The sequence below is a fragment of the Massilia sp. CFBP 13721 genome (genome assembly GCF_014842025.1).
In the GTDB taxonomy this organism is placed as follows: Bacteria; Pseudomonadota; Gammaproteobacteria; order Burkholderiales; family Burkholderiaceae_D; genus Telluria.
Genome location: NZ_JACYUY010000001.1, coordinates 114,527 through 171,721, shown reverse-complemented (window position 1 = coordinate 171,721; position 57,195 = coordinate 114,527). Strand labels below are relative to the sequence as shown.

The following is a 57,195-nucleotide window of genomic DNA, read 5'->3' as shown; positions in this document are numbered from 1 at the left end:
GTCGACAGGCTGTCGTAGGCGAGCGCCCGGACCCTGGCGTCGCCCAGCAGCCAGCGCCCGAACGGCAGCGCCACGGCGCCGGCCGCCGGCGCCGGCACAGGCGCGCCGAGCTCGCGCAATGCCTTGGCGAACAGGCGCTGAGGCCCGTTGCCACTCTTGTGGCGCGGCGCCAGGCGCGCCGCCATGGCGACCACGGCGTCGTCCAGGTAGGGCAGCCCGGCCTGCACACCCGCGGCCGCGCAGGCGGCGGCGAACGCGGGCACGATCCGGCACGGCAGGTCGCCCTGCAGTTCAAGGTCGACCGCGCAGTTGACGGCGCTGCGTGCCTGCGTCAGCCACCAGGCCTCTTCCTGCGCGCCGGCCGGCGCATCCGGGTCGACCAGTTCCAGGAAGGCCGGCTCGAATACGTTGGCGGTGCCGTGCGAGAGCAGCGCGTTGCGCCGGCGCAGCCGCGCCAGCGGCGGCGCCATCGCCTGTTCGATGCGGGTGCGCAGCCCCTCCAGCATGGGCAGGCGGGCGCCAGGGCCGAACAGCAGCGGCTCGATCAGTAGCTGGCGCAGCGCGCCCGGCAGGCGCTCATAGCGATTCGCCTGCGCCAGCCCGGCGTAGCGCCGTCCGCGTCCGAACAACTGGGCCGCGCCAAACGCGCCATGGAGGCGCTCCAGGCCATCCGCGCGCGCCATGCGGCCGGCAAACAGCATGGCGACGGCGGCTGGGTCGCCGCACGGCGCATCCGTAGCCTGCGCCAGTGCGGCGATGGCGTCGGCAACGTCGGCGCCGTCGATGATCTGCTCGCGGTGACGGCTGCCGATGCGGCGCGCCGCCGCGCGCGCGGCGCCCAGGATGCCGCCATCGCCGACGCCAAAGCCGATCGCGTAGGTGTGCACCGCCCCGCCGCCGCGCTGCAGCAGCGTGGCCGCCAGCGTGGCGCCGGCGCCGCCCGCCAGCATGAACCCGGCCGGCTGCGCCATGCCGGATCCGTGCGGCGTGCAGTCGAGCGCCAGCGACAGCGCGTCGAGCAGCGCCGTGTGCGGGACCGGGTCGACCGCGTGCTCGGTGTAGCGCATGCGCCAGTAGCGGATGCGCTCGACGCGGCCGCCGTGCAGGTGCAGGCATTCGCCCGGGGCCAGCCGGCGCTGTCCGGCGAACATGGTGCGCGGGCCGTGCACCGCATGCAGGTACAGGTAATCGAACAGCGCCTGCGGATCGAGCTCGCGCCCGGCGCCTGGATGGCGCGCCAATGCTTCCATGCTGCTGGCGAACAGCAAACTGCGGCCGGCCATCCGATAGAACAGGGGCCGGGTGGCGCAGCGGTCGACCGCCAGCAGCGCTTCGGCGCAGCGTTCGTCGAGCAAGGCAAAGGCGAAATGGCCGGACAGCGCCGCGCAGGCACGAGCGCCGTGGGCACGCCACAAACGCGCCAGCGCCTCGGCCGGGACGCCGAAGCTGGCGATCAATAGGCCATCCTGGTGGTACAGGCTGGCCTCGGCCGGAGCGGCGGCGAGCGCCATCGCGCCCAGGCTGTGGCCGGCGCTGCGCAAGGGCTGCGCGCCATTAAAGGATTGCGAGCCATTAAGCGGCGCAGCCATGTCGGCCAGCGCCATGGCTGCGGGCTCACGGCGCAGTTCGGTCGATATCCAGCCGCACAGGCCGCTCATGGCGCCCCCCGCGCCGCCACGTCGGCAAACAGCGGCGCCAGTTCGCCGGCCAGCAGCGCGCGGTCGATCTGGCCGTCGCGCGCCCGCGGCAAGGGTGCACGGCGCACGTCGACCATGGCTGGCAGCATGTGCTGCGGCAGGCGCGCGCGGCAGGCGCCGAACAGGATCGAGGAATCGAGCCGGGCGCCCTGGGGCGGCGTCGCCAGCACGGCGATCACCTGTCCCAGTACCGGATGGGCGACCCCGACCGCCGCCGCCTCGGCCACGAGACCGGTGCCGATCACGATTTTTTCCAGCTCGCGCCCGCTGATGCGGTAGCCGCCGCTGGTGATCGTGTCGTTGCGGCCTTCGCTCAGGTACAGGTAGCCGTCGAGGTCCTTGCGCGCGCTCACGCCCGGCCAGTAACCGGTATCGCGTTGCGCCAGCCCGACGCCAGGGGGCAGGAAACGGAACTGTTCGCTGCTGGCGCCCGGGTCGTTCCACCAGCCCGGCGCCACCAGCGCACCGCGGCGCACCAGTTCGCCGGTTTCGCCCGGTGCGCATTCGCGTCCGTCGGCACGCACTACCAGCCAGTCGGAATACGGCAGCGCACGTCCGATCGAACCCGGCCGTTCGTCGAGCTGGGCCGGCATCAGGCTGGTCGAGCGGCAGGCGTCGCCGATGTCGTACAGCAGATGGATGCGGGTGCGTGGCAGCGCCGCGCGTAGCGTGGCCAGCGCGTCGCGTTCGAGGCCGCCACCGGCGCAGGCGGTATAGCGCAGGCAATCGGCCGCGCGTCCGAGGTCGTGTCCGGCCAGCGCGTTCCAGGTAGCGGGGAGCGCTGCCAGCGCGGTGATGTCGCCGCGCTCGAGCAGGCGCGCCAGCGCCGCCGGGTCGGGCAAACCATCGGACGCCGCTGCGGTGTCGAGCACGACAGTGGCGCCGGCGCACAAGGTCGCGAGCAGGATATTGACGCCATAGTCGCTGGCGAACGGTAGCGCGGCCAGCACCCGGTCGCCCGGCCGGATACCGAGGCAGCGCGCACTTGAAGCGGCGCCGGCGACCAGGTTACGCTGCGACAGGGCCAGCGCACGCTCGCCCGGACCGGCGCCATCCGCCGCGGCGCCGTAGATCAGGGCACCCAGTCCCGGCTCGCCGCCCGCCGGCGCGGCGGAGGACGCCGCGGACGCCAGGAAGCTGTCCCAGGCGAGCACCGGCACCTGAGTGCTGCGTGGTGCGCAGGCACCGGCGCCGTGCAGGACGATCGCGCGCAGCGCCGGGCAGCTGCCCGCGACGTCGCCGAGCGCGTCGAGGCCGTGCGCATCCGTCACCAGCACGCGTGCGCCGCAGTCGCGCAGGCGTGCCAGGCTGGCCGCCGCATCGCAGCGCAGGTCGAGCGGTACGGAGGCGCTGCCGGCATGCGAGGCGCCTAGCAAGGCCACCACGGCCGCGGTCGACGCCGGCAAGCCCAGGGCGACGCGCTCGCCGCTGGCACCACCAAGCCCTGCCAGCGCGGCGCCGAAGGCGGCCACCGCGCCGGCCAGCCCGGCATAGCTGATGCGTTCGGTACCGTGGCGCACCGCGGTCGCCGTGGGCGACCAGAGCGCCGCCGCGTCCACCAGTTCATGTGCCAGCTGAGCCATTTTTTCTCCAATCTTGCTGAACGTAAAAATGCATGATTGAGAAAAACTGCAAATAGGTCATTGACCCAAATCAATTGATATTGCTTGGACTCAGCTGTCTCCGCGCAAGGCGGCGCGGCGGAACGCGTGTCTAATTGACATAAATATATGTTCGTTACACCGATAAACCGGCATCGACACGCCGAGTACCTATCCAGAAATGAATGTGAAATTTTGGCAAACAGAGCCGGAGGTGCGGCTTGCCGATGCGATGCAAGGCGGGAGCTGCGCGGCAGTGCGGGCACTGCAAGCAGGGACCAACGCAGCAGCGCGCCGGTTATGGAAGCCAAGAATCATATTAGTTGGTGGGTAGGTACTTTGCGCGCCGACGCTCACATGCAGGAGACAAGCGGCCATGAATGCTCCGCTGCTGACCACGCCGCGCGTGGAGCCATTTTTCTTCGATGCCGAGCCTGGAACGCGTTTCAGTCTCTACCACGCGCCCAATCCCCAGGTAGCGCCGCGCGGCGCCATCCTGTATGTCCATCCGTTTGCCGGCGAACTGAGCCGCACGCGGCGGATGGCGGCGCTGCAGTCGCGCGCGTTCGCCGCGCTCGGGTATGCGGTGCTGCAAATCGACCTGTTCGGCTGCGGCGACAGCTGCGGCGAGTTCAGCGCCGGACGCTGGCAGATCTGGCACGACGACCTCGACGTGGCCGCAGCCTGGCTGGCCGACCGCGACAGCGGCCCCCTGACCCTGTGGGGATTGCGCCTGGGCGGGCTGCTCGCGCTCGACGCGGCGGCCCGTTTGCAGGCACGCCGCGTGTTGCTGTGGCAGCCGTTCATGAGCGGACGCGCCTGCATCAACCAGTTCCTGCGCCTGTCCGAGCAACTGGTCGACCCGGCGCCGGGCGCACCGCGCAGCACGGCGGCGCTGCGCGCGCAACTGGCGGTACATGGTGCGATCGAAGTCGGCGGCTTCGAAGTGGCGGTGCCACTGGTGAAGGCGATCGACGCCTGCGACGCCGCCCACGTCACGCTGCCGCCGTGCGCCGTGCACTGGTTCGCCTATGGCGGCGCGGCGCCGGCGAAGCCGGCCGCCAGCGCATCGCGGCTGGGCGAACGCTGGGGCGCAACCGGGGCCGCCCTGCACTTCCATCCGCTCGAGGGCGCGCCGCAGTGGAGCGGCGCCGGCGAGCTCGACCTGCCGGACCTGCGCGCGGCGACCTGCAGCCTGTTTTCGGGAGATCCCCCATGAAGCTCGAACAGCGCGCCCTGCGCTTCCACACCAGGGGCGAGGCGCTGATCGGCATTGTCGACGTGCCGGAGCGTCCGCTGGCGCGCGGCATGCTGATCCTGGCCGACAGCATCCAGTACCGCAGCGGCAGCCACCGCCAGTTCACCCTGCTCTCGCGCCTGCTCGCCGCGCGCGGGGTAGCGGTGCTGCGCTTCGACCGCATGGGCGCCGGCGACAGCGACGGCGAGTCGGCCGCGCAGGCGCTGGACGACGTCGGCGCGGCAATGAAAGAATTTTTCATCCACGTGCCCGAAATGAAAGAATCTGTCATCCTGGCGCCGGGCGACGCTGCTGGTTGCGCCGCGCTGTATGCAGCGCAGGATGGGCGTGTGACCGGGCTGGCGCTGNCGCAGGTGGCGGAGGCCGGCCTGCGCTACGGCCCGCGTTCGGCGGCGGACCGCCTGCTGCGCCGCGCCGCCGCGCTCGGCTTCCCGATACGGCGCGCCGCCAGCCGCGCCGGCCGGGAAGCACCCAGCCAGGGCGTGGCGCCCGCCCTGGCGCAGGCCCTGGCCGGCTTTGGCGGGCGCGTGTTGCTGGTCAGTGGCGACGCCGCTGCCGGCGGCCAGGACGCCACGCGTGACCTGGCGGGCCAGTACCCGCGCAGCCGGCGCGTCGAAATTGCCCACGCCGGCGCCGACGCCCGCCGCAGCGCCTGGCGCGATGCGGTGGCGTTTGCATGCGCTAGTTGGCTGGGCTCATGGTAAGTCCCGGGGCAATGCCCCGGGCTCCCAGGGCTCCGGAAGGGATATCGGTTGGGATACAGGGGCGCAGGGAGGCTAAATAGACTATAGTCATGCCTCTGTACAAATATAAAATGTGCCATGAAATTTGACGTCGCAATCGTCGGCAGCGGTCTGGCCGGCTTGTCGGTGGCTTTGCACCTCGCGCAGACGCGCAAGGTTGCCATCATCTCGAAACGTGCGCTGCTCGACGGCGCCAGCAACTGGGCCCAGGGCGGCATCGCCGCCGTACTCGATTCCGGCGACAGCCACGACCAGCACTTCGCCGATACCCTCGTCGCCGGCGCCGGCCTCTGTGACGAGGCTGCCACACGCTACATCGTCGAACACGGCCGCGAAGCGATCGAATGGCTGATCGAGCAAGGCGTGCCCTTCACGCGCGATGCGACGGCCGAACTGGGCTTTCACCTGACGCGCGAGGGTGGCCACAGCCAGCGCCGCATCATCCACGCCGCCGACGCCACCGGCAACGCGGTGCAGCTCACGCTGGAACAGAAGGTGCGCGCCCATCCGAACATTTCGCTGTTCGAGCACCATTGCGCGATCGACGTCATCACCTCGGACAAACTGACGGGTAAGGCGGTCCATGGCGGCGCGCCCCACCTGGTCGGGCAGCCGCGCTGCCACGGCCTCTACGTGCAGGACGAACAGAGCGGCAAGGTCCTGACCTTCGAGGCCGAGCACACCGTGCTGGCCACCGGCGGCGCCGGCAAGGTCTACCTCTACACGACCAATCCCGACACCGCCACCGGCGATGGCATCGCGATGGCCTGGCGCGCCGGCTGCCGCGTCTCGAACATGGAATTCATCCAGTTCCACCCGACCTGCCTGTACCACCCCTACGCCAAATCCTTCCTCATCACCGAAGCGATCCGCGGCGAAGGCGGCCTGTTGAAACTGCCGGCCGAAGCCGGTATCGCGGCCGGCACGCGCTTCATGCCGGCCCATGACGAACGCGGCGAACTGGCGCCGCGCGACGTGGTCGCACGCGCGATCGACTTCGAGATGAAAAAGCGCGGCCTCGATTACGTCCACCTCGACATCAGCCACCAGAGCCCCGAATTCCTGATGGAGCATTTCCCGACGATTTACGCGCGCTGCCTGGAGCTGGGCATCGACATCACGAAGGAACCGATCCCGGTCGTGCCGGCCGTGCACTTCACCTGCGGCGGCGTCGTCACCGACCTGGCCGGGCGCACCGACATCCCCGGCCTGTACGCCGTCGGCGAGACCGCCTGCACCGGCCTGCACGGCGCGAACCGCCTGGCGAGCAATTCGCTGCTCGAATGCGTGGTGGTCGGGCGCGCCTGCGCCAGCCAGATCGCCGCAGCGCCGCGCATCGACAATCCGCCGCTGCCGCCCTGGGACGAAAGCCGCGTCACCAACGCCGACGAAGAAGTGGTCATCGCCCACAACTGGGACGAACTGCGCCGCTTCATGTGGAACTACGTCGGCATCGTGCGCACCACCAAGCGCCTGGAACGCGCCCAGCACCGCATCGCGCTGCTGAAGGAAGAGATCGACGAGTACTACCGCAACTTCCGCATCACCCACGATCTGCTGGAGCTGCGCAACCTGGTCGACGTGGCTTCGCTGATCGTCAACAGCGCCCTGTCGCGCCGCGAAAGCCGCGGCCTGCATTATTCGCGCGACTATCCGGATACGCTGCCGAAGGCGCTGCCGAGCGTCTTGACGCCGGACCGGCGCTGAAGTCCATTTAATCACTGCGCCTATGCTGTAAAAAAAGCCCGCCCTCGTGGCGGGCGTCTTCATTGCTCATGAACCGAAAACTCACCCTGTCGACCGCTTCTCTGCTGACGGTCCCGCCGCTGCTCTGGGCCGGCAACGCCATCGTCGGGCGCATGGTGCGCGACGCCGTGCCGCCGATGACCCTGAACCTGCTGCGCTGGACGATCGCGCTGCTCGTGCTGGTGCCGCTCGGGCGCGCCGCATTCAAACCCGGCAGCGGCGTGCTGGCCAACTGGCGCCGCCTGAGCATGCTCGGCCTGCTCGGCATCGGGCTTTACAACTCGCTGCAATACCTGGCGCTGCAAAGCTCGACGCCGATCAACGTCACCCTGGTGGCCTCCGGGATGCCGGTCTGGATGCTGCTCGTCGGGAAGCTCTTCTACAAGGCGCCGGTCAAGCCGAAGCAGGTCGGCGGCGCCGTGCTGTCGATCCTGGGCGTGCTGGTGGTGCTGTGTCGCGGCGACGTCCATCAGCTGGCCGCGCTGCGCCTGGTGACGGGCGACCTGTACATGATCCTGGCGACGATCGCCTGGTCGTTCTACAGCTGGATGCTGATGCAGCAGCGCGATCCAGAACACCTGCGCGCCGACTGGGCCGCCTTCCTGCTGGCCCAGGTCGGCTACGGCGTGCTGTGGTGCGCCGCGCTGTCCGGCCTGGAATGGACGCTGGCCGACGTCCACGTCGCGTGGAGCTGGCCGCTCGCCGCCGCGCTGCTGTACGTGGCGATCGGGCCGGCCATCCTCGCCATGCGCTGCTGGGGCGCCGGCCTGCAGCAGGCCGGGCCGACGCTGGGTTCCTTCTTCATCAACCTGACGCCGCTGTTCACGGCGCTCTTGTCCTCGGCCTTCCTGGGCGAAGCGCCGCACCTGTACCATGCGCTGGCGTTCGGGCTGATCGTCGGCGGCATCGCAGTCTCGGCGCGTTAGACACTTACTGCATCAGGTTTGTGGTCCACCAGACGCTGCCGATCTTCCACTTGCCCTCAAGGTTCTTCATCATCTGCCAGGTCTCGATACCGTAGTTCCAGGCCTTGCCGTCCTCGACGAATTCGTAATCGAACATCACCCAGGCCACGTGCTTGTCCTGGGTGATCTTCACGTTGTAGAAGCGCTCCTCGACCGGCACCTTGCTTTCGCGGATGAAGCGCACGAAATCGTGGAAGCCGCCGGCGCGCAAGCCGTTGGCGTTCGGTTCGAACTCCGCACGGATCTTGCGGATCGTCTCGGGAGATGCCGGCGACGACCACGGGATGTCGGCATGCAGCATCAACGCGGCCAGCTGGCGGATGTTTTTGGTCTTGAGCGCGAACTGGAAGTCGGCCACGACCTGGTTGATCTCGCGCTGGTCTTCGGGTGTGGTAGTGTAGCGCCCGATGTGGGCAGGCACGTCTGCCGCGCCGACCGGCGCAGTGCCCATCAGGAGCGCTGTCAGTGCCGTCAGGAGGATGGTTCTCATGGGTTGTCCTTTCGTGAAGTGAGGTCTTCAGGCTAGCGGCGGCCCGATGCAGCGGCAACCGCGCTGGGATGAACACCCGGAATCGTGTGTCGGCTGAAGCTGCAAGGGTGCTACGATCCCAGCACAACGGGAGGACTCGCGACGATGGCCGAAGGATTCGACGGAAACGACAATGCCGCCAGGCTGGTGGACTTTCTTGTGCGCCACCCGAAAACACTCGTCCTGACCGGGGCCGGCATGTCGACCGCCTCCGGCATTCCCGGCTACCGCGACCGCGCAGGTATCCGGCGCGGCAACCTGCCGACCCAGGGCCCGGAATTCCGGCGCTCGATCTACGTTCAAAAGCGCTACTGGGCACGCAGCATGGTCGGCTGGCCGATCATGGCAACGGCCCGGCCGAATCCCGGCCACCAGGCGCTGGCGGCGCTCGAACACGGCGGACACATCGGCTCGCTGCTGACCCAGAACGTCGACGGCCTGCATACGCGGGCCGGCAGCCGCGCCGTGCTGGAACTGCACGGTACCATCCACATGACGGTGTGCCTCGACTGTGGCGCACGCACGCCGCGCGCCCAGGTGCAGGAACAACTGGTCGCGGCCAACCCAGGCCTGGCGGGCGCGCGTGCCACGCCCCTGCCCGACGGCGACGCCCAGCTCGAGCCGGACGCGCTGGAAGATTTCAGGCTCCCCGCCTGCCCGCACTGCGGCGGCAAGCTCACGCCGGACGTCGTCTTCTTTGGCGACAATGTCCCGGCCGCGCGCACGGCCGCCGCCCTTGCGCTGATGGCCGCCGCCGACGCCTTGCTGGTGGTCGGTTCGTCGCTGATGGTGTATTCCGGGTTTCGCTTTTGTCGCCTGGCGCACGAGACCGGCAAACCGATCGCCGCTGTCAACCTCGGCCTGACCCGGGCCGACCATCTATTGGCACTCAAAATCGAGGAGTCGGCAGAGCACCTGCTCCCCCATGTGGCAACGCTGATGCCGACCAAACCTGCAAGCGGAGGAGACCATCCACTCCAACCTATCGAACAAGGAAAAGCACCATGATCTCATCGCACCGCAGCAGTATCGGCCGAACCGGTAGCGTCCGTAATCCGCGCTCAAGCCTACGCACCGGCGCCATCGTCGCCGGCCTCGGGCTGATCGCCTCCTGGCTGGTGGTACGCAGTAAAACAGCCCAGGCCGAGCGCGCCCATCCGCCGCGCGGCAAGTTCGTCGAGGTCGACGGCGTGCGCCTGCACTACCTGGAGCGCGGCAGCGGACCGGCGCTGGTGCTGTTGCACGGGAACGGCATCTTTGCCGAGGATTTCGAGTACAGCGGCCTGCTCGACAAGCTGAGCGAACGCTACCGCGTCATCGCCTTCGACCGTCCCGGCTATGGCTACAGCGAGCGTCCGCGCAGCACCGTGTGGACGCCGGATGCCCAGGCGCGCCTGCTGCAGCGCGCGTTGCGGCAGATAGAGGTCGATTCGGCCATCGTGCTGGGCCATTCCTGGGGCACGATGGTGGCGCTGGCGATGGGATTGCAGGAGCCGGATTTCGTGCGCGGCCTGGTGCTGCTGTCGGGTTACTACTACCCGACCCTGCGCCTGGACGTACCGGTCGTCGGCCAGCCGGCGATTCCCATCGTCGGCGACGTGCTGCGCTACACCGTCACGCCGCTGCTCGGGCGCGCACTGTGGCCGCTGGCGTCGAAACGCGTGTTCGCGCCCTTGAACGTGGCGCCGGAATTCCGCAGGATCTCGCCCTGGATGGCGCTGCGCCCCGGCCAGCTGCGCGCCAGCGGCGCCGAGGCCCTGCTGATGGCGCCGGCCGCGATATCGCTCTCGAAGCGGCTCGGCGAATTGCGGGTGCCGGTGCAGATCATCAGCGGAACGCAAGACAAGGTCGTCAAGCCGGCGCCGAATTCCGAACGCCTGCATGCGGACCTGCAGGAGGCAGGCCAGTCGAGCGAGCTGCACCTGCAGCCCGGTGTCGGGCACATGGTGCATTACGCGCACCCGGAGCCGATCGTGCGCGCCGTGGATGCGATCGCGGCGCAGGTGGGAGCGCCGGTTGGCTTGCGCAGCCCGCAGGCGGAGGCCTTGGCAATAGCGAGCGAGAGCGGGGTGTGATGGCCCAGTTGACGTTGCCGATCATGTAGGGTGGACGGGAGACCCGTCCACCCTACGGCGGCGGCTGCGGAATAAAAAATGGGCGGGATAATCCGCCCATTTTCATTCGTGCCGAACGCTGGTTAGCCGACGATGCGCAGCGAGAAATCCGTCGCCCGCACATCCTTGGTCAGGCTGCCAATCGAAATCCGGTCCACGCCGGTCTCGGCAATCGCCCGCACCGTCTCCATGTTGATGCCGCCCGAGGCTTCCAGCAGCGCGCGGCCGGCATTCACCTGGACGGCTTCGCGCATCATGGCCAGGTCGAAGTTATCCAGCAGGACCGACTTCACGCCCGCCGCCAGCGCTTCTTCCAGCTGGGCGATGGTCTCGACTTCGATCTGCACGGTCACACCGGCATCCAGCGCCGCGGCATTGTCCAGGGCGGCGGTGATGCCGCCGGCTGCGGCGATGTGGTTTTCCTTGATCAGGATGCCGTCGTACAAGGCCATGCGCTGGTTCTGGCCGCCGCCGACACGCACCGCATACTTCTGCGCCTGGCGCAGCCCGGGCAGGGTCTTGCGGGTATCGAGGATGGCGGCCCTGGTGCCGGCAATGACGTCGACGTAGCTGCGGGTGGCGCTGGCCACGCCCGAGAGCAGCTGCATGAAGTTCAGCGCGCCGCGTTCGGCGGTGAGCAGCGAACGCGGCGAACCGGTGATGGTGCAGACCACGCTGTCCTTTGCCATCAGGTCGCCCTCGGCATACTTCCAGTCGATCTCGATGTCCTGGTCGACGGCCATCATCACGCCTTCGAACCAGGGTGCGCCGCACAGCACCGCTTCTTCGCGCACAATGACGCGCGCCTGGGCACGCGGTTCCTCGGGAACGAGCATGCCGGTCAGGTCGCCGCTGCCGACGTCTTCCAGCAGCGCAGCGAGGATGTTTTGTTCGAACGAGGCCTGCAGCTTGTCGTCGAATGCGTCATGGGGATTGCGGAGCTTGCTCATGCGGGACCCACATTCGAAAACAGGTTGGTGTTCTGCTCGAGCGCGCCGCTTGGCAGCGCTTGCGCTTTTTTCGCGGCCGCGAAATCGAGCATGCGGTCGATCGCGCGCACGGCCTGCACGCCGATGGCCGGGTCGACGAAGACTTCGTTCGCGCCCGATTCCAGTACTTCCGCCAGGTTTTTCAGGCCGTTCATCGCCATCCACGGGCAGTGCGCGCAGCTTTTGCAGGTGGCGCTGTTGCCGGCGGTCGGCGCTTCGATGAAGTGCTTGCCCGGTGCGGCGGCGCGCATCTTGTGCAGGATACCGTTGTCGGTGGCGACGATGAAGTGGGTCGCCGGCAGCGTCACCGCAGCGTTGATCAGCTGGGTGGTCGAGCCGACCACGTCGGCCTGCGCCACCACGTTGGCGGGCGACTCCGGGTGCACCAGCACTTTCGCGTCCGGGTACTCGGCCTTGAGCAGGTCGAGTTCGATGCCCTTGAATTCGTCGTGCACGATGCAGGAGCCCTGCCACAGCAGCATGTCGGCGCCGGTCTGCTTCTGGATGTACGAACCCAGGTGACGGTCCGGCGCCCACAAGATCTTCTTGCCCTGCGCGTGCAGGTGTTTGACGATGTCGAGGCCGATCGAGGACGTCACCATCCAGTCGGCGCGCGCCTTCACGGCGGCGCTGGTGTTGGCGTAGACGACGACGGTGCGGTCCGGATGCTGGTCGCAGAAGGCGGCGAACTCGTCGGCCGGGCAACCCAGGTCGAGCGAACAGGTCGCTTCCAGGTCCGGCATCAGGATGGTTTTTTCGGGGCTGAGGATTTTCGCGGTCTCGCCCATGAAGCGCACGCCGGCGACGACCAGGGTTTTCGCAGGATGGTCGCGGCCGAAGCGCGCCATCTCCAGCGAGTCGGAGACGCAGCCGCCGGTTTCCTCGGCCAGGTCTTGCAGGTCGGGGTCGACGTAGTAGTGGGCGACCAGGACGGCTTCTTTTTCCTTCAGCAGGCGGCGGATGCGGTCCTTGAGTTCGCGCTTTTCGTCCGGCGATGGGGTCGCGGGAATGCGTGCCCAGGCTTGTGCCGTGCAGGCGTTGCCGCCTTGGGGGTGGTCGTAGTCGTAGGTTTGGATGGGCTGGATGTTCATGCGTTATGTGCTCTTATGGTCGGCAGTAATACCAGCTCGGCATGCCGGAGCTGGCTGAACGCGTGGGCGGGAAACCCGCCCACCCTACGGGTCTGGAATCAGGCCCGCGCGGTGCAGCAATTACTTAGTCGATGCCCTGGCTGGTCAGGTACTCTTCATAGGTGCCGCGGAAGTCGACGACTTCGTTTTCCTTCACTTCCAGCACGCGCGTGGCCAGCGAGGAAACGAATTCGCGGTCGTGCGAGACGAACACCAGCGTGCCTTCGTATTTGTCCAGCGCGATGTTGAGCGACTCGATCGATTCCATGTCCATGTGGTTGGTCGGCTCGTCGAGCAGCATCACGTTGTGACGGCCGAGCATCAGCTTACCGTACATCATGCGGCCCTTTTCGCCGCCGGACAGCACCTTCACCGATTTCTTGACTTCGTCGCCGCCGAACAGCAGGCGGCCCAGGATCGAGCGCACGGCGAGGTCGTCGTCGCCCTCTTTCGTCCAGCGGCCCATCCAGTCGGTGAGGATATCGTCTTTCGGGAACTCCTCGGTCGGATCCTGCGGCATGTAGCCGACGTTGGCGTTCTCGGCCCACTTCACGCGGCCGTGGTCGGCGTCGAGGCCGGTGACGTCCTTGCCGCCGATGCAGCGCAGCAGCGTCGTTTTACCCGCACCGTTGGCGCCGATGATGGCGACGCGCTCGCCCGCCTCGATCATGATCGAGAAATTCTTGAACAGGGTGCGGTCGTAGGCCTTGGTCAGGCCCTCGGTCTCCACGGCCAGGCGGTGCAGCTTCTTCTCGCCTTCGAAGCGCACGAACGGATAGGCGCGCGAGGACGGCTTGAAGTCTTCGATCTTGATCTTGTCGATCATCTTGGCGCGCGACGTCGCCTGGCGTGCCTTGGACTTGTTGGCCGAGAAGCGGCGCACGAATTCCTGCAGTTCGGCGACCTTTTCCTTGGCCTTGGCATTGTTCGCCAGCTGCTGGTTGCGCGCCTGGGTCGAGGCCAGCATGTAGTCGTCGTACGAACCCGGATACACCTTCAGGGTGCCGTAATCCATGTCGGCGATGTGGGTGCAAACCTGGTTGAGGAAGTGGCGATCGTGCGAGATGATGATCATCGTCGAGTTACGCTGGTTCAGCACGTCTTCCAGCCAGCGGATCGTGTTGATGTCCAGGTTGTTGGTCGGCTCGTCGAGCAGCAGGATGTCCGGGTTCGAGAACAGGGCCTGGGCCAGCAGCACGCGCAGCTTCCAGCCGGGCGCCACGGCGCTCATCGGCCCCTGGTGCAGGTCGCTGGCGATTTCCAGGCCCAGCAGCAGTTCGCCGGCGCGCGCTTCGGCCGAGTAGCCGTCGTATTCCGCGACCTTGCCTTCGAGCTCGGCGGCTTTCATGTAGTCGTCGTCGGTCGCTTCCGGATTGGCGTAGATGGCGTCGCGTTCGGCGATGGCGTTCCACAGCTCGGTGTGGCCCATCATGACGACGTCGAGCACGCGCACGTCTTCGTAGGCGAACTGGTCCTGGCGCAGTTTACCGAGGCGCTCGCCCGGATCGAGGCTGACGTTGCCGGCCGAAGGCTCGAGGTCGCCGCCGAGGATCTTCATGAAGGTCGACTTGCCGCAGCCGTTGGCGCCGATCAGGCCATAACGGTTGCCTTCGCCAAACTTGACGGAGATGTTCTCGAAGAGCGGCTTGGAGCCGAATTGCATTGTGATGTTAGCTGTGGAGAGCACTGAAAAGCCTTTGGAAGCGTGTTCGATTAACCGGTTATTTTACCACCGTGCCGAGGGCCACGTCGGGTAATCGCTCATCGTCAGCCGGAAACCTTCGCCGTTCGACACCAGCGTCGCCTGCGCCCCGAACGGGATCGTGACCCGGCGGGGAATATGCCCGAAAGACAGTCCGGTCACCACCGGTATTGGCAAGGTCTGGCGCAGATAGGTCAGCATGGCGTCGAAATCGTAGCCATTTTCCATCGTCCCCAGCCGGTAGCCGGAAAAGTCGCCCAGCACCAGCGCCTGCTGGCGCGCCAGCACGCCGGTGTGCATCAGTTGCAGCAGCATGCGCTCGACCCGGTACGGGTGCTCGGCGATGTCTTCCACGAACAGGATGCCGTTGTCGATGCGCGGGAACCATTCGGTGCCGATCAGCGAAGCGATCATGGCCAGGTTGCCGCCCCAGACCGTGCCCGCCGCTTCCACGCGCGGGTTGCCGCGGACGGTCTCATTGACCGTGTGCGTCGGACCGGCCAGGCAGGTCCAGAAATCGTCGAGCGTGAACTGGTCGGGCTCGTGCGCGCCGAAATCGTTGGCGACGAAGGGACCGGCATAGCTTTGCGTGCCCGTCTTTGCGTACAGGCCCATCTGCAGCGCGGTGATATCCGAATAGCCGACGAACAGCTTGCCGCCGGCCGCCAGGCGCTCGAAATCGATCGCCGGCATCAGCCGCGTCAGGCCGTAGCCGCCACGCACGGCCATGACCAGGTCGACTTCGGGATGCTCGGCGGCGGCGTACAGGGCGTCCAGGCGCGCCGCGTCGGTGCCGCCGAAGCGCTGGTGGATCGCGCCGTGATCGTAGTAATTGTGCACGCGGCAGCCGCGTGCTGCGAGATAGGCGATTCCGCGCGCGACGGCTGCCGGGTCCGGCACGTAGCCGGCGGGCGCCACGATGGCGACGCCTGGTTGGAGAGGATTCACTGGAGTGTTATTGCCGGACGAACAGGCGCGGTGTTGAGCTGGCGGCCATCTTACCGCGCGCGTTGGCGTCGATCAAGGCAAGCATCCGCTCGTTCAGCTGCGCTGGTAAATCGTGCCCCATGCCCTGGATGACTTCCAGGCGGGCGCCAGGGATCTGGGCGGCGGTGTCTTCGCCGCAGGCGAGCGGCACCAGCTGATCGGCGGCGCCATGGATGACCAGGGTCGGCGCCCCGATCGCCCGCAGCAGTTCGCCGCGCTCGGGTGCGGCGGCGATCGCCGCCATCTGGCGCGCCACGCCGGCCGGACAATAGCAGCGCCGCAACGCGCGCGCGGCGCGGCGGCGCAACTGCTTTTCCGGCGTCGGGTAGGCGGGACTACCGATTGCCCGCTGCAGCGCGACCGCGGTGTCGATGATCGCGTCGACGTCGTTCGGATCGCCCGGACGCGCCAGCAGCGCCTGGCGCACGGCGGGCGCCGGCCCGGGCAAGCCGCGCTTGCCGCTGCTCGACATGATCGAGGTCAGGCTGAGCACGCGCTGCGGATGACGCGCCGCCAGGATCTGCGCCACCATCCCGCCCATCGAGACCCCGACCAGGTGTGCGCGCGCCACGCCCAGCGCGGAGAGCACGCCGAGCGCGTCGTCGGCCATGTCGTCGAGGCGGTAGGCGGGCCGCAGCGGCAGCTTCAGGCGCGAGGTGAGCCAGTGCCAGACCGGGTGCGGCTGGCCAGCGCGGTCGAACTTGGTGGACAGGCCGCAATCGCGGTGATCGAAGCGGATCACGTAGAAGCCGAGCTCTACCAGGCCGTCGACGAATTCGTCGGGCCAGCTGGTGAGCTGCATGCCGAGCCCATGCACGAGCAGCAGCGGCGTCGACTTGGCGTCTCCGGCGGTGTCGAAGGCGATGCGGATTCCGTTGGCGGTCAGCGTCGGCATGGTCGTGAAGTGTAGGCACGTCGTCTCCTGCGCAGGCGGCAGGATGGAAACCAGCATAACATTTTCACAGCACGCGCAGCGCAAGGCTGTGCGTCGCGTGCACAGGGCGGCGCGAAGAGGCTAAGGCGCGACGTTTCGGCGTGCAGCCGCGCGCCGTTCGGCGAAGAAGCCCTTGAGCATGGCGCTCGCTTCGTCCGCCAGCACGCCGCCGAGAACGTCTGTGTGGTGGTTCAGGACGTCGTGCGCGAACAGGTCGAGCACCGAGCCGCATACCCCGGTCTTGAGGTCGCTCGCGGCATACACGACGCGCGCCAGGCGCGCATGCATCATCGCCCCCGAACACATCGCGCACGGTTCCAGCGTCACGTACAACGCGCAGCCGGGCAGCCGGTAATTGCCGAGCTTTTCGGCCGCCGCGCGCAGGGCGACGATCTCGGCGTGGGCCGTCGGATCGTGGCGCCCGATCGGCTGGTTATAGCCGACTGCGACCACTTCGCCATCCTTGACGACGACGGCGCCGACCGGCACCTCGCCCTCGGCGTAGGCTTGTCCGGCCTGCGCCAGCGCCAGCCTCATGAAGTGAGCATCGAGCACGGCCGCATCGAGCGAAGCGCTGTCGCCCGACACGAGGTCAGGAAAAGGCGCAGGCACGGGCGCGCTGTCAGGCATCGGTGATCTCGGCCCAGCAGTTCGGCGTTTCGTGCAGCACCAGTTTATGCAGGTGCAGGCCGGTGCCGAAGCGGTCGGTATAGGCCGCCTTGAGGATGCCGAAGGCGACTTGCGCCAGGTTTTCCACGGTCGGGATGCGGTCGATCACGACCGTCTTGTGGCCAGGCAGGCTGGACAGGAATTCGCGCACCTTGTCGTCCTTTTCGTAGACGATGAAGGCGTGGTCCCAGACGTCGACCAAGTGCTCCTTGGCGAGCGCCTTGATGTCGGAAAAGTCCATGATCATGCCGTTGTCGGAATTGCCTTCGGCCTGGATCACTTCACCCACGAGGGTGATTTCGAGCGTATAACGATGGCCGTGCAGGTTGCGGCACTGGCTTTTGTGGTCGGGAATCCGGTGTCCTGCATCGAATTCGAGCTTGCGGGTAATGGTAAGCATCAGCGTGTCGGCCCAATCATGGGATCTGTAAGAGTTTATGGGTCTGGAGGCTGAGCTTCCACTTCGGATTGTTACGGCAAGTCTCGATCGCCAGGCGCGTATTCTGCGCGGCGAACAGGCCATCCATCGGCTGCACGAAGAAGTTCTCGAAGTCGAGTCCCTCATAGGCGGACAGGTCCTGGTTGGCCTGCGGGATCACGACCTTGATTTCGTTGCCCTTCTCGACCACCAGCGTCGAACCCATTTTCGGGCTGACGCAGATCCAGTCCACGCCCGGCGGCACCGGCAGGGTGCCGTTGGTTTCGATGGCGATCGTGAAGCCGCGCGCATGCATGGCCGCGATCAGGGCGTCGTCGAGTTGCAACAGCGGCTCGCCGCCAGTGAACACCACGTACTTGCTGGGCGCGTAGGTGGCCGGCCACAGGCTGTCGATCTCGCGCGCCAGGCTGTCGGCGTCGCGGAACTTGCCGCCACGCTCGCCGTCGGTGCCGACGAAATCGGTATCGCAAAAGGTGCAGATGCTGCTCGCGCGATCCTGCTCGCGCCCGCTCCACAAGTTGCAGCCAGAGAAGCGGCAAAACACCGCCGGCCGCCCCGCATGGGCGCCCTCGCCCTGCAAGGTATAGAAAATTTCTTTGATGCTGTAAGTCACAGTAAACCTCTCGTCAACCGTCCATTATACCCGCGCCTCATGGTGCTTGCCGAGTCTGGGCTGGCGGCGCAAGCCTGTGGTGTTGCACTTGCCGCACAGCATGGGTGTTGACTATTGACAAGACAATGCTGCGCAAGAACCGCTAACTTGACTAGAGGAAATTTCTTATAACCCGTCGGAAGGAGCGTCATGAAGAACATGCTTGCCAGGACAGCCGCTTATCTTCCCATGATGACCGTCCTGCTCGCATGCGTGGCCGGCGCTGTCGTCCCCTCGTGGAATCCGAGCCTGTCGACCATGACGGCCATCCTCTGGCTGCTGGCCGCCGGCGGCGCCGTCTGCCTGATGCTGCGCCGGGCCATCGACGCCGATGACCGCACGCGCGACCTGAACCTGCGGCTGGCACGCGAACTGGCGGCGCGCCGCGGCGTCGAGGAGATGTTGGCCGATACCCAGACCGTGCTGTCGAAAGTGGTGCGCCAGCAGGAAAGCGTGCGCGACGGCGAGCGTGCCCGCATCGCCCGTGAAATCCACGACCAGCTCGGCCAGACCCTGCTCACGCTGCGCGCCGACCTGTCGTTGCAGCAGGTGGCGGCGAACGGACTCCATCCGGCGCTGCACCAGAAGACCGGCGCCATGATCGGTACGCTCGACGGCGCGCTCGGGTCGCTGCGCGCCGTGGTCAGCGAATTGCGCCCGCTGGCCCTGGGCGAGGGCTTGCGCGGCGCGATCGAACGCCAGCTCGAGGAATTCACGCGCCTGAGCGGGATCGCGCACCGGCTGGAGATCAGCCCCGGCCCGCTGGGCGAAGGGGACATGGCCGCGTTCGAGGGCGACGCCCTGCTCTACCGTGTGCTGCAGCAGGCGCTGGCCGACCTCGCCCACCAGGCCGGCGCCACCGAGGTGCGTGTCGGCCTGCAACGCGGCAGCGATGGCCTGACGTTGCGCATCGACGACAACGGCCATGGCAACCGGCGCCCGGCACCGCCCTGCGCCTGCGGCCTGGCAGGCATGCGCGAACGGGTCGAAGCATGCGGAGGCGCCCTGCGTATCATCGCAAGATCGGACGGCGGCATGGCTCTCGCCCTGACCCTGCCCCAGGCCAGGGGCCTGGCACCCGCCTGAAAGTCAAGCCGGCGAATATTGCTACACCTCAATAGCCAGGAACGCCGCCGTCGCAGAATCGGTCCTTGTCAGCAATCAATAGATTGCTCAACGGAATCGAAAAGGCCGAGTGATGACCAGTACAGCGATGCAGCGCGTGACAGCCCAGGCAATCGAGACTCTTGCGGAGGCATCCTCTTTCGCAACGGACGGCTCGGACGGCCCCGCCGCCAATTCGCTTCCTGGCAAGGCCAGCCACATCGCCCCCGCCGCCGATCTCGCCTTTGCCTACCAGCTGATGGAAATGCTGGCGATCCCCGCCTTCGTGCTCGACAGCCAGGGACAGGTCCTGATCTGGAACCGTGCCTGCGAGCGCCTGACCGGGGTGCCGGCGGACGAGATCGTCGGTACCGACAACCACTGGCGCAGCTTTTATGACGAGCCGCGCCCGACCCTGGCCGACCTGGTGATCCAGAACCGGGTCGAAGAAATCCGCCACATCTACCCGCGCCACGGCAAGCCCGGCGCGAATGCGTCACCGCTGTCGGTGGAAACCTGGTGCGACATGCCGCGCGTCGGCAGGCGCCGCTACCTGGCGGCCGACGCCAGCCCGATCTTCGACGACAACGGCCGCCTGAAAGCCGTCGTCGAAACCCTGCGCGACCTGACCGACGAGAAGATGGCGCAGGTCGCGCTGGAAAAGCTCGCCACCCGCGATGGCCTCACGGGCCTGGCCAACCGCCGCTGCTTCGACGACACCCTGGCCGCCGAATGGGAGCGGGCGCTGCGCCTGCGCCAGCCGCTCTCGTTGCTGATGGTCGACGTCGACAATTTCAAAGCCTACAACGATGCCAACGGGCACCTCGGCGGCGACGAATGCCTGAAACGCATCGCCACCGCCGTGGCCAGCGAAATGCGCGCCAACGACCTGGTGGCGCGCTACGGCGGCGAGGAGTTCGCCGTGATCCTGCCGAACCAGTCGCTCAAGGGCGCCGCCATCGTGGCCGAGCGCATCCGCCGTCGGGTCGAGAAGCTCGAATTGCCGAACGGTGGCGCGCCGCTGCGCCGGGTGACGGTGTCGATCGGCGCCGCCACCGCGATCGCGGGACTGGAAACCCGCGCCAGCGAACTGGTGGCGATCGCCGACGCCGCCCTCTACCGCGCCAAGCACCTCGGCCGCAACCGGATCAGCCTGCCGCTGGCCGAGGGTTGACCAGGACATGCATACCTGGTCGCGCTGTTCATTCCTTGGGGAATATCTTATGCTTCGCGCCAGATATTTCCTGAGGAGACAGCGTGTCCAAACTGCTTTCGACGGCACTGGCGCTTTCCGCGCCGATGCTGCTTGCCGCTCCGGCGACCGCGGCCCCGGCCGTACCCACCAAAGCCGGCGGCGACGTCCTGCCGTTCAAGGCGCTTGAAAAAACCCTGCCCAACGGCCTGAAGATCATCGTGGTGCCAACCGGCCTGCCTAACCTGGTGTCGGTGACGATTCCCGTGCAGACCGGGTCGCGCAACGAAGTCGAGCCAGGCAAATCCGGCTTCGCCCACTTTTTCGAACACATGATGTTCCGCGGTACCAAGGCCTATCCGCCCGAGAAATACCAGGAAGTCATCACCCGCGCCGGCGCGCGCCAGAACGCCTACACCAGCGACGACCTCACCAACTACTACACGACTTTCGCCAAGGAAGACCTGGAAACGGTGCTGAAGGTCGAGGCCGACCGCTTCCAGCACCTCGATTATCCGATCGAAGCGTTCAAGACCGAAGCGCGCGCCGTGCTCGGCGAGTACAACAAGAACAGCGCGAATCCGATGCAAAAGCTGTTCGAGGTGCAGCGCGACGCCGCCTTCGACACCCACACCTACAAACACACCACGATGGGCTTCCTGAAGGACATCGAGGACATGCCCAACCAGTACGACTATTCGAAGGTCTTCTTCGACCGCTGGTACCGGCCCGAAAAGACGACCATCATCGTCGCCGGCGACGTCGACCCGAAGAAGGCGGTCGCGATGGTCGAGAAGTACTGGGGCGGCTGGAAAAAAGGGAATTACAACGTGCCGGTGCCGCTTGAACCCGCCGCGCGCGGCGCCCAGTACCGCCACGTGCCGTGGCCGACGCCGACCCTGCCGCTGGTGACGGTCGCCTTCCGCGCCCCGGCCTTTTCCGACACCGAGAAGGATGGCGCCGCATTGTCGATGCTGCTCTCGCTCAGTTTCGGACGCACCTCGCCGCTGTACAAGCGCCTGGTGCAGGACGAGCAAAAGGTCGACCAGCTGTTCGACTTCACGCCGAACCGGGTCGACCCGACCCTGGCCACCATCGGCGCGCGCGTCAAGAAGCCGGCGGATGCGCTGTACGTGCGCGACGCCATCCTGCAGACCCTGGCGCGCCTGCGCGACACGCAAGTCACGGCGAAGGAACTGCAGGACGCGAAATCGGCGCAAAAATACGGCCTGGTGCGCACCCTCGACAACACCGAGCAGATCGCCGCCACGCTCGCCTCCTGGGTGCACTTCAAGCGCTCCTACGGCACCCTGAACCGTTACTATCGCCTGGTCGACAGCTTGACCCCGGCCGACCTGCAGGCGGCCGCGCGCAAGTACCTGGTCGACGACAGCATGGTTGTCACCACCCTGGCGCACGATGCGCTGCCTGGCGGGATCGACAACCTGCCCACGCTTGCCGCCATGACGCCCAAGGCTGGCGCCGTCGAACTCGACATGCTGGTGCAAAAGTCGGCACTGCCGCAGGTGCGCTTCAAGCTGCTGTTCGCGGCCGGTTCCGCACACGACCCGCAAGGCAAGGAAGGCCTGGCGGCGCTCACCGCCGCGATGGTCGCCTCGGCCGGCTCCGCGACACGCAAGATCGATGAAGTCACCAAGGCCCTGTTTCCGCTGGCCGGCAGCTTCAGCGAACAGGTCGACAAGGAGATGACCACCTTCAGCGGTTCGATCCACAAGGACAACTGGGACGAATACGTCGGCATCGCGCTGCCGCTGTTGCTGGAACCCGGCTTTCGTGAAGAGGATTTCCGCCGCCTGAAGGACGCGCAAAAGAACGCGCTGCTGCTCGACCTGAAGGACAACAACGAAGAGGAGTTCGGCAAGGAGCGCCTGCAGGCGAACGTCTTCGCCGGCACGCCCTATGCGCATCCGGTGCTCGGCACCGTCAAGGGCCTCGAGTCGATCACGCTCGAAGACGTCAAGGCCTTTTATCGCCAGGCCTATACCGCTGGCGCGGTACGGGTCGGCATGTCGGGCGACGTCAGCGAGGCGATGACCACGTCCTTGAAAGAAGCCCTGGCGCGCCTGCCCGCCGGCGCCGGACTGCCGGCGACAAGCGTGCCGCAAGGCCGCAAGCCGAACGGCCTGGAAGTGGAAATCATCGAGAAGAACACGCGGGCGACGGCGATCTCCTTCGGCCTGCCGCTCGCGGTGACGCGTTCGCACCCGGACTTCCCGGCGCTGTGGCTGGCCAAGACCTGGCTCGGCGAACACCGCGCATCGAGTTCGCACCTGTACCAGCAGATCCGCGAACTGCGCGGCATGAACTACGGCGACTACGCCTACATCGAAGCCTTCCCGCGCGGGATGTTCCAGTTCTTCCCGAATCCCAACCTGGGCCGCAAGGCGCAGCTGTTCGAAGTCTGGATCCGTCCGGTGGCGCCGCAGAATGCGCATTTCGCGCTGCGCCTGGCCTTGTCGGAACTCGGGAAAATGGTCGACGGCGGCCTGTCGCAGGCGGACTTCGAGACCACCCGCGACTACCTGATGAAGAACGTCTTCGTCATGACCGCAACCCAGGACCAGCGCCTCGGCTACGCGCTCGACGCGCAGTGGTACGGCACGAATGAATTCACGCGGATGATGCGCGATGGCCTGGCCAAACTGACCGTGGCGGACGTGAATGCGGCGATCAGGAAGCACCTGTCGGCGCGCAACCTGTCGGTCGTATTCATCACCAAGGATGCGGCCGGCCTGAAGAACGCACTGGTGAGCGACGCCTTTTCGCCGATCACCTACGATGCGGCCAAGCCGCAGGCGGTGCTGGACGAAGACAAGGTCATCGGCGCGATGAAGCTCGGCATCAAGCCCGAAAGCGTGACGATCACGCCGGCGGCGCAGGCGTTCGCGGAGTAACAGGTTTCGACCGCGAACGTGGCATACCGTAGGGTGGGCTCTCGAGCCCACGCGGTCGTACCCATGCATGCCGCAACATGTCCGCAAGCTGCACGTTGGCGCGGCTTCCGGTCACGTTGCAGTATGCGTCGGCACGTGCGCGTGGGCACAAGTGAAGTGACCCCACCCTACAAGACAAAGGGCGCCCGCGGGCGCCCTTCTTCGTTCAGCGGCGAGCATGAACCTGCCGCCGCTTCACGCTTCCTGCCTTAGCGCGTCATCTTGTTCCAGCCATGACGCACGGCGTCCTTCATGTTTTCCCAGGTCGAGCCGGTCGAGCCGTTGCGCGATTCCCAGTTCGTGCGCAGGTCGGGTTCGACGTCGTCCCATGGACGGTTACGGTACAGGTCGCTCTGGCGCATTTCCGAGCCATAGCTATAGGCCGGCTTGTACTTGTCGTAGTCCGACGTGCCGGTGCTGCTGTAGGTCGCGTTGTAGTGGTTGCGGTAGTAGCTGTCGTCGTCGTCCGAGGTCATCTTGTCCCAACCCGACTTGACGGCGTCCTTCATCTTTTCCCAGGTCGAACCGGCCCTGCTGCCGCTGCGCGAGCTCCAGTCGGTGCGCAGGTCGTTTTCGACGTCGTTCCACTGGCGGCCGCTGTACTTCTGGTTGCGCGCCATTTCCGAGCCGTAGCTGTAGGCCGGGGCATAGTCGTCGTACGAACCGCCGGTGGTGCCGTAGGTGCTGGTGAAGTGGTTGCGGTAGTAGTCGTCGTCGCTGCCCAAGCTGGAACGGGCCGAACCGGCGCCGAGCTGCTCGACTTCGACTTCGGTGTGGCGCACGGTGTCGTTGATCTGCTGCTCGCGCTGCGTCACTTCCTTGTTGATCATGACTTCCTCGACCACGCGCGCCGATTTCTCGACCACGGCTTCCTCGGCCGTTTCGCGCATTTCGATCGACTGCTCCTTGAAGGCGGTGGCGTCCAGGGCGCTGATCGGCTCGTTGACCGGACGGCGCTCGACGTTCACGTGCTCTTCGCGCAGGCCGATGCTTTCGTTGACCGGGGTCTCGACGATGCGCGAGAACACGCGCACGCCGCCGCGCTGGACTTCACGCTTGCCGACTTTCAGCTGCTCCTGCACCACGGGAATCGCGGCGGTGGTGGTGTCGCGCTGTTGCGAACCGGTCAGGCTCGCGCCGGACAGCGAGGAACCTTGCAGGTTCGAGGTCGAGGAGGCCGAGCCTTCGAGCGAGGAGCCGGTCAGCGACGAGCCGGTCGACTGGTTCTGCTGCAGGCTGCTGCCGGTGCCGGCGCCATAGCTGCCAACCGACAGTTCGTCGCGCGAACCGAGCGGTTCCTGGTAGGTGGTGCCCATCGGGTTCGGGTCGTTGAGCGACTGCTGGTTCAGCGGCAGGCGGTCGGGGTCCGATTGCAGCGACATCGAAGAGCCGCCGCTCATGCTGCCGGCGCTGCCCAGCATGGCGCCCGAGCCTTCGGTCAGGCCCCATTTTTCCGACTGCTCGTCGATGTCGATCGGGCCGAAGCGCTCGACGATGTCGGCGGCGCGCTCGACTTCCGGCTCGCTGTCGGTGTTCACGCGCAGCACGTGGTTGCCGCGCTCGATGGCGTTCGAGTACTTGGACGAGTGCTCGTCGTTGTCGGCGCCGAAGATATCGCTGAAGAAGTTCTTGATGCTTTCGCCGATGCCTGGCTCGTTGTCGCCAGTGACGGAGGTGGAAGCGGAGGTCGGAGCGGCGCCGGAGGTGCTGGACAGCGTGCCGCCCGGTGCGGTTTCGTCGCCATGCGAGAGGCGCACGTCGCTGCTCGAGAAGCCCGAGGACAGCAGTTCGTTCTTGGCGCTGACGGCATCGTTATGGTTGTCAAAGACGGCGATCAGGGTATGTTGCATGATGAGTCCTCCAGATAGTATCGGTTACTTCATTGGCGGGTGCCGGATTCGTCGAAACGTTCGACACTGACCTGTTCGGCCTTCAGGACCACTTCTTCCTGGTGGTGTTCCTCGCGACGGATCCGGGTGATGTGAAGCTCTTCCTTGATGCGCACACGGCGCTCGACAACCAGGACTTCCTCGAGGACGGGCACGATCAGGGTGTCGCCCTCGTAGCGGTTGGCGGGCGCTTCGTCGGCTGCGACGATACGGTCGACCGCGACGTGCCTGACTTCCACCTCGTCGCGCCCGAGGCGCTCGTCGATGGTGACCGGCTGTTCGACGACGCTCTTGTGTACGCGAACGCCGCGTCCCGTGTCGACCGTCCGGGTTCCGATGGCCAGTTCTTCCGCGACGACGGGAACGCGTAAAACGCCTTCTGTTGCCTGGTCTTCTGAATTAACTGCCATTGTTTCGACTCCGTGTGGTTGCTTGCACAAGACACAATCAGCGTACTCCAAACAGACGCGACACCGCACACTATTGACAGCCGTAAATGTTAAGAATAAAAAAAGATAAAAAGCCAAGAAAAGGCGCGGAGATAGGAGCGGCGCCGCACAGACAATGCATGAGGCATGCCCGGTTCGGCGCGAGGACAAGGATTGCGCAAACGAAAAAAAGGCCTCGAACGAGGCCTTGGGAGTCAGAACTTAATTGAACGGATTGGCCACGTTCCGCACGTCGGGCGGTGGCAAGTGTTCCGGCAAATCCTGGGCTTCGAGTTTGGCCAGCACGGCGTCGAGTATTTCCTTGAGGCGGCGTGCATGGGCCAGCCCGGCCTTGTCGGCGGTGAGGTCGACGTCGCCCGAGATCGTGATGCGGTCGAGCCGGTTCTCGATCATCAGGTTGTCGACCTGCAGGACGTCGGCTTCGTTCGCATACGGGACAAAGGTCTTCTTTTTCGCAGTCATGGGTGGCTCCGGTGATTAACTAAAAAACGCGCGCTCAGGAAAAACGGTTCTTCGGCTTCGGCTGACGGATCTTCGGCAGCGCCAGCATGCGCTCCTTTTGCTGGCGCGACAGGGAAGGCAGGAATTCGATGCCGACGATGCGCTCGAGTTCGGCCACGGGAATGACCTGGATCTGCGCATTCGCGCGGTTTTCGGTGAACCAGGCCGCCGCCGCCTTCTGGCGCGGGCTGTACACCACCTTGTACAGGTGGGTCGGCACCAGCACGTTGCCGATCTTGCGCAGGTTGCTGCCGAGGTAGGCCGGCCCGGTGATCACGTACAGCTGCCCTTCCTTCTTTGCCATCTTGCGCACCGCGCCTTCGATCGGCGCCCAGATGTGGCGGTTGTGGTCGCCATCCTGGGGCACCATGTTGGCCAGCGTGAAACTCTCGCGCTGGGTATGGCGGTCGGGCATGTCGCCGTTGGGCGCCATGTGGCCGCGGTCGTAGCCGCTGCGCGCATAGTCGTCGAGTTCGGCGCGCTGGCCGCGCGGCAGGCGCGGTTCGGGATGGAAGCTGTTGTCGCGCTTCAGGCCCTGGGCCGATTCGACGTTTTCGGCGCGCAGGTTTTCCGCCGACCACAAGGGCGTGCGCGTGACACCCGAATGCATGATGCCGAACACGCCGTAGCACAGTTCGCGCGTGTCCACGGCCAGCTTCGGGTTGCGGATCTCGGGCGCGCGGCCTTCGGCGTAATGATTCGGACAGCTAGACGCGGCTGCGAGCGCGGGTGCGAACAGCGACGCCACCAGGGCGGCGCCAGCGACAAATTTCTGGAACATGGATAAAAGGACATTATGTGACAAGAGCGCATTGTAGCCGACACACATTCGACAGACGCGAAATTGCTGTCCAAATCCGCCCGTCAATACAGGCGCACGGTAGGCAGGAGGCATGCATCGTTAGCAGGAATGCTCTAGAATTGCGGCTCTTTCGATAACATTCCATACCGGAAACAGCCCCGTCAATGGAAAAAGTCCCATTCCCGGAAGACTTGCGGCGATTCGTGCTCACGAGTATTCCGTCGGTGCCCTTCCTCGAAGCCCTGCTGCTGCTGCGCGCCAATCCGGCGCAGCAATGGCATGCCGATACGCTCGCGCGGCGCCTCTACGTGCGCGAACGCACCGCTCAGGGCCTGCTCGAAGACCTGTGCCGCGCGAACATGGTCGTGCCCTGCCCCGGACCCCAGCAGGAATGCTACCAATACGGGCCCGCGTCGCCCGAACTGCGCGCGCGCATCGACGCCCTCGCCGACCTGTACGCGCGCCACCTGGTCGAAGTGACCCACCTGATTCATTCTTCCCTCGACCGCAAGGCGCAGCAATTTGCGGACGCCTTCAAACTGCGAAAGGACTAGCCAGTGGCGGAGACCATCTACATCCTGTGCATCCTGACCTCGCTTGCCTGCAGCTGGCTGCTGTTCGCCAGCTACCGGCGCACGCGCTTCCGCCTGCTGTTCTGGAGCGGTTCGTGTTTCGCGGTGATGACCCTGAATAACCTGTTCCTGTTGCTCGACAAAATCGTGTTTCCCAACATCGACTTCCTGCCGGCGCGCCTGATCAGCGCCCTGGTCGCCGTGTCCCTGCTGCTGTACGGCCTGATCTACGAGAAGGAGTGACGATGACCGACCTGATCACCGGCGCGATCTGCATGGGTTCGCTCGTCATCGCGCTCTTTTTCCTGCGTTTCTGGCGCGCCTCGAAAGACCGCTTCTTCCTCTATTTCGGCGCCTCGTTCTTCATCGAGGGCATGCACCGCCTGTATTCGGCGCTGCACGACGCCGGCGCCGAGGATTCGCCGCTGCACTACCTGATCCGCTTGCTGGCCTACGGCCTGATCCTGTGGGCGATCCTGGAGAAGAACTTGCCGCAGCGCGATAGACGGGGTGACCACGACTAGCGTGCGCCCGCGCGGTACGGGCTCGGGGATAATGAAGCCATGTGAACATTTTGATATGGAGAACAGCATGGCAACGATCGACCAGCGCGACCAGCCGCAATTCCCGCAGGCGCCGCAACCGGGTACCGACGAACACAACCGCTCCGACAACCTGCTGCCGGGCGACGAAGGCGCCGAAGACGGCCGCTTCGAAGTCGCCGAGGAAGTCAGCCTCGACATCCAGGGCGACGACACCCGCCGCGTCGGCCAGCTGCCCGGCAGCGTGACCGAGTCGATGCCGGACACGGTGCAGACGGAACCCGAGGACGAGAACAAGGGCACGCCGTAACCGTTCTCGCGCCGTACAAGAACGGGCGCCGCGGCGCCCGTTCTTTTTATATCTGCCTTATACCTTCACACCCATCTTCAACCCCTCGATCGTATGGGCCTGCACGATCGGTTCCAGCCGCTCGACCACGCGGCAGGTGATGTGGCGGCGCAGTTCCGGCGCCAGGCTGTCGTAATAGGCATGGGTCAGTTGCAGGTCGTGCTTGTCGGCGTTGCGCGCGTCGGGCGCATCGACGCCGAGCACGAACACCGGGCGCGAACGATCCGATTCGTTGGCCGTGCCGCGGTGGATCGTCAGCGCCGAGCGCGCCGAGATGTCGCCCATCTGCGGCAGCTTGCGCTGGGCGCGCGCCTGGTAGCGTGGCCAGAGGTCCTGTGGCGGGAACATCGGGTCGCCGTCCTTCAGGTCGTCCCACTGGGTGCCGGGCGCGATCTCGAACGGCCCCATGTCCTCGGTGACGTCGACCGTGGTGATGTTGAACGCGAGCGAATTCAGGCGCCGCCCGACCAGCGTCGCTTCGGGCGAGCGGAAATCGCGGTGCCAGGGCTGGTGCAGCGCGCCCGGCCCCGGCACGTCGAAGCCGGCTTCGACGATGCGATACTCGGGGCCGAGGATCGCGCGGCAGACCGCCACCACCCACGGGTGCCCGACGATGTCGGCAAAGCCGGAAATGCGCTCCGGGTGCACTTCCACGTAATAGCGGTTCGGCCCGCGCGCGAGCGCGCCGCCGGGCTGGCGCTGGGCTTCCTCGAACAGGGTGGCGATGTCCTGCCCGAGCCGTTCGACCCAGGCCCGTTCGAACGCCCCCTTGCAGGCAATGATGCCGTCGCCATACAGGCCGCCCATGATGGCGGCGACGTCGTAGGTGTCTTGGTCGGCTTGGGTGTTCATTAGCGAATCCTCCTCGTTTCTTGGCGGGTTCATGGTACTTCGAAACACTTTACTGGTGCGCACGCTCAGACCCGTAGGGTGGGCGCCCCGAGCCCACGCGTAAACGTTGCAAGGTGTTGGCTTCGTTTTATCAAAGACCCCGCCAACACGGTGCCGGCTTCACGCGTGGGCTCGGGGCGCCCACCCTACGCGTCCTCACCAATCCAAGGTCAACAACAAGGCCCCCATGCGCGGCCAGCACAGCTGGCTGATCTCCTCGCGCCGCGCCCACCTGAAGCCATCCATCTCCGGCGTCGGCTTGCCGGTCTTCGCATGGGGGTAGTAGCTGCTGCAGTGCAGCCCTGCCAGGTCGCCCAGTTCGTCGCCGGCGTCGACCCGGAACAGGTGCAGGCGCTTGTCGCGCCGGTAGTCGAATTCGCCCAGGTCGTGGAAGCGCGCGGCGTCGAAGACCGCGCCGGCTTCCTCGCGCAATTCGCGCATCGCCGCTTCCAGGCTGGTTTCGCCGGGGTCGCGCATGCCTTTGGGGATGTCCCAGGCGGCCGTGTGCGTCACGTGGCACAGCAGCAGCTGGCCGCGCGTATCGAGCACCAGGGTGCCGCAGGAAACCGTGTGCTTCGTCATAAGCCCTTTCCGATGTGTGCTTCGGTCGCGGTGGCCAGCGCCTGCTCCAGGGCTTCGCGGCTGACCGGTTTGGTGAGGTGCTGGTCGAACCCGGCTTCGTGCGAGAGCGTCATGTCGCTCGCCGCACCCCAGCCGGTGAGCGCGACCAGCACCGTGTCGCACAATGCGCTGCCGGGCCCGGAGGCACGGATCGCCCGTGCCAGCTCGTGCCCGTTCATGCCCGGCAGGCCGATGTCCAGCAAGGCCAGGTCGGGCAGGAAGGCGCGCGCCGCCGCCAGCCCGGACGGGCCGTCGTGCGCCATGCGCGTGTCGTGGCCGAGCGCACCGAGCAGCGCTGCCAGGCTGTCGGCGGCATCGACATTGTCGTCGACCACCAGCACGCGCAGGCGGCGCGCGGGCGCCTGCGCCGGCGCCGCCTCGCCCGCGTCTTCCTGACTGCCGGCACTACGCCGCAACGGCAAACGCACCGTGAAAGTGCTGCCGCGCCCGCGCCCGGCGCTGAAGGCATGCACACGCCCGCCATGCAGTTCGACCAGCCGGCGCACCAGCGACAGTCCGATCCCGAGTCCACCCTGGGCGCGGTCCAGGCTGCTGCGCACCTGGGTGAACATCTCGAATACCGAACCGATGGCTTCGGGCGCGATGCCGATGCCGCTGTCGGTGACCGACACCACCGCCTGCCCGTCCTCGCGCCAGGCCGCCAGCGCGATGCGCCCGCCGCCCGGCGTGTATTTGGCCGCGTTGTTCAGGAGGTTCGACAGCACCTGCACCAGGCGCGTCGGGTCGGCATCGAGCGGCAGCGGCTCGTCCGGCAAGGACACCTGCAGCTGATGCTTGCCGGCCTGGATCAGGGCCGTGCTCGATTCGACCGCCATCGCGACCGCGGTGCGCAGGTCGACCTGCTCCTTTTTCAGTTCGATGCGTCCGCGCGTGATGCGGGCGATGTCGAGCAGGTCGTCGACCAGGTGGATCAGCTGGCCGAGCTGGCGGTCCATCATCTCGTGCACGCGTTCGGCGGTGGATACATTCCCGGGCGCCATGCGCAACAGGTCGAGCCCGGTGCGGATCGGCGCCAGCGGATTCCTCAGTTCGTGCGCCAGCGTGGCCAGGAATTCGCTCTTGCGGTGGTCGGCCTCGGACAGGTCGGCGGCGATGCGGCGCAATTCGTCCTCGGCGCGTTTTTGCTCGGTGATGTCGCGCGTGATCGTCGCCAGGCCGAGGTGGGCGCCATCGGCGCCGTGCACGGCGAAGCCCTTGAAATACACCGGCACGCCCTTGTCGCCGCCATGTCCTTCCCTGCCGGCGAAGCGCAACTCGCCCTCCCATTTCTGCGCGCCCCCGGTCAGTGCCGGCACGACGTCGTTGCGCACAAAGGCGCGGCAGTCGTCGGAGAACAGGTCGAGCAGGCGCACGCCGCGGATCTCGGCGTCCGCCTGCAGCCCGGCCATCGCCCGCCCCGCGCGGTTGAGGTAGAGGCCGGCGCCGTCGGGCGCGAAGATGCCGATGAAGTCGGACGACTGCTCGGCCACCGCCGCCAGGCGGCGCACGCCCTCCTCGGCCAGGCGCCGTTCGCTTTCGTCGCGCAGGTAGAGGGCGATGCCGCCGCCGGGCGTCGGAAAACAGTTGATCTCGTACCAGCCGCCCCAGGCGCCAATGTGGACTTCGGTCCGGGTCGCGCCGCGCCCGGTCGCGCAGCGGCGGCAGGCCTGCTCCTGCGGGCTGCCGTGCCAGTCCGGGAATAGGTCCCAGAACACGTCGCCGAACAGCTGCGCGCGCTCCATTCCCGTGATGCGCTCGGCCGCGCCGTTGGCGTAAGCGATGCGCCAGGATGCGTCCAGCGCCAGGAAGCCGTCGGTCATGCTTTCCAGGATCGCGTGCGAGCGTTCCTCGGCGGCCTGGCGCGCTGTCGCCTCGGCGCGCTGGCCGATCACCAGCGAGGCGGTATTGGCGAGCAGGTCCAGTGCCGCGGCGTCGTGTGCGGTACGCGCCGCACCTGCGCGGTAATACCAGGTGAACGCGCCCAGCACGGCGCCCGCGGGCGCGATGATCGGCAGCGCACTGCAGGCGGCCAGGCGGGCGGCCAGGGCCGGGACGCGGCAGCGCTCCCACAGCGGGTCGCGCGCGATGTCGGCGCAGTCGACCGGTTCGGCGCGCCAGGCCGCGGTGCCGCCGCCCGCCCCCAGCGGCGCGATACCGACGCCGTCGAGCGCGGCGCGCAGCGCGTCCGGCAGGCTCGGGGCCGCCGCGTGCGCCAGCGCGTTGCCGGGACCGGCGAGCTGGATCCCGACCAGCGCGGCGCCGCCTGCGTAGTCCTCGGCGGTGCGCGCCAGCAGGTCGAGCACGTCGCCCAGCGGCGCGTCCGACACGGCCAGCTCGAGCGCGCCGCGCTGGCCCACCGCCAGCAGGTTGGCGCGGGTGCGTTCGGTGACGTCGATCCCGTGGATCAGGACCCCCGCCACCGTGCCGTCCGGCTCGCGCAGCGCCATGTAGATGAAGTCGACGTAATAGGTATCGAGCTCGCCATGCTCGGTCTGCAGCTGCAGGCGCACGTTGCTGCCCTCGTGGGCGGCACCGGTGCGGTAGACGCCGTCGAGCAGTTCGAACAATCCCTGCCCTTCGAGTTCCGGCAAGGCGGCGCGCACCGACCGGCCCAGCAGCGGGCGCCGCCCGACCAGGGCGGCGAAGCGTTCGTTGGCCATCTCGAACACCATGTCTGGTTTGCGCAGCACGGCCATGAAGGCCGGGGCGTGGTAAAAGATGTCGCGCATGCGCTCGTTGGCCGTGCGCAGCTGGGCGACCAGGCGCTCGCGTTCCAGGCTGCTGTCGTGCAGGGCGCGCTCGCTGGCGGCCAGGTGTTCGATCGCCTCGTGTTCGGCGGTGGCGTCGCGCATGATCTTGGCGAAGCCGAGCAGTTCGCCGCGCACTTCTCCCTCCTTGCGCAGCGCGATCATCATGCCGTCGGCGAAGAAACGCCCGCCATCCTTGCGCAGGTGCCAGCGCTTGTCTTCCGAGCGGCCGGTGGCGCGGGCGCGCGCCGCCTCGTCCTCGGGGTGGCCGGCGGCGCGGTCCTCCGGCGTGAAGAGCATGTCCGCCGACTGCCCGCAGGCTTCTGCGGCGCTCCAGCCGGTGACCGCCTCGGCGCCGGCTTCCCACTCGGTGATGCGGCGCTCGGTATCGGTGCCGATAAAGGCGTAGTCATGCAGGTTGTCGAGGATCAGGCGCAGGCGGCTGGCCTGGCCGGCGGCAGGCGCCGGCGCGGGCGTGGATGCCGACGCGCGCAGGCATTCCAGCTCGGCGTCCTTGCGCCAGCACGCCAGGTAGTGCCCGAGCCGGGCGCGCAGCACGTGGGCGTTGAGCGGCCTGGCCAGGTAGTCGACCTGGCCCAGGGCGTCGGCGCGTTCGAACGGAAAGGCGTCGGGGTCGCCGTCGGTCACGAAGACGATCGGCAGCGATTGCGCGTGCGGGTGCGGGTGCCGGCGTATCAGCTCGGCGGTCTGGAGCGCGTCCAGCGCCGGCATCCGGACCTCGAGCAGGATCAGCGCAAAAGCGGGGCCGGACTGCGCATTTTCCAGCAAGGCGCGCAGCGCGGCCGCGCCGGAATCGGCGCGGACGAGCGTGGCGTCCAGTCCGGCCAGCAGGGCTTCGAGCACCGCGAGATTGGCGCTCTGATCGTCCACGAGAAGAATGCGGGGTTGGACGGAGCCACTCATCGAAGAATAAGTCAGCGAATCAGTCAGCGAATCAGTCAGCAGGGCGCGCCGGTTGCACCGGTTGCGCGTCAATGTGCGAGTAATTGTAAAGAAAACAATGTAGGCCTGGCGCTTCCGATTGTCAATTGTGCGCGCCTCCAGAGCCCCGACTACATCGGCCACATGGACACCCAGCAGGCGATCCTGCCCGAGATCTACCGCCGTTTCGAGCGCGAACAGATCCGCTTCGCGCACCCGATGTCGATCGTGCGCATGGCCGACGGCGAGGCGCTGGCGCATCCGCGGGCGCTGCAGGGCGCGGCGGGGGTGTTCCGGAATCAGGCTGCGACGGCGTCGTGACGCATCGCGCGGACGCGGACGTGCGTTGAACGCGTGGGCGGCGTTCGAGCCGCGTGTATGCGTATGGTCAGATGAAGCCGCCCACTCTACGTCCTGCTGCACACGCCGCGCGGTATCTTGCATTACCGTAGGGTGGGCGGCTACACCGGACCCATCGATCAACGACAGCGTGAACGCCGCCCACGCGTTCAACCAGTGCACGCGATACTGCGCCAGTTGCAGCAGCCAGACAGACATAAAAAAACCCGCCGGGCCATGCGGCCGGGCGGGTTGTGCGGACCCTGAAAAATCAGGCCGCGGACTTCTGCGCCACCGGCAGCGGGTTGACGCGCGCCGCGGTGCCGCCTTCGAGCACGGCGGCCGCGGCCGAGCGGGCTGCGCCCGGTGCCGTGGTGCTGATCAACTCGTGCATGCGGCCGGCGGTCTTGTCCCACGAGGTGTTGGCGACAATGTCGCGCATGCGCTCGACCAGGGCCGCGCGTTCGTCGTCGCTCTTGGCCAGCATCTGCTCGCAGGCGGCGATGTACTCTTCCGGCGTCGAGGCGATGGCGACGACGTCGCCGTACGGCACCTTGACGTCCGTGATCGGGGTCGACACGCTCAGCTTTTCGGCGGCCATGTACTCCAGCACCTTGGTCGGGCTGATGAACTTGGTCGAGTCGTTCATGGCGAACGGCAGCAGGCAGACGTCCCAGCCGGCCAGGAACTTCGGCAGTTCGTCGTAATTGCGCTGGCCCATGTAGTGGACGTTGGCGGCGCGCGGCAGTTCGGCCGGGTCGATCTTCACGACCGGGCCGACCAGCACGATTTGCCATTCAGGGTGGGCGGCGGCCATCTGGCGCACCAGTTCGGTGTCGAAGCGTTCGTCGATCACGCCGTAGAAGCCCAGGCGCGGACCCGGGATATGGGCTTGATCCGGATGCGAGATGGCGGCGTCCAGCGCCTGGCGGAAGTGCTTGGCGTCGACGCTGCTCGAGAAGCAGTGGGCGTTCGCGTGGCGGTCTTTCTTGGCTTCGTACAGGCTCGGGCCGCCGGTGAAGACCAGGTCGGCGATGTTGAGCAGGGCCGATTCGCGCTGCAGCAGCTGCTTCGGCGGATTCTTGAAGGCGGCCAGTTCGTCCATGCAGTCGTAGACGACCAGGGATGGGTTGAAGTTCTGCAGCAGCGGCAAGGCCATCGGGGTGTAGAACCACACGACTGGACGTTCGCCTTCCGGCACCAGGTCGGCCAGCAGGCGCTGCATGGTCGGCAGCTGGTCGTCGTGGAAGCCCCAGGTATTCTGGATCGGGGTATGCGGGCGGCACACCGTGATGTTCGGCGCGACGGCCGTCTTTTGCAGGTGTGCCTGGCCCTCGCTATGCACCGGTTCCTCGACGAACAGGATATTGTAGTGTTCCGCCAGGCGCGTCATCAGGTGCTGGGGGCGTTGGAAGACGAAGTCCCAGCGGAGGTGGCAAAACACGATCAGGGTCGGCATGTTGATTTCCTTTCGCCTTTGTGGCGCTTTAGTTGATCTTGGTTCCGGAGCGATCCAACGGGTTGGTGGAGCGGCTTCACACCCTGCCATTGATGCCGGAGAACTGCATCGTAACATGCAAATCTGATATTATTTTCATTTATGCATTGCAACATTAGTCCCCAGAAAGGACTGAAGAGAAATGTTCAGCATTTCCTCATAGGAGAGTCCGATGTCCTGCAGGCATCTTTGTAAGCGCAGTCCTACTCGCATACAAGGAAATCCACTACGAAAACTCATCCATACGGAAAGCACACGCAACCGTGCGCACCCCGCATAAGGGCCAGCCGGGCGGTTTTGGGAGGTTCGGCGGCGCCGGCATGCCGCCGCCGAGGGTGTAGGCATACTCTGCCGTGACGGGCGCCCGTTCCGGCGCCGCACATTGTGCGGAGCGGCGCCGCGCAGCGCCGGCGCAGACGCCCGCAAGCGGCAGCGGGGGCGGTTGCGCCTCCGTTGTTGCGGTGCAGTACAGCGTGCGGTCCAGCTTCCCTCAGGCGGGCGGATACGGCTGCGCGCCCTCGGGATGGCCGTCGGCGTCGAAACTGTCGGCGGTCGAGACATCGTCGATACCGATCGAGCCCAGTGCGTCGCACAGCTCGTCGACTTCGGCGCCCAGGTCGGCGGCCAGGTCGACCGCCTTCGCCGTCCCGCCCCAGGGCGGCCCGCCGTCGAGCGCGTACAGGTTGACGCGCAGTTCGATGTGTTCGCCGGCATCGACCGGCGCCACCACGGCGCGCACGCGGTCCGCCGCCAGTTCCTTGGCCGCCAGCAAGGCGTTGATCTCGGCCAGGGTGCCGAGCATGGCCAGTTCCGCCACGCCCTGCTCCTTGGCGCCGTGGAACAGGTCCTGGTACAGGAAGTCGACGCTGATGCGTTCCGGATCGCGCGCCAGGCAACGCCGCACCAGTGGCGCCACGCGTTCGGTCCAGGCACGGTAGCGGCGCATGCGGTCGGCGAAATACACGTCGGCGTCGATCTCGTTCTTCGGCACCGCATAGAACGGATCGTCCGCCCGTTTAAGCGCGAAGCCGAACAGGAAGCGCAGCTCCATCGCCGTCTCGTCGGGCGCGAAGCGCTCGCCGGTCCAGCCGCGGATGCTCGCTTCCAGCAGCGGCGCGGGCGCCGGTTTCTTGCTGGTGAGGGTGGCGGCCGCCTCGCGCAGCAATTCCTGCAGCGTGGAGTAGCCGATGTGGTCGACCTCGGCCAGGTCGTAGGCGTGGCGCACCAGGGCCACTTTCGCTTTCGGACTTTCCAGTTCGAGCGCGACGAAGCTGGCCGCCAGTTCCTCGTAGGCCTCGTCGAGGAAGGTTTCGTCGGCGACCAGGCCGCCGATGCTGCGCACGAACAGCGGAATCAGGAAGGCGTCGATCTCCAGCTCATCCTCGTTCTCGCGGCGCAGGCGCAGCGTGGCCGACTGTTCGCCGATATGGCTGCGCAGCAGGCGGCAAGCCTCGGGATCGGTGAAGCGCGCCAGTTCGATGGCGCCGTACAGGACTTCGTCGCGCTTCTTGCGCAGCGCCTTGCGGATGGCGACCAGCAGCTCTTCCTCGCGCGCGGCGGACAGTTCCGGATCCGGCTCCTCGCCCTCGGCCACCTCGAGCGCGAGGTCGGCCAGGGCCTGGGCCAGCGCGTCGGTATCGGGTTCGGCGGCAAGCGCCGCCTTGCGCGGCACGGGCTTCTTATTTTTCGGCATGGTAGGCGTGTTCAGTGTTGAAAACGCCATGGTAGCGCATCGCGGCGCATTTACTTCCTTCCTCTATTCGGCGCGCGCGGCCTCCGGCGCCGCGTTGGCCAGCGCCAGGGCCGCCAGGATCTCCTCCGGCTCGGCCGGCTTGGCGATGTGCAGGTCGAAGCCGGCCTCGCGCGCGCGCACCTTGTCGGCCAGCTGGCCATAGCCGGTGAGTGCGATCAGGAGCGTGCTGGAGAATTGCGGCATGCCGCGCAGGCGCCGCGCCAGTTCGTAGCCGTTCATGTCGGGCAGGCCGATGTCGAGGATGAACACGTCGGGGCGCTCGAAGGCGGCCCACTCGAGCGCGCTGGCGGCGTCGTAATAGGTCGACACGAGGTGGTCGCCGGCGGCTTCGAGCAGCAGCGACAGGCTGACGGCGGCGTCGATGTTGTCGTCCACCAGCATGACACGCAGGGCGCTGGCGGGTGCGCCCGCGCTCGTGCCCGCCATGCCGCCGCGGCCCCCTTCCCTGGCGCGGCGCAGGTTCGGCGGCGCCGCCGGCGCGGCCAGCGCCGCCGGCTCGGCCTTGACCGGCAGGCGCACCGTGAAGATGCTGCCGCCGCCGCGCCCGGGACTGCTCGCTTCGACGCTGCCGCCATGCAGCTGCACCAGGCTGCGTACCAGGGCCAGGCCCAGCCCCAGCCCGCCCTCGGCGCGGTCGGGCTTGCGCTCGCCCTGCGAAAACAGGTCGAACACGCGCGGCAGCAGGTCGGCCGTGATGCCCTCGCCGTCGTCGGCCACGGTGAGCACCGTTTCGTCGCCGCCACCACCACTGCCCAGGGTCAGCTGGATCGCGCCGTGCGCCGGCGTGTAGCGGGCCGAATTGGTGAGCAGGTTGGCCACCACCTGGGTCAGGCGGGTCTGGTCGCCGCGCACCATGACCGGCTGCCCGGGCAGGCGCAGGTCGAGCCGGTGCTGGCGTTCCTCCATCAACGGGCGGGTCTGTTCGACGGCGCGTTCGACGACGTTGCGCAGGTCGATGTCGTCCAGGTTCAGCGTCACCAGCCCGCGCGTGACGCGCGAGACATCGAGCATGTCCGACAGCAGCCGGTTCATGTGTTCGACCTGGCGCCCGATCACGTCGCCGGCGTAGCGCGCGCGGTGGGTGTCGAGGTCGGGCAGTTTCAGCAGCTGGGCCGCGGTGCCGATCGGCGCCAGCGGATTGCGCAGTTCATGCCCGAGCATGGCCAGGAACTGGTCCTTCGCGCGGTTTTCCTCTTCCGCCACCTGGCGCCCTTCCTGCGCCCGCTCGAGCTGCGACTGGCGCTCGGTGCCGGCCGATTCGCGCTTTTCCTGCAGCCGGCCCAGCTCCTTGCCGGCCTTGCGCAGCGCCGCCAGCAGGCGGTCGATCTCGACGATGCGCGAGCGGTGCTGCGGCGGCAATTCGCCGCGCCCCAGGCTGCTGGCCGCCTCGACCGCGCTCTTGATCGATCGGGCATGGCTGCGCCCGAACCAGGCCGATACGGCGATCGCCACCGCCAGGGCGGCGATCAGGGCCAGCGCCGCGCCGCGCCGCATGCCGCCCGGTGCGGCGGCCACGGCGGCCGGCGGTACGCCGACCGCGACCACCCAGCCGGCGTAGGGCGTATGGTGGAAGGCGACGGTGCCGGCGCCGCCATTGCGCAGCGGCGTTTCCAGCATGCCCGTTCGGGCGAGCGCGCCGGCCGCCACCAGGTCCGGCGCCGCATCCTGGCCCACCAGCTCGGCCGGTCCCTGGCTGGAGGCCACCAGCTTGCCGCGGCGGTCGACGATGTCGGCTTGCCAGTCGCGCGGCAAGTTCGCGCCGGCCAGCAGGCGCCGGAAATGGTCGGCGCCGAAGCCGACGGCCAGCACGTGGCGGCGCGCGCCGGCTGGCGGCGCATTCACGCCGGCTTGCATATTCACGACAGCCCGCATATTTACGACAGCCTGCGGCTGGGCGACCACGGTGACCAGGCGCCCGCTGGCGCGCCCCGGGAAGACGTCGCTGACGACGGCGCGGTTTTGCGCGAACATGGCGGGGAAATACGCAGGCGGCGGCGCGTCCTGGTCGGTTGCGGCAACGGTCGGGCCGAGCGTGTTGAACACCATGCGGCCACGCTCGTCCATGAGCACGAACCAGACGTCGTGTTCGTCGGCGGCGGCTTCGGCTTCGCGCCGGAAGGCGGCCAGGTCGCCGCGCGCCAGGGTCGGCGAGACCGCCAGCACCCCGAGGGCGCCGATGGTATGCGTGTGCCGGGCGTCGACCAGCAGTGCCACCCGCTCCGCCGCGCGCGCCAGGTCGGCACGCGCCAGCTCGCTTTCGGCCTGCTCGAGCAGGCGCAATGCAAAGCCGGCGAAGAGGATCACCGGAACCAGGATTGCCGCGGCCATCAGGTACAGGTAGGCACGGATTTGCATCGCGAGCTCACAGGTAGACGGCCATCGAGATGACAGCCAGCAAATCGATGATACCAATCTCTCAACGTAAAGCAACAAATTAGTGAAAAACCGCCGGGCTGTCGGCACGCGCTCGCGGCCCCTGCGGTGTTATGCTTCGGTCATCCATACGAAACACCTTCCACGATGCTCGACAACTACTTCAAACTCAAGGAAAGCGGCACGGACGTGCGCACCGAGCTGCTCGCCGGCCTGACGACGTTCCTGACGATGGCCTACATCATTTTCGTCAACCCTTCGATCCTGGGCGACGCCGGCATGCCGAAGGAAGCCGTGTTCGTGGCCACCTGCCTGGTGGCCGCGCTCGGCAGTGCGATCATGGGCCTGTACGCCAACTACCCGATCGGCATGGCGCCCGGCATGGGCCTGAACGCCTATTTCGCCTACGCCGTCGTGCTAGGCATGGGCGTGGCCTGGCCGGCCGCGCTGGGGGCCGTGTTCCTCTCGGGCTGCCTGTTCATCCTGGTGTCGGTGCTCGGCCTGCGCGGCATGATCGTCAACGGCATCCCGCATTCGCTACGAGTGGCCATCACGGTCGGCCTCGGCATGTTCCTGGCCCTGATCGCGCTGAAGAACGCCGGCATCGTCGTCGGCAGCGAACCGACCCTGGTCAAGGCCGGCGACCTGCACCAGCCGGCGGCGGTGATGGCCATTGCCGGCTTCCTGCTGATCGTCACGCTCGACCGCCTCAAGGTGCGCGGCGCCATCCTGATCGGCATCATCGCCGTTACCGTCCTCTCGTTCTTCTTCGGCGGGAACACCTTCAAGGGGGTGTTTTCGGCGCCGCCCTCGATCGATCCGACCCTGTTCAAGCTCGACATCCCGGGCGCACTGTCGGTCGGCATCATCAACGTCGTGCTGGTCTTCTTCCTGGTCGAACTGTTCGACGCCACCGGCACCCTGATGGGCGTGGCCAGCCGCGCCGGCCTGCTGGTGGAGGGCAAGATGGAACGGTTGAACCGCGCCCTGCTGGCCGACAGCGGCGCGATCGTCGCCGGTTCCGTGCTCGGCACCTCGAGCACCACCGCCTACATCGAGAGCGCAGCCGGCGTGCAGGCAGGCGGACGCACCGGGCTCACCGCCCTCGCCGTTGCGCTGCTGTTCGTGGCCTGCCTGTTCATCGCGCCGCTGGCCGGCGTGGTCCCGGCCTACGCCACCGCGCCGGCACTGCTGTTCGTCGCCTGCCTGATGCTGCGCGACCTGGGCGACATCGAATGGGGCGACACGACCGAGTCGATCCCGGCGGCCATCACCGCGCTGGTGATCCCGTTCACCTATTCGATCGCGGAAGGCATCGCCTTCGGCTTCATCACCTACGCGGCGCTGAAACTCCTGACCGGCCGCGCGCGCGACGTCAAGCCGGTGGTGTGGGTGATTGCGGCGCTGTTCATTTTCAAGATTGTGTATATCGGGACCTGAGGCGGCGCGACTGTGCGAAGGTTGAACCGCGTGGGCGCGAAGAGCCCACCCTGCAGTCCACCACCGCTAACGATTCTTCGCGTTGGCAGCGGTGTATCGTAGGGTGGGCATGCCCACGCGGTTCAACCGCCGGCAATTCGGCAAAGCGTCCCATCATCAGAATCGCCCGCGCAGCCTGATTCAGTTCGTCAATACGACACAAATTCACTGCTTCTGGGATACAATCAGGGCGCTCTTTTCCCGAACGACCGGCCGGCTGCCGCAGCCCTTGAACAGCTTATGACCTCATTCCGTTTATACGCGCTGGCCCTCCTCGGCCTGGCGCACAGCACCGCCTTCGCCTATGACGGCGCCGCCGACGACCTGCCGCAAATCGGCAGCATCCACAGCGCCCTTTCCGTCAACCGCCCGGATACCATCCCCGACGGCAGCTGGTTCACCTCGGCCGAGCTGGGCGCGATCAACACGTCCGGCAACACCACCGGCACCTCGATCAGCGGCAAGATCGACGCGCGCCACGAAACCGCCGACTGGAGCAACGAATACATCGTCAGCGGCTTCTTCAAGGAAGACGAGATCACCGACGACGACGGCGAGCGCTACCGCACCCGCTCGGCCGAGCGCTGGGCGGCCTCGGCGAAAGCGGCCTACAAGCTGATGAAGGAAGGCTCGCGCGCCTTTGTCCTCGGCTCGCACGTGAACGACAAGTTCGGCGCCTACACGCGCTATTCCTCGTTCGCGGTCGGCCATGGCTCGCAGCTGTACAACACCGCCGACAAGGCGCTCGACGTCGAAATCGGTCCGGGCTATTTCAACGGCCAGCGCGAAACCGGCGAGACCGAGAGCGGCATGACCGTGCGCGGCGCCGCCCGCTTCCGCTGGCAGGTCAGTTCGTCGGCCGCTTTCGTGCAGACCGTCAGCGTCGAGCGCGGCACCTCGAACGTGCACTCGATCGCCGAATCGGCGCTCTCCACCAAGATCAACGACACCATGCAGATGAAGGCCGCGTTCTCGGCCCGTAACGACAGCAACGTCCCCGAGGACAAGAAGAACACGGATACGCAGACCTCGTTGACGCTGGTGTATTCGTTCTGAGCCGGGACAGGCGAGACGGGCCTGCCCCGCTCCCGTGCGACAATGCGCGCATGGATCGACGAACCGACTACAAGACCGCCTTGCTGATCGACGCGGCAATCAAGACGCCTGCCTCCCAGGGAGGCTCGCCAGCCCACATGATGGCCGGGATGGGCGTGCCCTTCGAGGTCGCGCGCCGGGTACTGACCCGGCCTGACGAGCGCCGCCATCCGTTGCCGGCGCCGGAGTTCAGGCGCGAGGCGTGATGCCGACAGGCGTCAGCGGGCTTTCGTAGGGTGGGCTCTCGCGCCCACGCGGTCTGAGCATCAGCACAGACGAAACACATCCTGGCATTGACCGGCAAGCAGTCCCCTGCGGACGTCGCAGGGATGCATGGCGTGCGTCCGCGTGGGCGGAGCCCACCCTACGAAAGCCAGCGCCTGGCAAGCCTTCCCGTTGCCTCATTGCAAGCGTTGTAGTCCTGACCATCTTTCTTGGTGGCTGTGGTTGTTTGGTTGTTCTTAGCTTGTTGGTTAGTTACATTTTCAGTAGACCCAACTGGCCTCCATCTCTGGCCTCGACCGGCGCTACGCCTGCGGCTCGTGCACGTCGTCCACCGTCACCGGCTCGGCCGCGATCTTTTCCTCGGCCAGTGCATGGTCGTCCGCATCGGCTTCCAGCCCTTCCTGCTGCGCGCCGCGCACCTCGTCGTAGAGCAGTTCGACCAGTACCGGGAAATGGTCGGATCCGAAATGCGGCAGGCGGCGGATGAAGCCGAGCGTGAAATGGCGGCTGTGGAACAGGTGGTCGAGCGGCCAGCGCAGGAACCAGTGGTCGGCATGGAAGGTGTTGAACATGCCCCGCCCTACCCGCGGGTCGAGCAGGCCGCTGATCTTTCGGAACAGGCGCGTCGTGGTCGACCAGGCGACGTCGTTCAGGTCGCCCGCGACGATGACCGGCGTTTCCAGGCCGGCCACGCTTTTCGCCACCACCAGCAGTTCGGCGTCGCGTTCGGTCGATTCGTCGTGCTCGGTCGGGCTGGGCGGGGCCGGATGCAGGAAGTGCATGCGCACCTTGCGCCCGGATGGCAGCACCACCATCGCATGCATCGACGGGATGTCGTCTTCGACCAGGAACTGGATCGCCGTGTCTTCCAGCGGCAGCTTCGAATACACGTGCATGCCGTACAGGTTGTCGAGTGGGCATTTGAGCGCATACGGATACTGCGGCTCCAGCACGTCGAGCCGGTCCTGCCACCACTGGTCGCTCTCGAGGGTCACGAACACGTGCGGCTGGTGTTCTCGGATCAGGGCGACCAGGCGATCGACGTTGCGGTTCGGGGTCAGCACGTTGGCGGTGAGGATGCGGATGCGGTCACCCGGCGCCGCGTCCACGGCCAGCTTGACCTCGTTCGGGAAAGGCCGCGTGTAGGGAATGATCCACCAGGCCTGGTAGGCCAGGCAGGCGCCGGTGACGATCATCAGGAACGGCGATTCGCGCTCGCCCATGTCGAGGAAGAAGGCTTCGGCGACCAGCACGCCGAGCGCGACGATGGCGATCTGCAGGCGCGGGAAATCGAGGTCGCGCACCCACCATTCGGTATGCCGCGACAGCGGCATCAGCGTTGCAATCACAATCAGTATGACCAGCGTTGCGATGACGACAAAAGACATGGTGAGCGAATCCTGGGAGCAAATAAGTGAAATTAAGTCGATGACAAGTAAGCAACATGCATAGTATGCCCGGTTCGCTTGATTCGGACTGTGCGCTAGCGTGCACAGTGCGTCGCTCGACAGTGGGGCCGGTCAGCCGTGCGTTGGCAAACCGACCAGATACGCGATACTTGGCGTCCAGACCTTTGCCGCGCCAAAGCATACCGATGACCACATCCAGCCCCGACACCGCCTTCCTGATCCTGACCCGCGCCGGCTTCGCCGACATCGGCGCGCGCATCGTGCCGGCCGGCGCTTCTCTCTATCTGAACCCCGGCGTCGCCAGCGCCGCCGACGTTGCGCAACTCGAAGCGGCCGGCGCGCGCGTGGCCGTGTTGCCGCAGGCCTTGCCGCGCGAAGCTTCCGGCCAGTTCGAGCAGGTGCTGCGCGCCGCCGGGCTGCCGGCCGGGCGGCTCTGGATCGAACATCCCGAGAAGGTGCCCGCTCCCGCCCCGACGTTCGCCCCGGTATCCGAACCGGTGCAGGCGCAAGCCGTGCCCGGCGAACCGGCCCTGCACGAGCGCCTGGCCTGGCGCGCCGGCCGCTTCGCCAGCGCTGCGCTGCGGCGGCTGCGCAGCGTGGGCAGCGACCGTCCGCTGCTGGTGCTGCCTTATCTCGGCTTCGGCAATGCGCACATGCTCTGGATCAGGGGCCGCGTGCTCGACGAGGCGAGTTTCCGCGAGCAGACCGGCCAGGACAGCAGCTGGAGCAACCTGGTCGCGCTTTACCACCGGCTCGAAGCCGACGAAGTGGCGGGCGCGCGCGTGGTCGCGCAATTCGACGGACGCAGTTGGGATACGGTAACCGACGGCGGCGGCTATTTCGAATTCAGGATCGAATCCGCCGCCGCGCTGGCCGGCGGTTCGCACCGCGTGAACCTCGAACTGCCGGACTGGCGCGGCGCCGACGGCGCGCCGATCCGCGCCTCGGCCGAAGCCTTCGTGCCGGCCGCCACGGCGCGCTTCGGCATCATCAGCGACATCGACGACACGGTCTTGTGGACCAACGTCACCAACAAGCTGAACATGGTGCTGATGCTGGCGCGCACCAACGCCCACACGCGCAAACCCTTCAAGGGCGTGGCCGCCTTTTACCGCGCGCTGCGCGACGGCGCCAGCGGCAACGAAGATAATCCGATGTTCTATGTCTCGAGCAGCCCCTGGCACCTGTTCGGCTTCCTGGTCGACTTCCTGCGCCTGCAGGGCATTCCGGTCGGCCCGCTGCTGCTGCGCGAACTGGGCCTGCGGGATGTGCTCAAGCCGAGCAACCACGGCAGCCACAAGCGCGACAAGATCGAACTGATCCTGCGTTTTTATCCGGACATGCAGTTCGTGCTGATCGGCGACAGCGGCGAGAAGGACCCGGAAATCTATGCCGACATCGTGCGCCGGCATCCACACGCGGTGCGCATGATCTACATCCGCAACGTCAACCCGGACCCGGCGCGCATCGAGGCGCTCGACCGCCTGATCGAGGAAGTCAGCAGCACCGGCGCCCAGCTGATCCTGGCGCCGGACAGCGTCTTCGCCGCCTCGCACGCGGCGGCCGAGGGCTTGATCAGGGTGGACCGGCTGGCGGGGGTGAGGTCGGACAAGAAGGAGGATGACAGCCTGCTGCCGTCGGTGTGAGAGTGTGCGGGAGGTGTCGTGGCTGTTGCCTGCAGCGCTATCAACAGGCCCAATCTGCGTGGGCTCGGGGCGCCCACCCTACGAGCCTTACCGCAGGCCAGATCCTTAACGTGACTTGTAGGGTGGGCGCCCTGTGCCCACGCGGACAAAACTGACCACAGACGTCGCAGGCAACGGCCCACGACGCCCGCACATCAAACCAAATCAAGCCCGCGCTACACCCGCGCGGCGCCCTTCGCTACGCACCAGCATCAGCGCCACCAGGCTCAGCAGCGCCGCACCGGTCAGGTAGTAACCCACATACGCGATCCCATGCTTCGTCGCCAGCGACGTCGCCACATACGGCGCCAGCGACGCGCCCAGGATGCCGGCCAGGTTGAAGGTGAGCGAAGAACCGGTGTAGCGCACCTCCGGCGGGAACAGCTCGGCCAGCAGCGTGCCCAGCGGTCCGTAGGTCAGGCCCATCAGCGACAGGCCGATGACCAGGAACAGGCCGGCCATGAACAGGTTGTTGGCGATGAAGAGGGATCCGAAGAACAGTCCGAACACCATGATCCCGGCAGTCACCCCGATCATCGCGGTGCGGCGGCCGAAGCGGTCGGCGATCAACGCCGACGGTGGGATCAGCAGCCCGAAGAAGATCACGGCGCCCAGCTGCAGCACCAGGAACTGGGTGCGCGAATAGCCCAGGCCGGTGGTCCCCCAGGACAGCGCGAACACGGTCAGCAGGTAGAACAGCACGAAAGTCGAGGTCGCCATCAGGGTGCCGAGGACCAGGGCGCGGCCATGTTCCTTGAACACGGTCACGACCGGCACCTTGACCCGCTCGTTCTTGTCGAGCACGGCCTGGAAGTCCGGCGTCTCGTGAATTTTCAGGCGCACATACAGGCCGACCGCGACCAGGATTGCGCTCGACAGGAAGGGCACGCGCCAGCCCCAGGCGAAGAACTGTTCTTCGGTCAGGGTTTGCGTCAGCAGCAGGAACACGCTGCCCGACAGGAAGAAGCCGATCGGCGCGCCCAGCTGCGGGAACATGCCGTACCAGGCGCGCTTGCCCGGCGGTGCGTTTTCGGTCGCCAGCAGCACCGCCCCGCCCCACTCGCCGCCCAGGCCGAGGCCCTGGCCGAAGCGGCACAGCGCCAGCAGCAGCGGCGCCATCGTGCCGATCGAGGCATAGGTCGGCAGCATGCCGATCACGATGGTCGAGACGCCCATCGTCAAGAGGGCCGCGACCAGCGTGGCCTTACGGCCGATGCGGTCGCCGAAGTGGCCGAACAGGGCCGAGCCGACCGGACGCGCGAAGAACGCGATGGCGAAGGTGGCGAAGGATTGCAGCACGGCGGCGGCCGGGTCGGCCGCCGGGAAGAACAGTTTCGGGAACACCAGCACCGCGGCGGTGGCGTAGATGTAGAAGTCGAAGAATTCGATGGTCGTGCCGATCAGGCTGGCGAAGAGAACCGTACGGGCTTTATTGGCAGGGGCTTTATTGGCGGGCGCCTTCGGCTGGCTCATGCGCTCACCGCCTTCGCCAGTGCTTCGCGCACTTCCTCGACGCTGTCGGGACGGGTCACGCGCGCGACCTCGACGCCGTCTTTCAGGACCACGACGGTTGGCCACAATTTGATGCGGAACGAGCGGCCGAGCGGGCGGCCGGGGCCGTCCTCGACCTGGATGTGGCGCGCATCCGGGTAGTCTTTCAACGCGCCCGCAATGAGCGGCTCGCCGGCGCGGCAATAGCCGCACCAGTTGGTGCCGAAGTCGAGTGCGACGAGGCCCGGCAGCGCGTCGACCGCGCTGCGTTCGGGTTGGGAGGTTTCGTAAGACATTGGTTGCTCCTCAATAGTGCCGATAAGACAAGCGTACCTGAAACGCCATCGGGGAGCCAAGGGTTTTATTGCAATATCGGAACGATACGCCCCGGAACGGTGCATGCCCACCCCACGGCCCGCGTCCGTAGGGCGGGCATGCCCGCCGCTTACTGCCAGCACCTCTACTGCCGGCACCTCTACCGCCGGCCCCTCAATGCGCGTGCCCACCCTCCTCCGCCTCGCAATGGCGCGGCTCCTCCCGGCACAACTTCTCCCGCGCCTGCAACGCCAGCCTGCGCGCCGCCAGCTGCGCCGGCGTGCGCGCCGGCGCCAGGATCTCGTCCAGCGTGTACACGCGCCCGTTCTTGACCACCAAACGCACGTCGGCCGCCGCGCGCACATCCGCCAGCGGATTGCCGCCCACCACCACCAGGTCGGCCAGCTTGCCCTCTTCCACCGTGCCCAGGTCCTTGTCGACCAGGGCGATGCGGGCGGCGTCGCGCGTCACCGATTGCAGCACCGCCAGGTTGTCCTGCACCAGTGCCGCGCCGCGCATGTTCAGGTGCAGCGAGATGCCCGGCACCACCAGCGGCGAGTCGGTGCCGTTGGCGACCAGCGCCCCGGCCGCGCGCACCTTGGCTTGCTGGGTGGCGTCGTTGGCGATCGTCGCCAGCTGGGCCGGCGTCGGCGGCAGCGCGTTCTGCAATCCCGGCACGAAGTTCGGCGGCACCAGGATGAAGCGCGGATCGGCCACGATGCCCGGGTCGAGCCCGGCCAGGGCGCTGCTGGAGAACAGCGTGTCGATCAGGCGGAAATCGGCCTTGCCGTAGACGTCGGCGGCGTCCTGGTAGGTGATCGCGCGCGCCAGCGACTTCGACCAGCCATAGCCCATGCGCTGGGTCGCCGACAGGTGGGTGGTGCCGGCCAGACCCGTGGCGGCGCCCGGCTGCACCATGTGGGTCCCGCTCGGCACACCCAGGTCGAGCGCCCCTTGCGCGATGCGTTCCATGACGGGGATCGGCGCACGCACATAGCTCTTCAAGAAGTCGGCATCCATGCGTTTCGCCTTGGCGATCTCGATGTCGGCGATGCCCGGGGTGCGCAGCGTGCGCGCGAAGCTGTAGAACAGGCGATTACCCTCCCACAGCGGCGGCGAGACGAACAGGCGCGGTCCGATCAGGTTGCCGGCCTCCAGCGCCTCGCGCATCTCGATGCTCTGGTGCAGCGGGCCGGCCACCGATTGCGCCGTCGTGATCCCGTAGGACAGCATCAGCTGCGCGATCTGGCCGAACTGGCCGCCCTGGTACAGGGTCAGCGGATGCAGGTGGGTTTCGATCAGGCCCGGCATCACGGTCAAGCCGCTGGCATCGACCACACGCACGTCCGCATCGTGGGCGCTATGCGGTTCCACCGACACGATGCGGTTGCCTTCGACCACGATATCGACGTCGCGCCGCAGAGATGAACCGACGCCATCCCACAGCGCGCCGGCGTGAATGACCGTGCGGCCCGCAGGCGCGGCCTGGCGCCAGCTCAGTTTCACCTCGATGTCGCGCCGGTCGCTGCCGTCGGCGCGCACGGTGCGCACCCGTTCGGCCGATTTATACAGGATGGTCTGCGAGTCGCCGCCCCAGGTCGGCAAGTCGGCCATGTCGTCGCTCACCTGGCGTGCGGGACCGGTCGGCGCGCCATTGGCCCCGAGCGGCATCACGTGCAGGCGCGAATCCATGATGAAGGCGACCTTGCTGCCGTCGGGCGCCAGTGCGGCGGCGCCCTCGTCGCGTTCGGCGATCTGGCGCGGCTCCGGGGCGACGGCGTAAAACGTGCCCTGGCGCGTGGCCAGGTCGATCACGCGCAGCTTGTTGTAGCCCTCGCGGAAGCGGTTGTTGATGCGCTCATTGTCGACCAGCAGGATGCGCTGCCCGTCCGGCGTCCATTGCGGCGTGCTGACCTGGGTGCTGAGCGATTGCAGGATGACTTCGGAGGTGCCCGTCGCCAGCGTCCAGATCTCGAGCTGCCCCGACAGGGTCGTGTAGGCCAGGCGCGTGCCGTCGGGCGACAGCTTGGGCGTGACCAGCGAGCGCCCGGGGATGGCGGCCAGGCGCGTGCGCGTGCGGCTGGCCAGGTCGATGCGGTCGACCGCGAGTTGGCCGGCGTTGCCGCGCTCCGACGAAAAATAGACGGCGCTGCCGTCGGCCGTCCATTGCGGGTTGGCGTCGCGGTCGACGTCGTCGGTCAGCCGCACCGGGGCCTCGCCGATGCGCATGGTCCAGACGTCGTTGAGGGCGACAAAGGCGATGCTGCGCCCATCGGGCGAGAGCACCGGCGCGCTGATGCCGCGCACCGGCCGGCGGTGGAGATCGTCGAAGTGGCGGTCCTTGGGTTTCGAGAATTCCGGCCGCCGCAGTTTGAGTTGCGCCGTGAAGGCGATGTCGGTGCGGCCGCTGCCATCAAAGGCGCGCGTGCGGATGCGGCCATCGGACGTGTACAGCAGCAGGCCGTTGGGCAGGAAGCGTACCGGGAATGGGAAGAGGTCCTCGTCCTGGGTCACCTGGATACCGCCGAGCACCAGCTGGCGCGCGGCGTTCTGGTAGACCAGGTCGGTCCCGTCCGGCGTCCAGGCGGGCGCGGCGCCGGGGGCGACGACCGTCGGGGCGCCACCGGCCAGCGCGCGCGTGACGATGTTGGCGCCGTCGACGTAGGCCAGGCGCGTGCCGTCCGGCGAGACCACCGGATTGCTTTCGGCGCCGGGGCCGGTCGTGACCCGGCTCGGTGCGCCGCCGCCGGCGTCGACGCGCCAGATTTTATATTGGCCGTCGCGGCTGCGGTCCGACGAAAATACCAGGCCGCTGCCGTCGGGCAGCCAGGCCGGTTCGCGGTCGTCGAAGGGCCCGTCGGTCAGTTCGCGCTGGTTGCGTCCATCCGGGTCGATGGTCCAGATATGGAAATTCCCCTCGGGCGCGTAGTTCTGGAAGGCGATGCGCTTGCCGTCTGGCGACCATACCGGCGCCGTCGGTTCCAGGCGGTAGTCGGTGATGCGTCTGGCGGCGCCGCCGGCAACGGGCATGACCCACAGCGCACCCTGGGCCGAGAACACGATGCGGCTGCCGTCGGGCGACGGCGCGGCCGCCATGTTGGTGCCTTCGCGCAGTTCGACAGTGACGTCGCGCGTGGGGCCGCGCAGGTCGTTGAGCTGGTCGACGCCGCCGCCCGGCCATTGGCAGGCGGACAGCAGGGCCGCGGCGACGGCAGTGGCGAAAACAGTGCGGGCGACGGGACGGGTGCGCTGGAAGTGCAGTTGCATCTTCATTGTAGCCTCCGGGAGAGTTGCCAAAATGCACCGAAATAGTGCATGGCTGACCTCGTCAGTTTCGGAGCGGCGACTGACGGAATGCTGACTGATGAGTCAGCACTGCAACTTCCTGCGTTCGAATGCGCTTTCGGATGACCTCGCTCAAATAATAGTACTGACGAGCGGGAACTTTTTAGCGGCTGAGCTGCTACAGAGCAATTTGATTGATACGTGAAATGCTTAACCGACAATGGCTATTGCGGCTGGCATAGTGGACTCGAACTCGACATTCATTCTTCAAGAGGAGGTCATCATGTCCGATAATCTGCAAAAAGCCGGTCAACAGGACCGCAGCCGCATCAACGTGCACGAAGAGTATGAAGTGCGCCACTGGACCGAGGCCCTGGGCGTGACCCGCGAAGAGCTGGAAAAAGCGGTGGCCGAGGTGGGCGTGTCGGCGAATGCCGTGCGCGAGCACCTGAAGGGCAAGAAGTAATCACCATCGTCGTAGCGGACGCCCCGTGCGTCCACCCTGCGCCGCGGCTACAGGGTCGCGGCTACACTGCGGCCAGCCAGCAGTCGGTTTCACTACGCTGAACTGACATCGCATCTCCGCCGGCGACAGCGCCGACGCGGGTTTGTGTGCCACAGCGCGCCCTTGCGCCCCCTATTCCATAAAAAAAGGAGCCCATAGTGGATATCCGCGCCTTCATCGCGTCCCTCGACATCACGCTCCCCAATGCCCTCTTCGCAGTGGCCCTTGCCGTCTGCGCCTTCCTTGCCATCCACGGCGCGCTCGCCCTCGGCCGGCGCCGCCTGAACCAGCTCGGCGACGAGGAGCGCGCGCACCGCCCCGTGGCCGAAGTGCTGCGCAAGACCCTGGCGCGCACCAGCAACCTGGTCGTGTTCGCCACCTCGGTCCTGATCGGCCTGTCGGCCCTCGACCTGCCGGCGCCCTGGAATGAGCGCGTCAGCCACCTGTGGTTCCTGACGCTCGGGCTGCAGCTGGCCATCTACCTGCACAGCGCGATCAAGGTCACCGCGCGCCGCTACTTCCAGACCCACGACCAGGCAGCGGCCGATTCCCAGGTCACGATCGCCCATACCCTCATCATCTGGGTGCTGCAAACCAGTGTCTGGGTGATCTTCGCGCTGGCGCTGCTGGCCAACCTCGGCATCAACATCACGACCTTTGTCGCCAGCCTCGGCATCGGCGGTATCGCCATCGCACTGGCCGTGCAGAACGTGCTGGGCGACCTGTTCGCCTCGCTGTCGATCGCCATCGACAAGCCGTTCGAAGTGGGCGACTTCATCTCGACCTCGAAGACCTCGGGCACGGTCGAGAAAGTCGGCCTGAAGACGACCCGCCTGCGCGCCTCGAGCGGCGAACAGATCATCGTCTCGAACGCCGAACTGCTGAAGGACACGCTGTCCAACTTCAAGCGCATGGTCACGCGCCGCATCGTCTACAACCTGCGCGCCCATCCGGACACCCCGCCCGCGCTGGCGGAGAAGGTGCCGGCCGCGATCGCGGAATTCATCGGCCGCCAGGACAAGGTGCGCTTCGACCGCGCCCACCTGTCCAAGTACACCCAGGATTACATCGAGTGGGAAGTCATCTACACGATCCTCGACGCCGACTACACCCTCTTCATGGATACCCAGCAGGCCGTGATCCTGGCCTCGATGCAGATGTTTGCCGACCTCGGCATCTCGACCGCGCCGCGCGCGCAGCAACTGCTGCTGCAGGATGCAGTCGAACCCGGAGCGCCCGAGGTGCCGCACGACCGCGCGCGGCACCCGGCCACCCTGCGCAGCCTGCCGAAAGGGGCGTAATACCTCTGGGCTGCGCGTCAACCCACCATTGAACGAGGAATTGCGATGAACCAGCCCAAGCAACAACAGCAGCCGCCCGGCCACGAGTCCGCGCTCACGCCGAAAGCCGACCACGGCGAAACCAGCTACCGGGGTTCCGGCAAGCTGGCCGACAAGGCGGCCGTGATCACCGGCGGCGACAGCGGCATCGGCCGCGCCGTGGCGCTCGCCTTTGCGCGCGAAGGCGCGGACGTGCTGATCGCCTACCTGGACGAGCACGATGATGCACAGGAAACGGCGCGCCTGGTCGAGGAAGCGGGCCGCCGCGCCGTGCTGGTGCCGGGCGACCTGGCGGTGCCAAGCCACTGCCGCGCCATCGTCGAGCGCGCCGTGCAGGAATTCGGGCGCATCGACGTATTGGTGAATAACGCCGCCTTCCAGATGACGCGCGACTCGCTCGAAGAGATCCCCGATGAGGAATGGGATTACACCTTCCAGGTGAACATCACGGCAATGTTCCACATCTGCAAAGCCGCGGTAAAACACATGGCGCCCGGTTCGTCGATCATCAACACCAGTTCGATCAACTCCGACAAACCGAAACCGACGCTGCTGGCCTACGCCGCCACCAAGGGCGCGATCGCCAACTTCAGCGCCGGCCTGGCCCAGCTGCTGGCCGACAAGGGCATCCGCGTGAACTCGGTGGCGCCCGGTCCGATCTGGACCCCGTTGATCCCGTCGACCATGCCGCCCGAGGAAGTCGAAAGCTTCGGCCAGCAGGTGCCGATGAAGCGCCCCGGCCAGCCGGCCGAAGTGGCGCCGGTGTACGTGCTGCTGGCGTCGGAGCAGGCGAGCTACATCTCCGGGGCGCGGATCGCGGTCACCGGCGGGACGCCGATTTTGTAAGAATCCGGAACGGTCCCGTCGTGGGGGCCGTTTTTGCAAATATCATACGACCTGCACCAACCCACAACCGTCGCGCATCGTAGGGTGGGCTCCCGAGCCCACGCGTACGTGCGCATGCAAGCCGCAACATCTCCGGCGTCCGCACGCGGTCGGATCACGACGACGTGGTGGGCAATCGATACGGTCGACAAGAACGGTGCGGTCCGCATCGGCACGTACGCGTGGACTCGGGAGTCCACCCTACGTTACCTCGGCGTTCCGGGCTGCCGATCCACGCGGGAGTACCTTGCGCCCCTCGAAGACCTGGAACGGTTGTGAACCGTAGGGTGGGCTCCGCCCACGCGGTCGTACCCATGCATGCCGCAACATGTCCGTATTCGGATGCGATCGCATGCCCGCAACACCATGGGCACATTGTCGCGGTCTCCGGCAATCGTGCGGTCCGCATCGGCACGGACGCGTGGACGAAGTCCACCCTACATCAGAACATCGGCGTCGGCACCGGCTGCGGCGGTGGTGGCGGCACGCCTTCCATCGGCGCGTCGATCACTTCCACGGCCTCGTCCTCGACGGCTCCTTCTTCCTGCGGCGGCGGTGGCTCGGCCGGCATGCCTTCGATCAGATCGCCCGGCTCGATGAATTCTTCTTCCGTCTCTTCCTCGCGCGGACGCGGCGGCGCCGGTGGGCGGCCGCCCGGGAACAGGGCGTCGCGGTCGATCTTGCCGCCGTCCAGCGCAGTCTTGAAGAAGTCGCCCACCAGCAGGATGGCGTTGTGGCCGCCCTGCCCCCAGTAGCTGCTGCGCATCGTCACGCGGTTATCGTTGAAGCCGACCCAGGCGCCGGCCACCAGGTTCGGATGCATCAGGATGAACCAGCCGTCGGCATTGTTTTGCGTGGTGCCGGTCTTGCCGGCGACGTCGCCGTTGATGCCGAAGCGGTAGCGCACGCCGGTGCCGGTGCCGCGGTTGACGACGCCGCGCAGCATGTCGATCAGGGTCACGCTCGATGCCTGCGACATCGCCCGTTCGGGACGAACGTTGGCGAAGTCGGCGATCACGTTGCCGTCGCGGTCCGTGATGCGGCGCACGAACACGGGTTTGCGGTATTCGCCCTGGGCGGCGATGGTGGCGTAGCTGCTGACCATCTCGAGCAGGGTTACCGGGCTGGTGCCCAGCGCCAGCGACGGCACCTGTTGCAGTTTACTCTGGCGCACGCCCAGGTTCTGCGCCAGTTTCACCACCGGCGGCAAGCCGACGTCGCGCATCACCTGCGCCGTGATCGTGTTCTTCGAGAACACCAGGCCGTCGCGCATCGTCATCTGGCGCCCGGTCGTGCCGGACATGTCGGTCGGGCGCCAGACCGTGCCGTCGGCGGCGCGGATGTCCATCACCGCGTCGACGTAGGGCTGCTCGGGCGGGATACCGTTTTCCAGCGCGGCGCCGTAGACGAAGGGCTTGAAGGTGGAACCCGGCTGGCGCGCGGCCTGGGCCACGTGGTCGTACTGGTCGCGTGCGAAGTCGCGGCTGCCGACCCAGGCTTTCACTTCGCCGGTGGCCGGGTCGATGGCGACGAAGCCCGCTTCCAGGCGCGCCTTCGATTCGCGCAGCTTGCGCATGAAGTCGCGGTCGCCCTTGATGCGCTTGAGCGCCGCCGCCGGCGCCTCGCCGTCCGCGACCGCCTTGCGGTAGGCCGCGCTCTCGCGCACGAAGGCGTCGAGCTGGGCGCCGTGGGTGTGCCAGTAATAGTCGAAGGCCTTGACGCTCGAGCGCATCGACGTATAGGTGCCGATCGAGCTCGACCCCGGCAAGCCCGGATTGGCCCACTCGACGTCGGCCACCGCTTGCAGCGCGCCGGCCTGCTTCTCGACCGCGCGCAGGGCCGCCTCCTGCAGGTCGGCGTCGAGCGTGGTCTGCACCACCAGGCCGTCCAGCGCCAGGTCGTAGTCGTTTTCGTCGGCCCATTCGAGCAGCCACTTGCGCACGTGCGCCGTGAAGTGGTTGTCGCGGCCGCTGCGTTCGGCCAGGCGTTCGAAGTCCAGGCGCAGCGGACGCTTCTTCAAGGCGGCAAGGCGGGTTTCGTTGAAGGCGCCATGCTTGGCCATCTGCCCCAGCACCACGTTGCGGCGCGCCAGCGAGCGTTCCGGGTTGGTCACCGGGTTGTAGTAATAGGTCCCCTTCAGCATGCCCACCAACGTGGCCGCTTCCAGCACGTCGAGCTTCAGGGCCGGCTTGCCGAAATAGGTGCGCGCCGCCATCTCGATGCCGCGCGCGTTGTACAGGAAGGGCACCGTGTTCAGGTAGGCTTCCAGGATCTCGGTCTTGCTGTAGGTGTTCTCGATCTTGATCGCGGTGATCAGTTCCTTGAGCTTGCGGTTGATGCTGCGTGCGCGCCCGATCTCGTCCGGAAACATGTTGCGCGCCAGCTGCTGGGTGATGGTCGAGCCGCCCTGGGCATCGCCCTTCAGGCTGGCCAGCAGGGCGCCGGCGATGCGCGTGAAGTCGACCCCGTGGTGCTCGTAGAAGCGGTGGTCCTCGGTCGAGATCAGGGCTTTCACGACGTGCGGCGAGACTTGCGACAGCTTGACGCGCTCCTGCAGGCCCTGCTCGAAGGTGCCGAGCTCCTTGCCGTCGGCGGACAGGATCCGGCTCGGGCGCGCGCTGCTGACCTGTTTCAGGTCGTCGATGCCGGGGGTGAGCGGGATCAGGATGATCAGGTAGACGACCAGGGCCGCGGCCAGCGCCGCCAACGCCAGGGCGCCGACGATCAGCGCCTGCTGGTGGCGCGGACGCCCTTCGATGAAACCGTGCGCCTGGCGCACGCCGGCACGTGCTTTACCGCCCGCGCTGCCGAACAAATCCCTTGCCTGCTGCCGAATGCCACTCTCGGTCTTCTCGTCCTGGTCCACTGGTTTCCTTGCTCAATTAATCCTTTGTTTGCCAAGTATAGCCGACCACGCCGCCGCGTCACGTCCCGCGCCGGACCGTGCGCCCTCGCGGCGCCATGGCCTTTCCGCTATGATGGCGGGATGTCCTTAGCGTCCCCTCCTGCAGAACTGCTTGAACCCGATCCCGCCACGCGCGTCCTGCGCCAGTTCCGGATCGTCTTCAACTCCGTGAAAACCCATTTCCGCCAGGTCGAGCGCGAAGCCGGCCTCGGTGGCGCGCAACTGTGGGCGCTGTCGGTGATCGCGCAAACACCCGGCATCGGCGTCACCGAACTGGCGCGCGCATTGGATATCCACCAGTCCACCGCCAGCAACCTGGTGCGCACCCTCACCCAGCGCGGCCTGATCTCGGCCGCGCGCGAAGGCGTCGACCGCCGCGGCGTGGCGTTGCGCGCCCTGCCCGCTGCGGATGAATTGCTGCGGCGTGCTCCCTTGCCCTTCGCCGGTGTGCTGCCGGATGCCCTGTCGAGCCTCGACGACGCGACTTTGCAGCGGATGGAAGCGGACCTGGCGCGCCTGATCACGCTACTGGCGGCGGACGAAGCCGGCGCACAGGTCCCGTTGGCGCATCTTTGACCAGGACGACGCCACCCTAGTCATTTCCTGTCGGAAAACTTTACAATAGACAATGAGATTTATCAGGATGCCAATCCAAGTACTTGAATAAGTTCATTATTTCCATATTGGCATGAACATTGCTTTATATCAAACATTCTTTTCCAACCTGGAGTTAGTCATGTTTGTCAAAACCTTGTTCGCCGCCGCCGCCCTGTTCGCCACCGTCGGCGCCAGCGCCGGCCCTATCCTGAACGGCAATTTCGAAGCCGGCCTGACCAGCTGGAACAAGAGCGGCAACGTCGATATCGCCCGCATCGGCAACAGCTCGTACTTCGGCGCCGGCAA

The 57,195-nt window shown here is 66.8% G+C and carries 48 protein-coding genes (2 of these 48 only partly in view); 22 read left to right on the top strand and 26 right to left on the bottom strand.

What is annotated here, in order from left to right:
* A protein-coding gene (locus tag IFT60_RS00745; RefSeq protein WP_192048424.1) for an asparagine synthase-related protein crosses the window boundary here: on the bottom strand, positions 1–1,658 show its 5' portion. Its footprint begins 193 nt before the window's first position; the window shows 1,658 of its 1,851 coding nt (coding positions 1–1,658); it begins with the start codon at positions 1,656–1,658; its stop codon lies beyond the left edge, outside the window.
* The gene (locus tag IFT60_RS00740) at positions 1,655–3,280 is read right to left on the bottom strand and encodes an AMP-binding protein (protein WP_192048422.1); all 1,626 of its coding nucleotides are present in this window, start codon (positions 3,278–3,280) and stop codon (positions 1,655–1,657) included. Before IFT60_RS00740 ends, IFT60_RS00745 begins: the two co-directional genes overlap by 4 nt.
* Positions 3,281–3,674: 394 nt before the next feature.
* Here IFT60_RS00740 and IFT60_RS00735 point away from each other — a divergent pair, with 394 nt between their 5' ends.
* The 3 genes from IFT60_RS00735 (at position 3,675) to IFT60_RS00720 (ending at position 7,971) form a co-directional block, all read left to right on the top strand.
* Positions 3,675–4,517: a hydrolase 2, exosortase A system-associated gene (locus IFT60_RS00735; RefSeq protein WP_192048420.1), complete on the top strand. Its 843-nt coding sequence runs from the start codon at positions 3,675–3,677 to the stop codon at positions 4,515–4,517.
* A gap of 860 nt (positions 4,518–5,377) precedes the next feature.
* Positions 5,378–7,006, top strand: a complete 1,629-nt coding sequence (gene nadB / locus IFT60_RS00725) for an L-aspartate oxidase (RefSeq protein ID WP_192048416.1) — start codon at positions 5,378–5,380, stop codon at positions 7,004–7,006.
* A 68-nt stretch (positions 7,007–7,074) separates the two neighbouring features.
* Positions 7,075–7,971, top strand: a complete 897-nt coding sequence (locus tag IFT60_RS00720) for a DMT family transporter (protein ID WP_192048414.1) — start codon at positions 7,075–7,077, stop codon at positions 7,969–7,971.
* A gap of 4 nt (positions 7,972–7,975) precedes the next feature.
* On the opposite strand, the gene IFT60_RS00715 is transcribed toward IFT60_RS00720, so the two are convergent.
* A complete protein-coding gene (locus tag IFT60_RS00715; RefSeq protein ID WP_192048412.1) occupies positions 7,976–8,500 on the bottom strand; it encodes a hypothetical protein in 525 nt (174 codons plus the stop codon).
* A gap of 144 nt (positions 8,501–8,644) precedes the next feature.
* Between IFT60_RS00715 and IFT60_RS00710 the strand changes: the two genes are divergently transcribed.
* Both IFT60_RS00710 and IFT60_RS00705 read left to right on the top strand, forming a co-directional pair.
* Positions 8,645–9,547 carry an NAD-dependent protein deacetylase gene (locus IFT60_RS00710; RefSeq protein ID WP_192048410.1) on the top strand — a complete coding sequence of 301 codons (903 nt, stop codon included), beginning with the start codon at positions 8,645–8,647 and terminating at the stop codon, positions 9,545–9,547.
* Positions 9,544–10,614, top strand: a complete 1,071-nt coding sequence (locus tag IFT60_RS00705; protein ID WP_192048408.1) for an alpha/beta fold hydrolase — start codon at positions 9,544–9,546, stop codon at positions 10,612–10,614. The genes IFT60_RS00710 and IFT60_RS00705 overlap by 4 nt, the downstream gene beginning before the upstream one ends.
* A 122-nt stretch (positions 10,615–10,736) precedes the next feature.
* On the opposite strand, the gene nadC is transcribed toward IFT60_RS00705, so the two are convergent.
* The 8 genes from nadC to queE form a co-directional block, all read right to left on the bottom strand.
* Entirely contained in the window at positions 10,737–11,603 is an 867-nt protein-coding gene (gene nadC / locus IFT60_RS00700) for a carboxylating nicotinate-nucleotide diphosphorylase (RefSeq protein WP_192048406.1), read from the bottom strand.
* On the bottom strand, positions 11,600–12,733 hold the full coding sequence (gene nadA / locus IFT60_RS00695) for a quinolinate synthase NadA (protein WP_192048404.1): 1,134 nt from the start codon (positions 12,731–12,733) through the stop codon (positions 11,600–11,602). Before nadA ends, nadC begins: the two co-directional genes overlap by 4 nt.
* Positions 12,734–12,857: 124 nt before the next feature.
* Positions 12,858–14,459: an ABC-F family ATPase gene (locus IFT60_RS00690; RefSeq protein WP_192048402.1), complete on the bottom strand. Its 1,602-nt coding sequence runs from the start codon at positions 14,457–14,459 to the stop codon at positions 12,858–12,860.
* 39 nt (positions 14,460–14,498) lie between these two features.
* A complete protein-coding gene (gene ldcA, locus IFT60_RS00685; RefSeq protein WP_192048399.1) occupies positions 14,499–15,422 on the bottom strand; it encodes a muramoyltetrapeptide carboxypeptidase in 924 nt (307 codons plus the stop codon).
* A gap of 7 nt (positions 15,423–15,429) precedes the next feature.
* Positions 15,430–16,356 (bottom strand): alpha/beta fold hydrolase, encoded by a 927-nt coding sequence (locus IFT60_RS00680; protein WP_192048794.1) that lies wholly within the window; start codon positions 16,354–16,356, stop codon positions 15,430–15,432.
* Between the two features lie 120 nt (positions 16,357–16,476).
* Positions 16,477–16,950, bottom strand: coding sequence for a tRNA adenosine(34) deaminase TadA (gene tadA / locus IFT60_RS00675; RefSeq protein WP_374000228.1), 474 nt, complete (start codon positions 16,948–16,950; stop codon positions 16,477–16,479).
* Between the two features lie 67 nt (positions 16,951–17,017).
* On the bottom strand, positions 17,018–17,464 hold the full coding sequence (gene queD / locus IFT60_RS00670) for a 6-carboxytetrahydropterin synthase QueD (RefSeq protein WP_192048395.1): 447 nt from the start codon (positions 17,462–17,464) through the stop codon (positions 17,018–17,020).
* A 16-nt stretch (positions 17,465–17,480) separates the two neighbouring features.
* Positions 17,481–18,116, bottom strand: a complete 636-nt coding sequence (gene queE / locus IFT60_RS00665) for a 7-carboxy-7-deazaguanine synthase (protein ID WP_192048394.1) — start codon at positions 18,114–18,116, stop codon at positions 17,481–17,483.
* A gap of 189 nt (positions 18,117–18,305) precedes the next feature.
* Between queE and IFT60_RS00660 the strand changes: the two genes are divergently transcribed.
* The 3 genes from IFT60_RS00660 (at position 18,306) to IFT60_RS00650 (ending at position 23,366) form a co-directional block, all read left to right on the top strand.
* Positions 18,306–19,241, top strand: a complete 936-nt coding sequence (locus tag IFT60_RS00660; RefSeq protein ID WP_192048392.1) for a sensor histidine kinase — start codon at positions 18,306–18,308, stop codon at positions 19,239–19,241.
* Positions 19,242–19,518: 277 nt separating this feature from the next.
* Positions 19,519–20,433, top strand: a complete 915-nt coding sequence (locus tag IFT60_RS00655; RefSeq protein ID WP_192048792.1) for a diguanylate cyclase — start codon at positions 19,519–19,521, stop codon at positions 20,431–20,433.
* An 83-nt stretch (positions 20,434–20,516) separates the two neighbouring features.
* Complete coding sequence (locus IFT60_RS00650) at positions 20,517–23,366, top strand: M16 family metallopeptidase (RefSeq protein WP_374000188.1); 2,850 nt, start codon at positions 20,517–20,519, stop codon at positions 23,364–23,366.
* A 248-nt stretch (positions 23,367–23,614) separates the two neighbouring features.
* On the opposite strand, the gene IFT60_RS26890 is transcribed toward IFT60_RS00650, so the two are convergent.
* From IFT60_RS26890 to IFT60_RS00630, 4 genes are all read right to left on the bottom strand, one after another.
* Positions 23,615–25,255 carry a YsnF/AvaK domain-containing protein gene (locus tag IFT60_RS26890; RefSeq protein WP_307729653.1) on the bottom strand — a complete coding sequence of 547 codons (1,641 nt, stop codon included), beginning with the start codon at positions 25,253–25,255 and terminating at the stop codon, positions 23,615–23,617.
* 29 nt (positions 25,256–25,284) lie between these two features.
* A complete protein-coding gene (locus IFT60_RS00640; RefSeq protein ID WP_192048389.1) occupies positions 25,285–25,704 on the bottom strand; it encodes a DUF2382 domain-containing protein in 420 nt (139 codons plus the stop codon).
* 240 nt (positions 25,705–25,944) lie between these two features.
* On the bottom strand, positions 25,945–26,205 hold the full coding sequence (locus IFT60_RS00635) for a hypothetical protein (RefSeq protein ID WP_192048387.1): 261 nt from the start codon (positions 26,203–26,205) through the stop codon (positions 25,945–25,947).
* Between the two features lie 34 nt (positions 26,206–26,239).
* Positions 26,240–27,025, bottom strand: a complete 786-nt coding sequence (locus tag IFT60_RS00630) for a DNA/RNA non-specific endonuclease (RefSeq protein ID WP_192048386.1) — start codon at positions 27,023–27,025, stop codon at positions 26,240–26,242.
* Between the two features lie 185 nt (positions 27,026–27,210).
* On the opposite strand from IFT60_RS00630, the gene IFT60_RS00625 reads away from it, so the two are divergent.
* The 4 genes from IFT60_RS00625 to IFT60_RS00610 all read left to right on the top strand — a co-directional run bounded on the left by IFT60_RS00625 (position 27,211) and on the right by IFT60_RS00610 (position 28,470).
* Positions 27,211–27,600, top strand: coding sequence for a hypothetical protein (locus IFT60_RS00625; RefSeq protein WP_192048384.1), 390 nt, complete (start codon positions 27,211–27,213; stop codon positions 27,598–27,600).
* Between the two features lie 3 nt (positions 27,601–27,603).
* On the top strand, positions 27,604–27,861 hold the full coding sequence (locus IFT60_RS00620; protein ID WP_192048381.1) for a DUF5985 family protein: 258 nt from the start codon (positions 27,604–27,606) through the stop codon (positions 27,859–27,861).
* A 2-nt stretch (positions 27,862–27,863) separates the two neighbouring features.
* On the top strand, positions 27,864–28,142 hold the full coding sequence (locus IFT60_RS00615; protein ID WP_192048380.1) for a DUF5985 family protein: 279 nt from the start codon (positions 27,864–27,866) through the stop codon (positions 28,140–28,142).
* Between the two features lie 67 nt (positions 28,143–28,209).
* On the top strand, positions 28,210–28,470 hold the full coding sequence (locus tag IFT60_RS00610) for a hypothetical protein (RefSeq protein ID WP_197986174.1): 261 nt from the start codon (positions 28,210–28,212) through the stop codon (positions 28,468–28,470).
* A gap of 57 nt (positions 28,471–28,527) precedes the next feature.
* Here the strand turns inward: IFT60_RS00610 and IFT60_RS00605 are convergent, their stop codons facing one another.
* The 3 genes from IFT60_RS00605 to IFT60_RS00595 form a co-directional block, all read right to left on the bottom strand.
* Positions 28,528–29,361 carry a phytanoyl-CoA dioxygenase family protein gene (locus tag IFT60_RS00605; protein WP_197986173.1) on the bottom strand — a complete coding sequence of 278 codons (834 nt, stop codon included), beginning with the start codon at positions 29,359–29,361 and terminating at the stop codon, positions 28,528–28,530.
* 195 nt (positions 29,362–29,556) lie between these two features.
* Positions 29,557–29,982: an NUDIX hydrolase gene (locus IFT60_RS00600; protein WP_192048375.1), complete on the bottom strand. Its 426-nt coding sequence runs from the start codon at positions 29,980–29,982 to the stop codon at positions 29,557–29,559.
* Positions 29,979–33,659 carry a PAS domain-containing protein gene (locus IFT60_RS00595; protein WP_192048373.1) on the bottom strand — a complete coding sequence of 1,227 codons (3,681 nt, stop codon included), beginning with the start codon at positions 33,657–33,659 and terminating at the stop codon, positions 29,979–29,981. The genes IFT60_RS00600 and IFT60_RS00595 overlap by 4 nt, the downstream gene beginning before the upstream one ends.
* Before the next feature lie 195 nt (positions 33,660–33,854).
* On the opposite strand from IFT60_RS00595, the gene IFT60_RS00590 reads away from it, so the two are divergent.
* Entirely contained in the window at positions 33,855–34,031 is a 177-nt protein-coding gene (locus IFT60_RS00590; RefSeq protein ID WP_192048371.1) for a hypothetical protein, read from the top strand.
* Positions 34,032–34,320: 289 nt separating this feature from the next.
* Here the strand turns inward: IFT60_RS00590 and IFT60_RS00585 are convergent, their stop codons facing one another.
* From IFT60_RS00585 to IFT60_RS00575, 3 genes are all read right to left on the bottom strand, one after another.
* Positions 34,321–35,508, bottom strand: coding sequence for a glycosyltransferase family 1 protein (locus IFT60_RS00585; protein ID WP_192048369.1), 1,188 nt, complete (start codon positions 35,506–35,508; stop codon positions 34,321–34,323).
* A gap of 529 nt (positions 35,509–36,037) precedes the next feature.
* The gene (locus IFT60_RS00580) at positions 36,038–37,240 is read right to left on the bottom strand and encodes a hypothetical protein (RefSeq protein WP_192048367.1); all 1,203 of its coding nucleotides are present in this window, start codon (positions 37,238–37,240) and stop codon (positions 36,038–36,040) included.
* A 63-nt stretch (positions 37,241–37,303) separates the two neighbouring features.
* Positions 37,304–39,655, bottom strand: coding sequence for a hybrid sensor histidine kinase/response regulator (locus IFT60_RS00575; RefSeq protein WP_192048365.1), 2,352 nt, complete (start codon positions 39,653–39,655; stop codon positions 37,304–37,306).
* 165 nt (positions 39,656–39,820) lie between these two features.
* Between IFT60_RS00575 and IFT60_RS00570 the strand changes: the two genes are divergently transcribed.
* The 3 genes from IFT60_RS00570 to IFT60_RS00560 all read left to right on the top strand — a co-directional run bounded on the left by IFT60_RS00570 (position 39,821) and on the right by IFT60_RS00560 (position 42,453).
* Positions 39,821–41,113 carry an NCS2 family permease gene (locus tag IFT60_RS00570; protein ID WP_192048363.1) on the top strand — a complete coding sequence of 431 codons (1,293 nt, stop codon included), beginning with the start codon at positions 39,821–39,823 and terminating at the stop codon, positions 41,111–41,113.
* Between the two features lie 279 nt (positions 41,114–41,392).
* On the top strand, positions 41,393–42,208 hold the full coding sequence (locus IFT60_RS00565) for a DUF481 domain-containing protein (RefSeq protein WP_192048361.1): 816 nt from the start codon (positions 41,393–41,395) through the stop codon (positions 42,206–42,208).
* Between the two features lie 50 nt (positions 42,209–42,258).
* Entirely contained in the window at positions 42,259–42,453 is a 195-nt protein-coding gene (locus IFT60_RS00560) for a hypothetical protein (protein ID WP_192048359.1), read from the top strand.
* Between the two features lie 321 nt (positions 42,454–42,774).
* Here the strand turns inward: IFT60_RS00560 and IFT60_RS00555 are convergent, their stop codons facing one another.
* Positions 42,775–43,860 carry an endonuclease/exonuclease/phosphatase family protein gene (locus IFT60_RS00555; RefSeq protein WP_192048357.1) on the bottom strand — a complete coding sequence of 362 codons (1,086 nt, stop codon included), beginning with the start codon at positions 43,858–43,860 and terminating at the stop codon, positions 42,775–42,777.
* A gap of 206 nt (positions 43,861–44,066) precedes the next feature.
* Here IFT60_RS00555 and IFT60_RS00550 point away from each other — a divergent pair, with 206 nt between their 5' ends.
* Positions 44,067–45,527: an App1 family protein phosphatidate phosphatase gene (locus IFT60_RS00550; protein ID WP_192048355.1), complete on the top strand. Its 1,461-nt coding sequence runs from the start codon at positions 44,067–44,069 to the stop codon at positions 45,525–45,527.
* A 204-nt stretch (positions 45,528–45,731) separates the two neighbouring features.
* Here IFT60_RS00550 and IFT60_RS00545 read toward each other — a convergent pair whose 3' ends face one another.
* The 3 genes from IFT60_RS00545 to IFT60_RS00535 all read right to left on the bottom strand — a co-directional run bounded on the left by IFT60_RS00545 (position 45,732) and on the right by IFT60_RS00535 (position 50,645).
* A complete protein-coding gene (locus IFT60_RS00545; protein ID WP_192048353.1) occupies positions 45,732–47,039 on the bottom strand; it encodes an MFS transporter in 1,308 nt (435 codons plus the stop codon).
* On the bottom strand, positions 47,036–47,458 hold the full coding sequence (locus IFT60_RS00540) for a thioredoxin family protein (RefSeq protein ID WP_524537860.1): 423 nt from the start codon (positions 47,456–47,458) through the stop codon (positions 47,036–47,038). The genes IFT60_RS00545 and IFT60_RS00540 overlap by 4 nt, the downstream gene beginning before the upstream one ends.
* 88 nt (positions 47,459–47,546) lie before the next feature.
* A complete protein-coding gene (locus IFT60_RS00535) occupies positions 47,547–50,645 on the bottom strand; it encodes an amidohydrolase family protein (protein WP_192048349.1) in 3,099 nt (1,032 codons plus the stop codon).
* Positions 50,646–50,940: 295 nt separating this feature from the next.
* On the opposite strand from IFT60_RS00535, the gene IFT60_RS00530 reads away from it, so the two are divergent.
* The 3 genes from IFT60_RS00530 to IFT60_RS00520 all read left to right on the top strand — a co-directional run bounded on the left by IFT60_RS00530 (position 50,941) and on the right by IFT60_RS00520 (position 53,348).
* Complete coding sequence (locus IFT60_RS00530) at positions 50,941–51,123, top strand: DUF3606 domain-containing protein (RefSeq protein ID WP_192048347.1); 183 nt, start codon at positions 50,941–50,943, stop codon at positions 51,121–51,123.
* Between the two features lie 197 nt (positions 51,124–51,320).
* Complete coding sequence (locus IFT60_RS26390) at positions 51,321–52,463, top strand: mechanosensitive ion channel family protein (protein WP_192048345.1); 1,143 nt, start codon at positions 51,321–51,323, stop codon at positions 52,461–52,463.
* A 45-nt stretch (positions 52,464–52,508) separates the two neighbouring features.
* Entirely contained in the window at positions 52,509–53,348 is an 840-nt protein-coding gene (locus IFT60_RS00520; RefSeq protein WP_192048343.1) for a glucose 1-dehydrogenase, read from the top strand.
* A gap of 481 nt (positions 53,349–53,829) precedes the next feature.
* Here the strand turns inward: IFT60_RS00520 and IFT60_RS00515 are convergent, their stop codons facing one another.
* On the bottom strand, positions 53,830–56,253 hold the full coding sequence (locus IFT60_RS00515) for a penicillin-binding protein 1A (RefSeq protein WP_192048340.1): 2,424 nt from the start codon (positions 56,251–56,253) through the stop codon (positions 53,830–53,832).
* A gap of 120 nt (positions 56,254–56,373) precedes the next feature.
* Here IFT60_RS00515 and IFT60_RS00510 point away from each other — a divergent pair, with 120 nt between their 5' ends.
* Together IFT60_RS00510 and IFT60_RS00505 are read left to right on the top strand one after the other, a co-directional pair.
* Positions 56,374–56,868, top strand: coding sequence for a MarR family winged helix-turn-helix transcriptional regulator (locus IFT60_RS00510; protein ID WP_192048338.1), 495 nt, complete (start codon positions 56,374–56,376; stop codon positions 56,866–56,868).
* Between the two features lie 160 nt (positions 56,869–57,028).
* On the top strand, positions 57,029–57,195 hold the 5' portion of the coding sequence (locus IFT60_RS00505) for a PEP-CTERM sorting domain-containing protein (RefSeq protein WP_192048336.1). The gene runs 433 nt beyond the window's last position; only the first 167 of its 600 coding nucleotides appear in the window; its start codon is at positions 57,029–57,031; its stop codon lies off the right edge, out of view.

Coding starts and splice junctions, on each gene's coding strand:
- IFT60_RS00580 (WP_192048367.1), bottom strand. CDS start 37,240: ATGCCGAAAAATAAGAAGCCCGTGCCGCGCAAGGCGGCGCTTGCCGCC.
- IFT60_RS00710 (WP_192048410.1), top strand. CDS start 8,645: ATGGCCGAAGGATTCGACGGAAACGACAATGCCGCCAGGCTGGTGGAC.
- nadB (WP_192048416.1), top strand. CDS start 5,378: ATGAAATTTGACGTCGCAATCGTCGGCAGCGGTCTGGCCGGCTTGTCG.
- IFT60_RS00625 (WP_192048384.1), top strand. CDS start 27,211: ATGGAAAAAGTCCCATTCCCGGAAGACTTGCGGCGATTCGTGCTCACG.
- IFT60_RS00550 (WP_192048355.1), top strand. CDS start 44,067: ATGACCACATCCAGCCCCGACACCGCCTTCCTGATCCTGACCCGCGCC.
- IFT60_RS00535 (WP_192048349.1), bottom strand. CDS start 50,645: ATGAAGATGCAACTGCACTTCCAGCGCACCCGTCCCGTCGCCCGCACT.
- nadC (WP_192048406.1), bottom strand. CDS start 11,603: ATGAGCAAGCTCCGCAATCCCCATGACGCATTCGACGACAAGCTGCAG.
- IFT60_RS00655 (WP_192048792.1), top strand. CDS start 19,519: ATGGAAATGCTGGCGATCCCCGCCTTCGTGCTCGACAGCCAGGGACAG.
- IFT60_RS00570 (WP_192048363.1), top strand. CDS start 39,821: ATGCTCGACAACTACTTCAAACTCAAGGAAAGCGGCACGGACGTGCGC.
- IFT60_RS00600 (WP_192048375.1), bottom strand. CDS start 29,982: ATGACGAAGCACACGGTTTCCTGCGGCACCCTGGTGCTCGATACGCGC.
- IFT60_RS00635 (WP_192048387.1), bottom strand. CDS start 26,205: ATGACTGCGAAAAAGAAGACCTTTGTCCCGTATGCGAACGAAGCCGAC.
- IFT60_RS26890 (WP_307729653.1), bottom strand. CDS start 25,255: ATGCAACATACCCTGATCGCCGTCTTTGACAACCATAACGATGCCGTC.
- IFT60_RS00615 (WP_192048380.1), top strand. CDS start 27,864: ATGACCGACCTGATCACCGGCGCGATCTGCATGGGTTCGCTCGTCATC.
- IFT60_RS00630 (WP_192048386.1), bottom strand. CDS start 27,025: ATGTTCCAGAAATTTGTCGCTGGCGCCGCCCTGGTGGCGTCGCTGTTC.
- IFT60_RS00545 (WP_192048353.1), bottom strand. CDS start 47,039: ATGAGCCAGCCGAAGGCGCCCGCCAATAAAGCCCCTGCCAATAAAGCC.
- IFT60_RS00705 (WP_192048408.1), top strand. CDS start 9,544: ATGATCTCATCGCACCGCAGCAGTATCGGCCGAACCGGTAGCGTCCGT.
- IFT60_RS00715 (WP_192048412.1), bottom strand. CDS start 8,500: ATGAGAACCATCCTCCTGACGGCACTGACAGCGCTCCTGATGGGCACT.
- IFT60_RS00565 (WP_192048361.1), top strand. CDS start 41,393: ATGACCTCATTCCGTTTATACGCGCTGGCCCTCCTCGGCCTGGCGCAC.
- IFT60_RS00640 (WP_192048389.1), bottom strand. CDS start 25,704: ATGGCAGTTAATTCAGAAGACCAGGCAACAGAAGGCGTTTTACGCGTT.
- nadA (WP_192048404.1), bottom strand. CDS start 12,733: ATGAACATCCAGCCCATCCAAACCTACGACTACGACCACCCCCAAGGC.
- IFT60_RS00540 (WP_524537860.1), bottom strand. CDS start 47,458: ATGCACCGTTCCGGGGCGTATCGTTCCGATATTGCAATAAAACCCTTG.
- queD (WP_192048395.1), bottom strand. CDS start 17,464: ATGCTTACCATTACCCGCAAGCTCGAATTCGATGCAGGACACCGGATT.
- IFT60_RS00585 (WP_192048369.1), bottom strand. CDS start 35,508: ATGCCGACCCTGATCGTGTTTTGCCACCTCCGCTGGGACTTCGTCTTC.
- IFT60_RS00680 (WP_192048794.1), bottom strand. CDS start 16,356: ATGCCGACGCTGACCGCCAACGGAATCCGCATCGCCTTCGACACCGCC.
- IFT60_RS00740 (WP_192048422.1), bottom strand. CDS start 3,280: ATGGCTCAGCTGGCACATGAACTGGTGGACGCGGCGGCGCTCTGGTCG.
- IFT60_RS00575 (WP_192048365.1), bottom strand. CDS start 39,655: ATGCAAATCCGTGCCTACCTGTACCTGATGGCCGCGGCAATCCTGGTT.
- IFT60_RS00605 (WP_197986173.1), bottom strand. CDS start 29,361: ATGAACACCCAAGCCGACCAAGACACCTACGACGTCGCCGCCATCATG.
- IFT60_RS00510 (WP_192048338.1), top strand. CDS start 56,374: ATGTCCTTAGCGTCCCCTCCTGCAGAACTGCTTGAACCCGATCCCGCC.
- IFT60_RS00555 (WP_192048357.1), bottom strand. CDS start 43,860: ATGTCTTTTGTCGTCATCGCAACGCTGGTCATACTGATTGTGATTGCA.
- IFT60_RS00590 (WP_192048371.1), top strand. CDS start 33,855: ATGGACACCCAGCAGGCGATCCTGCCCGAGATCTACCGCCGTTTCGAG.
- IFT60_RS00560 (WP_192048359.1), top strand. CDS start 42,259: ATGGATCGACGAACCGACTACAAGACCGCCTTGCTGATCGACGCGGCA.
- IFT60_RS00660 (WP_192048392.1), top strand. CDS start 18,306: ATGAAGAACATGCTTGCCAGGACAGCCGCTTATCTTCCCATGATGACC.
- IFT60_RS00520 (WP_192048343.1), top strand. CDS start 52,509: ATGAACCAGCCCAAGCAACAACAGCAGCCGCCCGGCCACGAGTCCGCG.
- IFT60_RS00610 (WP_197986174.1), top strand. CDS start 28,210: ATGGCAACGATCGACCAGCGCGACCAGCCGCAATTCCCGCAGGCGCCG.
- IFT60_RS00530 (WP_192048347.1), top strand. CDS start 50,941: ATGTCCGATAATCTGCAAAAAGCCGGTCAACAGGACCGCAGCCGCATC.
- IFT60_RS00735 (WP_192048420.1), top strand. CDS start 3,675: ATGAATGCTCCGCTGCTGACCACGCCGCGCGTGGAGCCATTTTTCTTC.
- IFT60_RS00720 (WP_192048414.1), top strand. CDS start 7,075: ATGAACCGAAAACTCACCCTGTCGACCGCTTCTCTGCTGACGGTCCCG.